The sequence below is a fragment of the Arthrobacter glacialis genome, from assembly GCF_002909445.1.
Classification (GTDB): domain Bacteria; phylum Actinomycetota; class Actinomycetes; order Actinomycetales; family Micrococcaceae; genus Specibacter; species Specibacter glacialis.
Window position 1 is genome coordinate 1 of sequence record NZ_PPXC01000012.1, and the last position, 56,907, is coordinate 56,907.

Sequence of the window (56,907 nt, forward strand, 5' to 3'; positions counted from 1 at the left end):
AATCATACAAGCCCCCGGCAGACATGGTCCGGCTCGTCAGACTCAAGGACCCGGTATGCACCGGGATAGGCTGCGACGCACCCGCACGATCCTGCGAGATCGACCACACCATCCCCTTCCACCAAAACCACTACAGCCCCGACGGCACCCTTCTGCCCCAAGGCGAAACCAGCATCGAGAACCTGCGCCCCCGATCAAAGTACTGCCACCGCCTCAAGGACGACCCCACCACCGGATGGACCGTAGAGCCTGATGGTCTAGGCATCACCAAAACCACCACCCCCACCGGCGGCATATACCTCCACACACAAAACGAGGAAAACCAACCGGCACCCTTCTAGCACCCCATGCAACGCACGCCGGCGACCCACCCCAGGTGAGCCGCCGCAGCCATCATGCACTTAACTACTAGTGCCTAGATTCGGGAATTGGAATCAGCCTCCCTGGGCACCCACAGTACGGCTCCGGCGCCAGCCCAGGGCTGCACTCCCCCACACCAACAGAAATAGCCCCACCAACAAGAGCCCCGCGTGGCCCAAGTCCAGCTCAGCCAGCCACGTGGTGAACGGATCCCGCAAGCCCAGGGAATCGTGCAAGATGGTCACGATTGTCAGGGCTGAGATGAACAGTGCCGAGGTTGCGGAAAGGCCCGTCACCACCATGTTGAAACCGATGCGCCGCGCCGGGTTCATCACGGCGGAACGGTACATTTTCATCATGGCCATGCCGTTGGCCGTATCGCACAGCGTCATGGCTGCGGTGAATGCCAGCGGAAGTGCCAACAGTGCAGCCGGTGAAACGCCCGCCATCGCGGCCGATGCCGTTAGCAGCAGGAAAGCAATGGTGGAGGCCGTGTCAAAGCCCAAACCAAACAAGAAACCCAACACGTAGATGTCGCGCGGACGTTTCACCCTGGACAACGGCTTGTCCAGCAGACGAGCCACCACTCCTGTGGGAACCAGTTCGCCGTCGTCCACCGTGCCGCCGTTGCGCACCCGGCGGAACAGCACGCCTGCCTTCAGGAATGCAGCCCCGTTGAACAGGCCTATGGTCAGCAGGAACAGGGCCGAAACCCCGGCGCCAAACACGGCCAGGGCCATGTTTGCTGCCGATCCGTCGTCGAGCAGGGCACCCATGAGGCCGGCGCCGCTCACCACAAGAATTCCCGCCAGCATGACCACCGAGCTGTGCCCCATGCTGAACGCAAAGCCGACGCTGACCGGGGCCCTGCCCTGGGCGGCGAACTTGCGGCTCGAGTTGTCGATCGCCGCGATGTGATCCCAGTCGTAGCTGTGTTTGACGCCCGCCAGATAGGCCGTCACGATGAGACCGAGCACCAGCGGATTGGTGTCTACGGAGAGCGAATGGAGCAACAACGCGGCCACCACCAGGTGAAGGAGCACCACGGCCCCGAAAGTCACGCCGATGCGACGGGCAACCGGCAACTTTTCGCGTTCCAGATATCCCAGGCGGGCTGTGACGGTCATCAGTATTTCCTTAAGTTCAGTGGTTTCTGGCCGGTCCACCGTTCGCGCAGTAAGTCCACGGCTGCAGCCAGAATTTTGTTGAGTGGTTCTGTTGAATGAGACAGCGCGCGAAGGGCAAAGCCGGGCCCTTCCAACAAAGTGATGCCCAACTGCCCCTCCGGGTCGAGGGGGGCCAACAATGCCTGCAGTTCCTCGACCAGCGCTGCGTCAACCCGGGCGTCCACCACCAGCAGGGAACCCAAATGCGTGTGCTCCCCCATGAAGCACATGCTGTCCACAGGAGACCCAACGCCTGGCCGGATCAGCAGGTTGTCCAGCACCACCAACCGCCCGCCTATGGAGATTTCATTGCGCATGCGCACCTCGTCGTAGCGGAACAGCCTCCCGTCCGGGGACCATCCGGGCGTCACCACCTCGGCCATGACCAGCGACGCCGCGGGGTCCATGTCCACGGTTGTCACCTGCCCATAACTGGCTTCCCGGTAGGCGATCAGCGGATCAGGCAGCAGTTCCAGCCGGGCGTTGGCCGCCAGACGCACGTGCATGTGCTGTTCGGCCCGGTCATTCGGGGTGCGGTAGATCTTGGTGGCCGATTGCGTGGTCAGCAGCAGATCAGCACCCTGGGCAACGTCCACCTCGATCAGGTAGCTGTCGCCACCTAAATATGCGCCGCCGGGATTGATGATCACGTAGCAAACCTGCCCGGATTCATCCAGATAGTGCGGACGCAGGATGCGCAGCGCGCCGTCGTGAAATTGTTTGACGGCGATGCACCGATCCCCCCGGCGGTCAATGGTCAGGGAGAGCGTCCCGGCCCACTCACTGTGTGTGCCGAGGCGGCCGATGGTGGCGGTTTGGGTCACCGGGATTCCAGGTCAAGCATGAGCACGTCGCGCTTGAGCCAGTTGATGACGTAGTCCAGGCCGTCGTCGGTCTTCAGATTGGTGAAGCAGTACGGCTTGTGGCCGCGGAATTCGAGGGTGTCGGCCTCCATGACGGACAGGTCGGCGCCAACGTACGGGGCCAGATCGGTCTTGTTGATAATGAAGAGGTCGGCCTTGATCATGCCCTGGCCAGCTTTGCGCGGGATCTTCTCACCCTGCGCCACATCAATGATGTAGATGGAGAAATCCACCAGTTCCGGGCTGAACGTGGCGGAGAGGTTGTCTCCCCCGGATTCAATGTAGATGACCTGCAGGTCCGGGTGCAGCGCCTCTAATTCAGCCACGGCAGCCGAGTTCATGGACGTATCCTCGCGGATGGCCGTGTGGGGGCAGCCGCCGGTTTCAATCCCGATGATCCGGTTCAGCGGCAGCACACCGTTGGCGGCCAGGATCTTGGCATCCTCGATGGTGTAGATGTCATTCGTAATGGCGGCGCTGGACACCTCGCCGTCCAGGGCACGCGTGAGGCGCTCCACGAGCTGGGTCTTGCCGGCGCCAACCGGTCCGCCGATGCCAATCTTGATGGGTTTCATTGTTGCTCCTTCTAAAATCTGTAAGCTGTTGGGTCCCGCTCAGCGGCGATTCAGGACATGAACATCCGGGCCCGCTGGCGTTCGTGCTGCATCTGCGCAATTTCCAGCCCCGGGGCCGTTACACCAAAGTCCTCACGCCCGAGCGTTTGTGCCAGAACGACGCCGTCACTCACCTCTTGGTGCGCGGCGCGCAGCACGCGCTGGCCAGCACTTTGGCCAATAGGGATGCCGCGGATGGCGTTTTGGGTCAACGACGTCACGGCCGAGAACATATACGTCCCCAACAGTTCCGCCAGCGGCACGCCCAGGGACTTTCCTGCGATGGCGAAGGCCATGGCCGGGTGCCCGGCGCAGTCCCCGCGGGCCACAGCCGCCGCGTAGTTTTCCAGCTCCTGGCAGGGAAAAACAGAGCCGGCAATATCCAGCATGCGGGCGCCCATTTTTACCCCGGCCGCCCGAATTTCACGCGGCAGGGCCGAGGCATGCAACTCCCTGTCTACCCGGTGGATTTCCGCCTCCGTCTCCGCCTCAAAAACAAAGCGGATGGCGAGCCCGTCACTATGGACCAGTTGAATGCGGATGAACTGGGTGAGCCAGTCGGAGAACGTGGCCTCGTCGTGAACCAGCCCGCGGTGCAGGAAACTCTCCAGGCCCAGGGAATGGCTGAACGCGCCCGTCGGCAGCGCCGAATCGCTCAGTTGGAGCAGCGGCAGCAGGTACCCCGGCGGCACTGGGGTTGCCAGCGCAACGCTGGCCCCGGCGTCGAAAGTCACGGCAATCCGCTTAGTGGCTGTGTTCGGCATGGCGGAACGGCACCGGCATGACGCGTTCCTGCCGCGAGTAGGGCACCGCCACGTGCTTGAGGTAATCCTCCACGGTGTGGTCATAGGCCAACACCATCACCTGCGCGCCGTACTCGCTGTCCTCGCCAAAGAACTGAGCCTGCATGTGCCGGTTGCCCAGGTTGTGTGCCACCACACCCATCTCCTGGATGGTTGTGGGGGCGATCACCAGAACATCAGTGTGCTCGACGGAGATGACGATGGCGTCCTTTTCGTCGAGGTGCAGGACGTCGCCGTCGCGCAGATCAGCCACGGTGTCACCGGCAAGCCGGATGCCCAGCTCCCTGCCGTGATCGGTGGTGACGCGCTGGATGCGCTTGACCAGCAGTGCCGAGGGCAGCACCACTCGTTCTTCGTGCAAATTTTCAAGTGTTGCGGGGTCAAACGTTGCTGTGGCAGGGTCAAACTTGTTGCCAAGAATGGCTTCGATAATCAAGGGTTCTCCTTTTAAAAGAGGAAGTAGCGTTGGGCCATGGGGAGCACGCTGGATGGTTCGGCCGTGACCACTTCGCCGTCTACACGGACCTGGTACGTTTCCGGATCCACCTGAATGTCGGGAGTTTCTCCGTTGTGCTTCATGTCCGCCTTGGTCAGGTTGCGGATGCCGTGGCAGGCACGCACTTCATGCTGCAGACCCAACTGCGCAGGAACGCCCGCATCCACGGCAGCCTGGGACATGAAAGTGATGGAGGAGGAATGCACGGCACGGCCCAGCGAGGCGAAATTGTGCCTGAAAGTGCGAGGTTGGGGAGTCGGGATGGAGCCGTTGGGGTCGCCCATGATGCTCATGACCATTTGCCCGCCCTTGATCACCATCTCCGGCTTCACACCAAAGAACGCCGGTTCCCAGATCACCAGGTCGGCAAATTTGCCTTCTTCGACGCTGCCAACATAGTCGGAGATACCGTGCGCAATGGCCGGGTTGATCGTGTATTTCGCGACGAAGCGCTTGAGGCGGGCGTTGTCACCAATCTCGGGATCGTTGCTGTACTTCCCACGTTGGCGCTTCATGGCGTCGGCCACCTGCCAGGTGCGTAGTACCACCTCACCAACACGGCCCATGGCCTGGGAGTCAGATGAGGTGATGGAGAAGATGCCCATGTCATGGAGCACGTCCTCGGCGGCGATGGTTTCCTTGCGAATGCGGGAGTCGGCGAAGGCCACATCCTCGGGGATGTCCGGGCTCAGGTGGTGGCAGACCATCAGCATGTCCAGGTGCTCGTCGATCGTGTTGACCGTGTAGGGCAGCGTGGGGTTGGTCGACGCAGGCAGCACGTTGGGCAGGCCGGCCACCTTGATGATGTCCGGAGCGTGGCCACCGCCGGCTCCCTCAGTGTGGAAGGTGTGGATGACGCGGCCGTCGATGGCCTTGATGGTGTCTTCCACGAAACCGAACTCGTTGAGGGTGTCGGAGTGGATGGCCACCTGAATGTCGAATTCGTCGGCGATCTTCAGCGACATGTCAATGGAGGAGTAGGTGGCACCCCAGTCCTCGTGGACCTTCAGGCCGATGACGCCGGCACGAACCTGCTCGGCCAGCGGCTCGCTCGCGCTGGCGTGGCCCTTGCCCAACAAGCCGATGTTGATGGGCAGGTTGTCCACGGCCTGCAGCATCTTGGAGATGTGCCAGGCTCCGGGAGTGACTGTGGTGGCCTTGCTGGCCTCCGACGGGCCGGTGCCGCCGCCGATCAGTGTGGTGATGCCGCTGGCCAGTGCGACGGGGATCTGGTCGGGGCTGACGAAATGCACGTGCGTGTCGATGCCGCCGGCGGTGAGGATCTTGCCTTCGCCGGCGATGATGTCGGTGGCGACGCCGATGGTGATGTTGACGCCGTCGGACATTTGCGGGTTGCCGGCCTTGCCGATCTTGAAGATGTGGCCATCTCTTAGTGCCACGTCAGCCTTGTAGATGCCGGTGTAATCCAAGACGATCACATTGGTGATGACGGTGTCAGGGATGTCCTCATCGCGGGTGCGCTGGCCGTTTTGGCCCATGCCGTCGCGAATGACCTTGCCGCCGCCGTAGACCACTTCCTCGCCGTACTTGGTGTGGTCGTGCTCAATCTCTGCGAACAATTCGGTGTCGGCAAGTCTTATTGCGTCGCCTGTGGTGGGACCGTACAGATCGGAGTACTGCTTGCGGCTCAGTTCAAAGCTCATTGGGCGGCATCCGTTTCTGCTTCTTGGGGCGTGTTGTTCGGGACGCCCAGGGGGCCGTTGACGCGGTCTCGGAAACCGTGGACCTCCCGGGTTCCGGAGAGGTCGATCAGGTTTACCGTCTTGGCGTCGCCCGGTTCAAAGCGGACGGCGGTTCCGGCCGGGATGTCCAGGCGGCGCCCGTAGGCGCTCTGGCGGTCAAACTCCAAGGCGTCGTTAACTTCGGCGAAGTGATAGTGGGAGCCGACCTGGATGGGCCGGTCGCCACGGTTGATGACCTTGATTGAGAGAGCTTGCATGCCCGCATTGCATGTCACTGCCTCTGACCGCAAAACATATTCCCCAGGGATCATGGGAGGTGCTCCTTTGGCGTGTAGGACCGCTCTAGCGGATGGGGTTGTGCACAGTGACAAGCTTGGTGCCATCGGGGAATGTTGCCTCGATTTGAACGTCCTTGATCATGTCGGCGACCCCTTCCATGACCTCGTCACGGGTGAGGATGGTGCTGCCCCAGCTCATGAGGTCCGCCACCGTGCGGCCGTCACGCGCACCTTCGATGAGTTCGTAGCTCAAAATGGCAACGGCTTCGGGGTGGTTGAGTTTCAGATGTCTGGACTGCCTGCGCCTGGCCAAATCTGCGGCGACGACGATCATGAGTTTTTCCTGCTCACGGGGCGTCAAATGCATATATTCCTCCTCAGGGAACTAACGGATATAAGTGTCCACCCGTTATCTACAACCGGCAAGAGACTATGCCAGGAGGTCCGTGGAATAAGGCAAGAGTATCAGAGAGTTTTCAGGGTAGATAATATGGCGGAATCTCGGGAGGTTTGGGCTGTTTGCCGGGAAATTCTCGGCCTCATTTCTCGCAATCCACCCGCCATCCCGGCCGGGGCGGCAGATTCCACCAATTCCCGATGCGGACCTGTTGGCGGCACGCCAGCGCCCCTCCCGCGGAACTCAGAAAGGAGCTGTAGCCCAGACGCAGGCCACGTGGCGGCAACACTGGCCGCCACGCTTACGCCGGGGCTAGTATCAAAGAAATCCCTTCCACGAATGGAGCACCCCATGCAGCTCGGCGCGTTTTCAGTCAGTCTCGCGGTCAAGGACATCAAGGCCTCCGTGGCGTTCTACGAAAAGCTCGGATTCACCCACCATGTGGGGGATGTGGAACAGAACTGGCTTGTCATGAAAAATGGGGACGCCGTCATTGGCCTGTTCCAGGGCATGTTTGAGAAGAACTCACTCACGTTCAATCCAGGGTGGAACCAAGACGCGCAGGCCATCGCACCGTTTACCGATGTGCGGGATATTCAGGCCCAGCTCAAGGACGGCGGCGTGGAACTTCTGGCGGAAGCTGACACGGAAACCACGGGACCGGCGAGCATCATGTTGATCGACCCGGACGGCAACCCGATCATCGTGGACCAACACATCTAGTCAGGACCGGACCTAGCAAGGAAGACCGTCATGAAATTGACCTTGACCGAGTTTGTCAGCTTGGACGGCGTCTCGCAGGGCCCCGGCTCCCCCGATGAGGACACCAGTGGCGGATTCACAGCCGGCGGCTGGTTTGTCCCGCACATGGACCAGGACTTCATCGACCATGCCGCGCTGTGGCTCCGCCAATCCGACGCCCTCCTGCTGGGCCGGCGCACCTACGACGCCTTTGCCCGCGATTGGCCGCAGATCACCGACCCTGAGGACCCCTTCACAGCCCTCATGAACGGCCTGCCCAAGTACGTCGCCTCCAATACCCTTTCGGAAGGGTCGTGGAACCCCACCACCATCCTGTCCGGGGACATCGGCGCGCAGCTCCGGGAACTCAAGTCCCGCCAGGGCCGTGAAATTCAGATCCACGGCAGCACCACCCTTGCCCAATCACTCTTTGCCGCAGGACTGATCGACGAACTGCGCCTGGTCATTGCCCCCGTGGTGGTGGGCAGCGGCCGACGGCTCTTCCCCGACAGTGGCACCCCGGCCGGACTTCGCCTGATCAGCAGCACCACCACGCCCGGCGGCCTGGCCCTGCACACCTATCAGGTCACCGGCAGCCCCGGCCACGCCACGTACACGGGCGTCGGGGACATCCCCTCCCACTGAAGCACGACGGTGCCTGCCGCCTCCGCGCGCACGCCAGCTTGGCAACCACATGCGCACGGACACCCATGGACAGCGTCGGGTCGATGACTGGAGCGAAGAACAGCGACTGGTTTGCCGGAATGTCCCTGTCAACGGTTCCTGCTGCCATCGGTCCAGGGACAGGACAGGACAGTGGCTTCGGCTTCGGCTTCGGCTTCGGCTTCGGCAGTGGCTTGCATCCGCTCGATCAGGTGAGCGGAGAGGGCGGCCAGTGCCCCGGCGCAGTCATCGATCAGGGCCCGCACCCCGTCCAGCCGACTCAAGGTCGGGTCCCCGGTAGCGGCAAGTCGGCCAAGTCAGTGCCCGGGGAACAATCGAAGGAAGAACGAGAGCATCTAACAGTTCAGCCACGGATGCTGTGGTGCATGAACCATCCCGGATTGCCGGGAAATTCACTGAACCGCCCAAACCAGGCGGCTTCCCGACGTGGTGCTCAGTTACGCTCAAGAGCGCAAACGATCCGGAATTTGTCGCCCAAGGGCTAGGGCCCAGAGGAAATGACCGCCAAGCTGGCTGAGACCGGCGGCGGACTGGACCTCGGTTCGGCCCGGCCGTTCTGGGCACACCATAAAAGTGGTGGTCCGGTCGCAATGACATACCTGCGCGCCGGTGTACTTTGAGTGCGATATGGACACGGAAAACGTGAACTTTGCTGCGATCACGTCGTGAAGAATCCGGCCACTCCTGTGAAGTTGTTGCCGGGAACGTGGCCGATAGTGACACGGCGTGGGACGGGCTCGACCAGAGGTGCCCTGAGGCATAGGGTTGAAGCAGCAAGCACCTTCTAGGCACTGGACAATCACTAATACGCATGGCGAATAAAGACGAAACCACACTTTTATCCTCACTCGGGCGCCTGGTACCGCACCTAAAAACCATTGCCTGGCGCCTGCTCGCGGGGCTCCTGACAGCCCTCGCCGCCAGCCTCGTGGCCCTTGCCATCCCGCAGGTCTACCGCGTGCTGGTCAACACGGCCCTGGAACCCGGGAAGGGCACCGGCGCGCTCTGGGTAGGGACCGGCGTCGTGCTTGTCCTGGGCATCCTCGAGGCCTGGTTCATGGTGCTGCGCCGCCAGTTCGTGATCGTCCCGGCCACCACCGTTGAAACGCGCATGCGCACCGGCTTTTACCGCCACTTGCAGCAGCTCGCCGTGGAATTCCACGACCGCTGGGGCTCCGGCCAGCTGCTCAGCCGCGCCATGAGCGACTTGAACTTTATGCGCCGCTGGATGGCCTTCGGCGCCATCATGCTGGTGGTGACGGCTCTGACGGTGGTCATTGGGGTGGCGCTCATGTTCTCCATGAGCTGGGAACTGGGCCTGATCTTCCTGGCCGCCGCAGTCCCGATCACCATTTTCGGCTTCACCTTCCGGCGCTCCTACGGCCGAGCCAGCCGCAGGAGCCAGGACCAGGCCGGCGACCTCGCCACCGTCGTGGAGGAATCCGTCCGCGGCATCCGGGTGCTGAAGGCGTTTGGCCGCGGCCGCGAGGCGCTCGATTCCTTCGCCGGCCAGGCGCAGGAACTTCAGGCCACCGAGGTCCACAAGGCCAAGTCCCTGGCCCAGTTCTCCCTAGTGGTCACTCTCTTGCCCGAACTGGCACTGGCCGCCGGCTTGGTGGTCGGCATCCTTCTGGTGAATGGCGGAAAGCTCGACGTCGGCACGCTCGTTGCGTTCTTTGCCACGGCTGCCGTCGTGGCCGGGCCCGTGGAATCCGTGGGCCCCTTGCTGTCGATGACTCTTGCCGCCAAGACGGCGCTGGACAGGCATTTTGAGGTCATGAACGCCGAAAACACCATCACCGACCCAGCCAATCCTGTCAGCTTGGAGCAGGTACACGGTGCGCTCGAGTTTCGCGGCGTCCACTTCCGCTTCCCCGACACCCCCGTTGGCGCCCCGGCGCTGCTCAACGGCGTGAATCTGGAGCTGCGGGCCGGGGAGATCATGGCACTAGTGGGCGTCACCGGAAGCGGCAAGAGCACCCTGCTGAACCTGGTGCCGCGGCTGTTCGATGTCTCTGCCGGCGCCGTGCTGCTCGATGGCACCGACATCCGCCAGCTGCGGCTGGCGGAACTGCGCACCCACGTTTCCGTGGCCTTCGAGGACACCACCTTGTTCTCCAACTCGGTGCGCGAGAATGTGCTTTTGGGTGCTGCGGACCATCCTGGCCTGTCCCCTGACCAAATCCTTGAACGAGCCTTGGAGGTGGCCCAGGCCGGCTTCGCCTACACACTCCCCCACGGTGTGGACACGCTGATTGGCGAGGAAGGCCTCAGTCTCTCCGGCGGCCAGCGCCAGCGCATTGCCCTGGCCCGAGCCATCGCTGCCAAGCCCGCCGTGCTAATTCTGGATGACCCGCTATCCGCGCTGGATGTGAATACCGAGGAACGAGTATCCCAGCGGCTGCGCCAGGTGCTCGAGGCGACCACCACATTGATCGTGGCCCACCGTCCCTCAACTGTCGCCATGGCCGACCGTGTGGCGCTGCTGCAGGACGGGCGCATCACGGCGGTTGGCACCCACGCCGAACTGCTGGCAGGCAATGACCACTACAGGCACGTGCTCGCCAGTCTTGATTCCGAACCCCGTGATCTGGACACCGGCCTGGATGACGAACTTCCCGACGACCTCGGCACTGGCCCCCTGCCTGTCGCAGCAGGGCCCGGGGACCAGCCGAGCGAACACCACAGCTCCACAAACAGCTCAAGGGGAACCGCAGAATGAGGCCGGCCAAAAAGGAAACGGGCGCTCCGGCGTCGAACGCCCACGAACGGGACAGCAAAACCGCAGCCACCGCCCAGGGCACGGCCGGCGAGGACCGGGTGAATCTCAGCAAGGCGGAGGGCCGCGCCGTGCGGGAGCGCTCGGTGCGGCTGCTGCGCACGCTGCTGCGCCCGGTCCGCGTCCGTTTTGCCATCACGGTGGCGCTGGTGGTGCTGTCGCAGACGGCCAAGGTGGCCGGCCCGCTGCTCATTGCGTATGGGATCGACTCCGCGCTGCCCGCCCTGACCGCTGACGGCGGCGACTGGCTGCCGCTGGCCGTCACGGGCGGCGGCTACGTTCTGGCGGCCCTGGCGGCATCCTGGCTGACGGCGGCCTACCTGACTGCCACGGCGCGGCTGAGCCAGGCCATGCTGCTGGACCTGCGCATTCAGGTGTTCCGGCACACGCAGCGGCTCAGCATGGAATTCCACGAAAACTACACCTCCGGGCGCATCATTTCCCGGCAGACCTCGGACTTGGAGGCGCTGCGGGAACTGCTCGATTCCGGCATTTCCTCCTTGGCGTCGGGGCTCGTTTTCATGGTGCTGACGGCAGTTTCCATCTTCACTCTGGACTGGGTCACGGGGCTGCTGGTGCTGGGCTCGGCTGTGCCGATGTTCCTGCTGTCGCGTTGGTACCAGAAGCGTTCGCAGGCAGCCTACCGCTCGTCCCGGGTGGTTTCGGCGCGGCTCATTGTGCACTTCATCGAGACCATGACGGGCATCCGCGCGGTGAAGGCCTTCCGCCGCGAGGAGGACAACGCAGCCCGCTACGAGGAGCTGGCGGAGGACTACCGGCGCGTTACGGTCCGCTCCATCAACCTCAACGGCGTGTTCCAGCCGGGCCTTGTCTTGATCGGCAACGTGACCGTGGCCGCGGTGCTGCTGGTGGGCGGCTTCCGCGTGCTGGGCGGTGCGTTGGAGGTGGGCGCACTGTTGGCCCTGCTGCTGGCCACCAAGCGCTTCTTCCAGCCTCTCGGCCAGATGGCCATGTTCTACAACTCGTTCCAGTCGGCTCAGGCCGCCTTGGAGAAAGTATCCGGATTGCTCGAGGAAGTCCCCACCGTCCGGCCACCGCGCAACCCCGTTCCCCTGCCGGCAGCACGTGGCGACATCCGCTTCACCGCTGCGGAGTTCCGCTACGGTGACGGCCCGGTGGTGGTGCCGAGCCTTGATCTGCACATCCCCGCGGGTCAGACTGTGGCCGTGGTCGGGGCAACCGGGGCCGGCAAGTCGACCCTGGCCAAGCTAATGGCCCGCTTCTACGACGTCACTGCTGGTTCGTTGACGCTCGACGGCGTGGACTTGCGCGAGCTTTCCAGCACCGATCTGCGCCGCGCCGTGGTCATGGTCACGCAGGAGGCGTTTTTGTTCAGCGGCACCGTCGCCGAGAACATCGCCCTGGGGCGGCCGTCTGCCACCCGTGCGGAAGTTGAGGCTGCCGCCGGCAACGTGGGGGCGGACGCATTCATCCGGGCCCTGCCGGACGGCTACGACACCGATGTGAACAAGCGCGGCGGCCGGGTGTCGGCCGGCCAGCGGCAGCTGATCTCCTTTGCCCGGGCCTTTCTGGCCAATCCGGCAGTGCTGATCCTCGACGAGGCAACCTCCTCCCTGGACATCCCGTCCGAACGCCTGGTTCAGGAGGGCCTGCACCGTCTGCTCAGCTCCAACGTTTCGGTCCGGTCCGGCGGCCCGACTGTAGGACGGACAGCCCTGGTCATTGCGCACCGCTTGTCCACCGTGGCCAGTGCGGACAGGGTCCTGGTGGTGCACGAGGGGCGAATTGTGGAAGACGGCTCCCCGGCGGAGCTGTTGGCCCGTGGCGGGCGCTTTGCCGAGCTGCATGGCGCCTGGCAGGACTCCCTCATCTGAGCCCCGCCCCGCCACGCTAACCTGCCTCGTGAACGGGCAGTAGTTGTTGATGTTCCGCGAAAACATCAACAACTACTGCCCGTTCACGAGGCAGAAGAGGGCTTAGAGTACCGTCCCGATGCGGCGGACACCCTCTTGGATCTGGGCGATGGTGGCAGCGCTGTAGGACAGGCGCATGTGCGGAGCTGGTGGCTCGTCAACGTAGTAGTGCTTTCCGTCGCCAATAAACACGCCCACGCCCTGGGCGGCCGCCGTCAAGGCGCTGGTGTTGGTGCCATCGGGCAGTTTGACCCACAGGTGGATGCCGCCGGAAGGCACCTCCACCACCCGCGCTCCGGGCAGCGAGGCGTGAACTTCGTTGACCATCGCGTCGCGGCGCTCGCGCAGGCCCGTGCGCAAACGCTTGATGTGCCGAGGCCATGCCGAGGAAGTCAAGAGACCCAAAGAGATCTCCTGGGCCAGCGCCGGAACGCACATGTCATCGGCAATGCGAGCCGTGCGCAGGCGTTCTCCGGCGGGACCCCTGGCGGCCAGGGCGCCAACGCGCAGCCCAGGGGCGGCGGGTTTGCTCAGTGTGGCGATGGTGACAACGTGACCGTCCGGGTCCTGGGTGAACAGCGGTGGAGGGGCCGATCCCTCCAACGTAAGGTGCCTGGCCCAGTCATCCTCGATGATAAAGGCACCATACTTTTTGGCCAGGGCCAGTACCTCAACGCGACGTGACGGGCTCAGGATTGCCCCCGTCGGGTTGGCGTAGCACGGCTGCAGGTAAATGAGCTTTGCGCGGGTGCGTTCCAGCGCATCAGCGAGTTTGTCCGGTCGGATGCCGTCGGCGTCGGCCGTCACTGCAGCAATGCCCAGCCCGGCTGCCTGGGCGGCAATGATGGCGCCCGGGTAGCTGGGGCTTTCGGTGATAACCGTGGATCCGGGATCGGCAAGGGTGCGCATGGCGAACACCAGCGATTGCTGGCCCCCAGGCATGATGAGCACCTCGCCGGGTTCTGCATTGAGTTCCGCGGCGAAGACGCTCCGCAGTTCCGGCAGGCCCATCGGCGGCGCCATGGTCCAGGCGCGGTGGCTCTTCGCGCAGCGGGAACCAATGGTGCGCAGTTCATCGAACGGCTGCAGCTCGGGTGAGAGATAGCCCCAGGAGAGCTGGACGTCGTCGGCCGTTGCATAGCCGCCAGTGCGGCCTGTGCGGTTCGGGTCCACCCTGGAACGCCCCAACGCGGAGGACTGCCACGCATAGTCCGGCTCCTGCAGGGCAGTGCCGGGTGAGTCGCGGCCTGCAACAAAGGTGCCACGCCCGGGTTCAGCCCGCACGATTCCCAGCGCAGTGAGGGTGGTGATCGCCGCGGTGATGGTCACCGGACTCGCACCGTAGTTCTTTGACAGCACCCGAACGGAGGGGAGCTTCTCTCCCACAGCCATGGCGTTGGCTTGCAGCTGCAGAAGCGTGGCAATCTCGGAGGCTCTGTTATCACTTGACACACAGATATTAGATAGCGTTACTGCATTTCCGTCAACATTGTTACTCCCGGTTGCCAGTCCATGTCAACTGTGGCAGCCTGACGATACTTCAGAGTTCTGAGCCGGAAAGGACAGTCCATGGATGCCAACCCCATATTGCCCGTCGAATTCGTGCTGCTTCAATGGGCCGTTGCCGCCATGTACCTTGCCATTGTGGTCTGGGCGCTGGTCACACTGGCTAAGGCCAACTCCCTCACAGTGGGGGCACGCATTTCTTGGCTGGTGCTGATTGTCATTGTTCCGTTTGTGGGGTCTGCCGCATGGCTCGGATTCACCTTCGTGCAAAGCTCCAGAAAACAAACCGCCAAATAGCATGCACATCTTATGACTGGGACAGAACCATGGAACGCAACAAGCGGGCACTCTTGACTAATAGCCTGAGCCGGCCGGTCACGGCCGGCATCAGGCGTCCGGGGTAGACTGCCTGACCATGACCGCCATGCCACACGCCATCAAAACCATCCACGCAATCTTCCTCGATGTTGACGGCACGTACGCAGACTTCGGGGTTGTCCCCGCTGCCCACGTTCGGGCCGTCCGCGCGGCACGGAAGGCCGGTCATAAGGTCCTGTTGTGCACCGGGCGCCCGGTGTCGATGTTGCCGGAGAGCATCCTCGGGACCGGCTTTGACGGGCTGGTTGCCAGCGCCGGGGCCTACGTGGAAGTCGCCGGGGAGGTTCTCCTGGACAGGAGGTTCCCGGACGATCTTGCAGCTAGGACCGTGGCTGTCCTCGACGCACACAACGCTGTTTACGTCTTGGAAGCGCAGGAGTCCCTGCACGTTGCCGCGGCCGCGGAGCAACGGCTGCGCGCCATCATCGAGGGGCATTTCCAACGCTCCCCCGATGGCCACGCACAAGGTTCCTCGGCCATTCTGGGCTCGCTGCGTCCTTGGTCCGCCAACAGCCCGGCCTTCGCCAAGGTCTCAGTCTTTGAGGTACCCATGGAGATGGGCCTGATTGCCGCGGAAATTGGTGCGGAGATCGCCGTCGTGGCCAACTCCATTGCCAACGAGGGCTCGCATGCCGGTGAGCTGTACCAGCGTGGCATCAGCAAGGCCGACGGCGTGGCCGTCGCCATTGAGCGCCTGGGCATTGCCCGTGCAGACACCATCGCCTTCGGTGACGGCCAAAACGATGTGGAGATGATCGCGTACGCCGGCCTCGGCGTCGCCATCGACGGGTCCAGCCCGGAACTGCTGGCCTTGGCGGACCGCACGGCCCCGCCGCCCAGCCGCGAGGGCATCGCTACAGCATTCGCTGACCTTGGGCTGCTCTGAGCGGGTGCCGCCCCTGAGCGCACTGGGCCATCCAAAGCTCCGCGAGCTAGGATAAAAGTGGCGCTGTACCCGCCGCGATCAAACCCACGCTTCGACACCGACGCATGAAAGCCAAACCATGAATCCTGCACGCATGAACGTAGAGTCTTTCAACCTTGACCACCGCACGGTCGCTGCTCCCTATGTGCGGGTTGCCGACCGTAAGGTGCTCCCGCTTGGCGACGTCATTACCAAATATGACGTCCGCTTCACCCAGCCCAACGTGGCCCACCTGGGCATGAAAGCCATCCATTCCCTGGAGCATCTCTTTGCCGAAAGCTCACGGAACCATTCGCAAGCCGTCATCGATTTCTCCCCCATGGGCTGCCAAACCGGCTACTACTTGATCCTTGCGGGCGAACCGGACATTGCCGGCGTGGTGGACCTCATCGAAGCCACTCTGTCGGACGTTTTGAAGGCCACGGAGGTCCCGGCGGCCAATGAGGTGCAGTGCGGCTGGGGAGAAAACCACTCCCTGGATGCCGCCCAGGATGCCGCCCGGGCATTCCTGGCGCAGCGTGCCGTCTGGGAGCAGGTCTCTGCTTGAGCGCCGTTGAAGTCATCATCATTGTCGCAATGGAGGAAGAAATTTCCCCCTTTCTGCAGCGCGCCACATCCGTTGCTGAGCCGGTGCGGGTGGGTAATGCAATCCATCGCACAGCGGTCATCAATGGTCACGTGGCACTCCTGGTCCAGAGCGGCATAGGCCTGGTCAACGCCGCCGGGGCTGCCACCTCCGCACTGTTGCTGGCCAACAGGGATGAGCCGGACGCCGGACAACCGTTGGTCATCAGCGCCGGCAGTGCTGGCGGGCTGGGCGATGCGGTGCGGGTCGGCGATGTTGTGATTGGCGCCAATCTCATTAACGCCGACGCCGATGCGCGCGCCTTTGGCTACGAGTTGGGACAGGTCCCGGGCATGCCGGCGTCCTATCCTGTGCCGCAGTTCCTGCTGGACGTCAGCGCCGTCGAAACGGTTAAGGATGGCCTGGTGGATACGGTGCATCAGGGACTCATGGTTTCCAGCTACTCCTTTGTTGGCCACGAGCGTTCTGCTGTCATCAAGGCCGCGTTTGAGCAGGTCCTCTCCACGGACATGGAATCCTCTGCCATCGCCCAGACCTGCCGCGTCCATGGCGCCCCGTTCCTGGCCATTCGAGGAATCTCCGATCTTTGCGGTCCGGCATCCGACGCCGATTTCCTGACCCATGTTGACGACGCTGCCGAACGTTCGGCCGAAATCACCACCGCCGTCGTCGAGTCTTGGTTTGCTGCTGGGGCTCCGCAGACCGGGATCTAGCGAAGGCGTCAGCGCATCGTGGCCGCTCAGGGACTAAAGCCTTGTCAACCCGTTCCCCACGATGACTACACCTATCATCAGCAGGATCAAAATGGTGACAGTTCGATTGTTCCGCCCGAACCAGGCCCGCGCCCCATGCAGCCACGCTTCAACCTTCACCGGCGACACTATTGCTCCGATGACGGGAATGGCCACAGTGCTCGCGGACAACACCGTGTATATGGCAATCACCACGCCAGCTTCACCCACTGTGAGCCCGCCCCCTGCCACGGAAAGGGCCGCGGCGGCAGTTAGCAGGATCGACTTTGGCCGCAGATTCAGAACAACCCCAAAGCCGAACGATGACCACGGCCCCAGCAATCCCACACTTGCCAGCCACTTGGGTTCAGCCCCCACGGGCTTGCCCCGGCTGCGACGCCAAACGACTATTGCCAACGCCACCAACGCCAGCCCGATGACGATCTGGGCGAGCGCGTTGAACGTCTGCTGACCACCGAGCGCTGGTTCCGGGAGGAAGGATGCCAGGAGCACAAAGCTGGTCACAATGCTGGCGATGCCAAGTACCCAGCCCATTAGGTACGGCACCGAGGAGCTTCGGTTGTGCTTGGACAACAGGATGAGGATGGTTGCCATAATCGGCACCGAACTCAGCGCTGACGCAACGGAGATGGGCAGAAGGTGACCGAGTGCTTGCAACATATTGCCGGCCTAGCCCAGTGGGCGCCGGAGCGACCGGCTTCTTGAGCCCGCTCGGCGCATGTCCATAGGCTCCGCGTGGTTCCTCCACGTTTCGGGCACGGGGGCCAGGGCGAACGGGTGCGGTGTCATAAGCCGACCGTCTGGATGCCCGCAGTGTCGGGTCGGGCATCCCCACGGCCTTTACGCGCTGGGCCGCCCATGGCTGTTGTATGGCGAAGGAACACCACCAGCCAACTGAAGATCAGGAGGAAGGCCACCAATTCCACAGCCGTCAGATTGTAGTAGCCGGTCACAAAAAATATGGCCAAGACAACAATGATCCCGACGAAGCAATAACCAAGCAAAACAAATACCCGCGGTGTGGCTGGAATCAGTCTGGGCAGCCCAATCACCATGGCAACGAATATGGCAGCCATTCCAGTGGCCGCGACGTTGTGTGCCGTAAGAAATTCATCAACCGGAAAAATGCCGACACAGGCCAGCAACACACCAATCAATGCCAGCGCCCCACGGACAAGGTTTCGTCCCTTCAATTCCTTCTCCGACACCACCGGAATGGTCGCCGTGGCATAGTGGGCCACAGTCGTCACGATCACCCCGGCAATGATGAGCGTCAGGTTGAACGCGAGGGCCGAGATGTCATCGGTAATGCCCAGGGAGCTGAGGTTTTTCTGCCACCACAGAGGGTCCGTGGCACTGAGCATGCTGGCGAAGGACCCCACCACAAGAAAAACAATCAGGATGGTTGAAACGCTCATGGGAGTGAGGTGGACTGCGCTGAGGAAGGCAGCATAGGCAGTCACGGCGATAGCCACTGCCGCCAGAACCGCGGCGGGTAAGGTGAAGACCACAGCTCCCGCGAAGGATTTCCCCATTAAATCTGCAAGCCCCAGCCACCCCAACAGGGCGATAAGGGCGTGCGCCAGCCCCAGGGCGGCAATGTCGTACCAACGCAGCCGCACCTGTGAGGTGGGCTGTCCCTCGCGTCCCTTCGCAGCGGCTGTTCCCTCGGCATTGAGCAGAATTTGTGCTCCAACAAACGTGACCATGGCCGCTATGGCTGAACCGAGGGCAACGAACTGGCCCACCGAGCCGGGACCGGAAATGGAGAGTTCCCGGTCCCAAAACCAGATCAATGCCAAGAGGATCCCCGCTGCGAACGCTGCTGCTGCGGCCAGCAGAGCGGATGATTCAAGCGACTCCGAGCTGGCCACCGGATGCCGCAGGAGCCGGCGGATGGGTGTGGACTGGTTCATGTGAATCCCTCCCCTGACGAATTCCTGGCACCCGAAATGGGTGCCAAATCTAAGCCAAAACTAACTGCCGGCCCGTCGGGGCAAATCATTCCCGGTGGGTGATGTTGGCGGCCGCTAGTGAATCAGGGCCTTCAACAGGATCATGGCCACTCCGAGAGCCGCAGTGGCCAGGCAACCCACAATGCGCATGGTCCAGCTGCTGCCACGCAAGGTGAACGCGCTGTACCCCAGCGCACCCAGAATCACCACACCCAGCCAGAGAGCCGACCAGATCGCCACGCCGTCGGGAATGATGCGCAAAGCCCCGATCAAAAGCACCACCGAAGGCAGAAGGGCCGAGGTCAGAAACCCTAGGGATCGCCGAACAGACTTTCGGAATGCCGCACTGAGACTTGCTTCGTTGCCCGGAACCACGCCGTGGGTCGCGACGGTGCCCGCATACACATGAGCCACCCAAAACACGATCACCGTGCCCAAAACGCTCAGAAATGTTTCCCAGGACGTTGCCCCATGGCTTCCCGAAGCCACAATCATGCCGCTGACCAGCAGGGTTCCGTAGACCGATTCTTCGGTGACGAAACTGGTTCGAGGGTCGCGCGTCAGTGTCCGCTTGACGGGGCCTAAGGGGACGCTCATGACTGCCTCATCCCTGTGCGGCCTTTGTTCGTTGCCGCCCCGCCACTTCCGTGGGGATGCCGCGCGAGAAGAACAGCGACAGCAGGGAAATCACTATCAGCCCAAAGAACGAAATGCGCAGGGAAGAAAGTTGGGAATCACGGTAGATGGTGGTCAGGGTGGCGGCCTCGGCGCTGTCCAGCCCTGCCTCCAGGGCAATGTCGGCGACTGCCGCTGCCGGCACGATGGAAACGCCGCCCTGAGTTTGTTGGCTGATTGTCGCCTTGGTGTCCGGTGGCAGCTCGCTGCTGGCCACGCCGGAGGCGAAGGATGTGGACAAGGCTCCAATCAGTATGGACCCGATCAGGGCAGTTCCAAGGGAAGAGCCAAGGTTCTGGAACACTCCCTGCAGCCCGCCCACCTCGCTGGTCTCCTTTTCGGTGACGCTGGACATGTTGACGTTGCCGAGCTGTGAGGCGAGAAGCCCAAGTGCCGTACCGGCCAGGAACATTCCTGCGGCGAAGAGACCGCTTCTCAGCTCAGCCGTGGCGGAGCCGAGCAGAATGGCTGCGCTGAAGACAAGAATGACCTGGCCGGTCCGCACAATGCGCAGCGGCGCCCAAATCCGCGACAACCCGGTCCCGACAATGGAAAACAGGATCAGGGAGATAGAAAGCGGGAAAATCTTCAGTCCAGTCTGCAAGGGATCCAGTCCCAGTGTCATCTGCAAATAGACGGGCACCATGAAGAACAATCCGGCAGTCACTGCGTACTGGGCGCCGAGCACCGAAAGCCCGCTGCGCAGCTGGCTGATGGAGAACATCTCCACATGAACCAACGGAGCATCGCCTCGGCCAACAAGTTGCAGCTGTCGTCGTACGAACGCATAGATCAGTGCCCCTCCAGCGAGCATCAGCCACGCAGTCATGGAGATGCCCAGCGGTTCGATGGCCACGCCGCCAATTTCCGGAGACTGCAACGGGGCGATCCACCCCCACGTTTTACTCTGCAGCATCCCAAACACCACAAATACCAATCCGAGGGCGGACAGAAACACGCTGAGCACGTCGATGCGCACGGATTGGCGTACTGTGTTGTCCGTGATCAGCCGGGCGCACAGCACCACGCCCGCCATGATGACAACTTCCGCGACAAAGACGTACCGCCAGCTAAAGTACGTGGTCACGAAGCCGCCAATAAGCGGCCCGGCAGCCACCGCGGCACCGGAGACGGCTCCGATGACTGCGTAGGCGGTGATGCGTTCCTTGCCTTGATAGTTGTCCGCAACCAGGGCAGCGATGGCAGGTATTACCAGCACAGCGCCCAGCCCTTCAATGATCGACCAGCCGAGGAAGAGCACTGCCACGTTGGGGCTGAGGGCTGTGGTGAGGGACCCTAACGCGTAAATGCAGGAGCCGATCACGAAGGCCCTGCGACGCCCCCAGACATCGCCGAGTTTGGCACCAAGCAGCATCACAGCTGCCATAGTGAGCGTGTAAAACGTAATGGCCGCCTGCATTGCCGCCACAGTGGTGTCCAGGTCATCAACTACCGTTGAGATCGACACATTCATCACCGTGCCGTCCAGCACCATCACAAATTGTGCACAGCCGAGAATGATGACGACAGTCCATTTTTTCATCGAAGGTTCCCTCGTTTCGACTAGAGCAATCCGAGAACTCTTGCTCTCCCTATTGCCGCATCGCGGTTGGTGGCATCGAGCTTGCGGTAAATGTGAACCATATGGGTCTTGATGGTGTTGACCGACACGAAGCAACGATCAGCAAGTTCCACGTTGGTGAAGCGGGTTGGCAGGTAGGACAAGATCTCCAATTCGCGATCGGTGAGCGGGTCGGGCAGTGCCTGCTGCCGAGGATCAACGGACTGTTGCGCATGCGCCAAAATGATGTCCCGGAACGCTGCCTGTGGGCCTGAGATGTCCCGCAGCCGCCTCAGAATGACCGGGCCAGCCCGCACAAAAACACCCACAAGTCCGTGTATCTCGGCCATCTTGACGGCGTCTCCCAGATGGCGCCTGGCCTCAAACGGTTCGTTGTCACAGGTCGCGACCCAGGAAAGGAGAATGTGGCATTGCACGACGGCGAGAGGATCAGGGTCCAGGACGAGTTCCGGCCATGAACCCACGATGCCGCGAGCCCTCTCAGGATCACCCAAGGTTAACGAGGAAACCGCTCGTTCAAAAAGCATTGTCGACAACGATTCCGGTTCTTCCTGATCCTGCGGGAAACTGGTAGCAGGCATGCGCAGAGGTTCCGCCTCGGCCGGCAAGTCGGCGTCGCCTCGGCGCAAAGACGTCATCACCGCTGCCAAGTAGGCGTCGGTGACTGAACGATCGGCGAGCATGCCGGCTTCACGGGCACTCAGTAGTGCCTCGCAGATCAGTGACTCGGCACGCTTGACCTTGCCGCACCAGGCTTCCAGCAAGGACAACGTGCTGAGCGCACCGACTCTTTCGTGCGAGCCGGCTGCAGCCTCCCCTAGGCCCTGGACCAGCAGTTCCCGTGCCTGATCAATCTGGCCCGCCAGTAGGAAGGCCCGGCCCCCAGCAACAAGCACATCCAGCCGACCAGCGGAATTCTGGGGGGCGCCCAATTCGTCACCTGTGGCCGCGATGCAGGGCTTGTCGGCGGACGGGAATTCGCGAATTTGCCTGCACGCGGCAGCTGCGGTCAACTCCGGTCTTGTAGCCAGCAATATCTGGGCCGCCAGGAATCCTGCATCCGAGGACCTCCTATTGCGTGCCCCTAGCTGATCACCAGCGGGGCCGTCCTGGTCCAAAAACATGCCCAAGCCTCCACCGTCCTCCAGCGCCAGTGTCCCCAACAATAGATCAGCATCAATGTAATTGGAGCGGGTGGACTCCGGGACCCGCAGCAACCACCCAACAACAGTTGGCATGTCGCCATTCACCAGGACTTCGAAGGCATTCGAGAGCATAGCCTCCAATGCCCGCTCCCAGAATCGTCCCCGCAGCAGGTATTCGATGGCTTCCTTGGCGCGGCCCCTGGCCAACTGCCAGTCGGCAGCCACACTGAGAATGCTGCGTTCGTCCGTGCTGCCCCCGGCGCGTAGTTGTGAGCGCAACAAATCACGAAAGAGGTGGTGAAACCTGTACCACTCGCGGCGCGAGTCCAGTTCCATCAGGAAAATGGAGTCCCCGTGCAATTGTTCAAGAATCGACTGCGCGTCGTCACGGCCTGTCACCGCATGGACGAGTCCGGCGCACATGTCCTCCAACACCGACATCCGCAGGAGAATTTCGCGTTGGTCAAAGGGCAGGGCTTCCAACACTTCCTCAGCAAGGTAGTCGGCCACCAGCCGGTCACTGCCACCGAACGCCGCAACAAATGCATCCGGGTCAGGAACCTGCCGTAGGTTCAATCCCGCCAGCTGTAATCCGGCTGCCCAGCCCTCCGTCCGCGCATGCAATGCCCGGACGGAGGGCGTGCTGAGCCGATGCCCGGTGGTCCGCTCCAGCAACTGGGCCGCCTCTTCGGCGGTAAAAGCGAGCTCGACGTTCCTGAGTTCCAAAAGTTCGTCGCTCAAGCGGTATTGACTCAGTGCGATCGGCGGATCGGCGCGCGAAGCCAGGACTACGTGGATGTTCCCGGGGGCTTGCAACAGCAACTCGCCAAGATCGTCAATAAGGTCAACGTTGGACAGTCGTTGCGCATCGTCCACGACAATGACGACCTCCGGCATGCGTCCCAGGGCTGCCACCAGGACTGAAATGACGGGCTCTCCAAGTCCACCCTCAGAGAAGGTGGACAGCGCCGACACCTTGGCAATGGCCGGATCCACCGCTGCCAGTGCCTCCACCAGTCGGTGGACAAAGCGTGCCGGGTCGTCATCGGCGGCCTCGATGCGGAACATGGCGATGGCGCGCCCCGTCTGCTGTGCGGCCCATTGCCGCAGCAGCGTCGACTTCCCAGCACCGGCCTGCGCGATGATCAAAGTCAGGCGGCATTGCAGCGCTTTGTCCAGTTCGGCACATAATCGGGGCCGGTCAATAAGGTGGGCCGGCCCCATGTGTTCCGAAGAAGTCATCATCTTTTCTCCCCATCCACGCTTAGTGTGTCACCGCAGTTGTTGGAGGGCAAGAGTTTGATTGTTTGGCTACTGTTCGGCGTGACGCTCGTCCCAATGGGCCAGAAGTGCATAGAGAACCAGTACATCAATGGCGATGACTATAAACGACCACCAGGGCTGGACCGGCACCAGAAGCATTTGGACAATTGTGCTGAGGATCACCAGCACAATGGCAACGACGCGCGCCCACGTGGCGCCCACAAAGAGGGAAATCGATGTGAGGATCAGCAGCACTCCAATCAAGAGGTTCCACCAGCCCCAACCGGTGGCGTCGAAGAGGAACAAGTCGCCGTCCACAACCGTGTAGTACGTGCTCGGGCCGATAAGGGCAACGAGGCCCTGAATGGCGCTGAAGATGCCGCTGACGAGAAGGATTACACCGGCGAAGGGGATCCAGGCAGTCGGGTGCGTTGAGGTGACGTTGCTCGTTGACCTGATGGTACTCATGTGCCGACCTCTTTCAATTGTTTAATCGTGTTCGCTGCGTCCCGTCAAGCCGACGGTGCACCAGTGGTGCCGGCTGGCCAGCACCACTGCTGCCCATATTCCTCCCTAGCTGCCATCTTTCCCTCACCCACATCGGATGATGCTTTGCGCACCCCACCCCAGCCCCGGTCAGCGCTCGGTGGGTGGCTTCCACCCCGACACCACGCGGGCGACTGCTATCACCAGAAAAAGCTGCCCCGCGATGGCCTCGGCAATGGCAACGCTCTGAACACCCGCCCCGCTGGGGACCTTGTCGCCATACCCCGTTGTGGTGAGTGTGGTGAAAGAAAAGAACATCTGGCTCGTCAGCGACTCAACCTGCCCGTCTCCGAAGATCGGCGAGGCTGATGTCAGGGCAATGAAGTTATAGACGAAGGTGAAGAACATGCCAACCAGAATGTAGGCGGCGATTGCTGCCAGCAGGGACTGACCATCCACATGCTTCTTCCTCACCTGGTGGGCAATAATCACTACCGGGGCAGCGAGGTAGGCCAGCATCGACGCACCAGAAAGTACAATATCCAGCAGGTGCCCCTGTGCCCCGATGAGCCAAACGATGGTCACTGCCACAGCTGCCGTCGACAACGTGATCATGCCGGCCCTGCGAATGCCCGGCTTCGCCTCCGCCACCCAAAGTATCAAGGCAACTGTGGCTAGCTGGACAAGCAACGCGACGGCGCTGGGGTTCGCCGTTCCCTGCGCCGCGCACACAGCGTACGACACAACTATCGAGGGCAGCACCAACCAATAGCCAAAGCGGAAGACGGGCGTGCGCCCACCTGCCGAGCCCGGCAGCGAACTCGTCGCGGTCACCGCAGTGGCTTGTCTGGAGCAGATCCCCGCTTACCAGCCCGAGCCCGAGCCCGGGCCGCGCTGTGCGCGAGCTGCCGGGTGTGCTTGCTTTCCACGTCCTCCTGTTTCTTGATGCTTCTGGTCTCCCCCGTCGGTCCTAGTGCCGGACGCCAGAAACGGGCACTAGGATCCGAGTCAATCAGCAACGCTTTTCCGAACAGTGTGAAGGGAATTGCCAGAATCGCCCCAACAGGACCCATGACGACAGCCCAGAACAATACTGAAAAGAATGTGACGGACTGGCTGAGCGACACCGCCTGGCCCACAACCCGTGGCTGGATGATCGACTGAACCACGGCATTGATCACGGCATAAATGACAACGACGGCGATCAGAGTCGGCCAACCTCCAACAAGGAAGCCGAAGACCATCGGTGGGACGAGCGCAAAGAAATAGCCCACATTGGGGATGAAGCTGCACAGAAAGGCCAGAAGACCCCACAATAACGCCGCAGGGACGTGCATTATCCAAAGCGCCAGTGCGTTAAGGACTCCCTGGACAATGCCAAGTCCTGTTGTCACCACCATGTAGCGGCGCACATTGGACGCATAGTCTGTGAGGGCAGTCACCAGATCAGGCGCCTTTGCGCCCAGCTGATGAAGAATCGTCGGAACGTACACGGCGTCGGCGGACATGAGGATCATCATGGTCAGCACTATGACCAAGGCCCCCGAAATGCTGAACACGCCGCCCACGGCGTCCGTGACAAGCGCCATGACGTTCCTCGGGTCGATGCTGCTCACCAGTGCGGACACCTGGTCCTGGCTGATTCCAAGGGAACCCAACCGCACACCGATGTTCTGGCCCATCTCCTCGAACTGGCTGGCGTACCGGGGCAGCATCTCCACGAAATGTCCAACGGCGATGAAGACCGTCACAACGAACCCGGCCAGGAACGCGAACATCACCGCGATGACCGCTCCCGTGGCCAAACCCTGCGGCACCCCCCGCTTCTGGACGTAGGCCCTCGCCGGATGAGCGCAGATAGTCAGGATGAGCGTGAGTAGCACCGGTGCCAGAATTCCGCGCAGGCCGCTAATACCGATGGCTACGATGGTCGCCGAGGCGAGCCCAAGTAGTACGACAACTCCCCGGGGAAGCGCTCCAGACGTGTGTGGCATGTGATTCGCCCCGATCTCCACTGCACCCATGCACGAAAGTTTTGACGCACAGCGGTGCTCTCGACTACTGGCATCGTATGGAGCTCAACCCCACATTGCGTCATACCAGATGGGTGATGCCCGCAATCAGCCGCTGACGCTCACCCTTGGTGGGTGATGCCCCCGGGCCAACAGCAACGCTAAGTTCAAGCCATTCGCACGGACCGCCGGGCGATCCGCTAAGCACAAATGAGCGAAAGGGTTACTGTCATGAATTTCTGGGACTTTCTCGGCTTTCTCTTCTGGAGCTACATCTTCATCTCCTACCTGATGTTCTTGTTTTGGATCCTTGGGGACATCTTCCGCGACAACACCTTGAACGGGTGGTTGAAGGCCGTCTGGATACTGTGCCTCATTGCCTTCCCCTTCATCACAGCTCTGATCTATTTGATCGCTCGCGGTCAAGGGATGAGCCAACGCCAGACGGCACAGGTGCAGCGCTCCATGTCTGAGACGGAGTCTTACATTCGATCCGTCGCTTCGAGTTCGCCGGCCGATGAAATCTCCAAGGCCAAGTCGCTGCTGGACTCTGGAGCCATCAGCCAGGATGAGTTTGAAGCACTAAAGGCACGTACACTGTCCGGCACGCAACATCACACAGCTGTCTAGCTGCCATTCACCGAGGACCCCATGGACACCCCATCACCCACGTTCGGCGCCTTCCACGCCCGAGCTGTTGCCGGTCGCCAGGCGCGTCAGAGCGCTCCTCGATCCGCTCACTCGGCGTGGAACGCCGGGCCCCAGCGGCAAGATCCCATCGCCGTGTTTAGGGAACAGGGAGCCTCCCGAGTGCCCGAACTCATTCCCATTCGACATGCACGGATGATGGCCTCCCCTTTTACCTTCTTTCGCGGCGCCGCGGCACTGATGGCCATGGATCTTGCGGGGACTCCGGATTCAGGTATTACCGTTCAACTGTGCGGCGATGCTCATCTGTCGAACTTTGGGTTGTTCGCCAGCCCGGAGCGGGCGTTGATCTTCGATATCAATGACTTTGACGAGACACTGCCTGGGCCCTGGGAATGGGATGTCAAACGGCTGGCAGCGAGTTTCGAAGTTGCGGGACGGCACCGCGGATTCTCCAACGCCAAGCGAAACGCGATCGTATGTGCCGTGGTGCGTGGCTACCGGGACCGGATGCACGCCGCAGCGACGGCCCCTGTTTTGACGGCGTGGTATGACCGGGTGGACGCTGGGCAGGTGGGTGCTTGGCTGCGCCTGCAGGACAAGGAAGAGCGTGCGAACAAGAAGGTGCTCAAACGCACCGAGAACTTAATCGCCAAGGCGCGCACCCGGGACAGCCTGCGCGCGTTCGCCAAGCTGGTTGAGGTTTCCAATGGTGATCTGCGCATCAAGGCTGATCCTCCCCTGGTCACGCCACTGGCCGATCTCACACCACCTGGCCGCGAAAGGGAACAAAATACTACGGCCATGGCAGAGCTCCTACGGTCGTACCAAACCACTCTGGTACATCAAAATCATCCAATCAAGGAATTTCACTTCGTCGACATGGCCCGAAAGGTGGTTGGCGTCGGAAGCGTTGGCACCAGGGCCTGGATTCTGCTTCTTTGCGGCCGGGGCAACGATGATCCACTGCTACTGCAAGCTAAGGAGGCCCAGGCTTCCGTGCTCGAACGCTTCCTTCCCGCCAGCAAATATGAAAGCCACGGAGAACGCGTTGTGAGGGGACAGCGACTTATGCAGTCTGCCAGCGACATCTTCCTCGGCTGGCAGCAAGCGGAGTCTTTCGATGGGCAGTTGCGCGACTTTTACATACGCCAGTTGCATGATTGGAAAGGCTCGGCAGACATTGAGTCAATGCCCGCATCAGGGGCACTCTTGTATGCCCAGCTCTGCGGGGAAACCTTGGCCAGGGCCCATGCTCGAACGGGTGACAGGGTGGCAATTGCTGCCTATCTGGGGACAAGCGACCGTTTCGATCGCGCCATTGCCCGGTTCTCAACCATCTACGCGGACCAAAATGAAATCGACTATGCGGAGTTTTGCCGCGCCATCGCCGATGGCCGGCTTGAGAAACCTGCAACGCCCTAGGCGAGGAGCAGTGTTGTCATGACACGAGAGAACAATCCGGATCTATTGGACACCATAGCCCGTCTGACCGGCGAGAATGAGGCGCTCCGGCTAGCCCTAGGCACCAAGGTGGGTCCTTCGATGCTGCCTGCCAGGGGAAAAGGCGTGGCGCATCCCCACCAGCGCAGCTGGGGCTGGACGCTGCTGGCCACCGCGCTCATTGTCATAGGTGCCCTCCTGGCCCCGGTTGCCACAGTCGCCTCCTGGGCCAAGGTGCAGCTCACCAATACGGAATCCTTCGTTGCCACCTATGCCCCCCTGGCCAACGACCCCAGCGTCCAGGCCTATGTGGCAGACCAGGCCGTCAACGTCATCCAGCAGAATGTGGATATTCCCGCACTGACCTCCGACGTCTTTGACGGCATCACAGCATTGGGAACCGGACCGGCCGCAACCCGGGCACTGGAGGCACTTAAGGCGCCGGCGGCCCAGGGCATTGTTTCCCTGGTGCGCTCCACCGTCGGCACGTTCGTGGAGTCCGATGCCTTTGCCCAGGTATGGCGGGAGGCGCTTCGGCTGAGCCACTCCCAACTGATTGCCACCTTGCAAAATGATCCCCAAGCGGCAATGGCTGTTGGCTCGGATGGGTCCGTGGGCATCCAGCTTGGCCCCATCATTGAGCGGGTCAAGGTGGTGCTTCTGGAACGGGGGCTGACATTCGCGGCCCAGATCCCGGCGATTGACCGCACCATCACGGTCTCACAGAATTCCTCCCTGCCCACTCTTCAGCTCTTCTACGGCCTCGCCTTGGCGGCCGGCGCGTGGCTGCCATGGATTGCCCTGCTGTTCCTAGGCGCGGGTGTTGCCGTTGCGCGTCGCAAGTCTCTCGCGCTGGTCTGGGCGGCTGTTGCACTCGGTTTGGGTATGGTCGTCGTCGTTGCTGGCATCGCCATTGGGCGAATCGTCTTTATTGGTTCGGTCTCGCCGTCGCTGATCCCTTCCGGCATGGCACGGACGATCTTCGACGCCGTCACCACAGCGATGAGCTCCACCGGTCTGGCAGTGCTGTTGCTGGCGATCGTCGTGGCCATCACGGCTTGGGCCGCTGGTCCGTTCCCTGTTGCCAGCAGGCTACGAAGCTTTTTCCAGGCCGGGACAACTCGTCTTCGCCAAACGGCCGAACAACACGGCATTACCACCGGGCGGACAGGCCATTGGTTCTATGCCCAACGGACGTTGATCCGCGCCGCCATCGCAGTAATTGCGGCGGCAGTGGTTCTGTTCGTGCGGCCCCTCACCACCGGTCTTATCGTTTGGACGTTGGTGATCTCCGTAGTGGTCTTGGTCATCGTTGAACTTGTCCAGCGCCCTGTGGCACTGGTTCCTTGGACTGGCCAGGACGTCGATGGTCATGCGCGGGCTGTCCCGGCGGTGGATTAGCTCACAGGTTTACGGCTGCCGCATGGGGACGCCCACATCGGCACCGCCTTCGTGGGTGAGTCGGGCCCCCATGGTCACGATTGTCGGGGCCGGCACGAAGCCACCGGCGAATAGTGCTTCGCCCTGCCGGAATCCTGGCGACCTGGCGAACATCGCAGCTGGCACGAACCCGAAGATCGTGGCCAGCTCCTCGAGATCGTGCGGGGAGGACATCTTCATGAGTGCCAGATTGTCGCACTGCGAAATGATGCTGGGGTGGACGCGGGACGGGCGCTGGGTTGAAAGTAGCAGCCACAATCCGAACTTGCGCCCCTCAGCGGCTATCTGGATGATCCGCTCCCTCACGGCAACATTCAACGGGCTGTTCTGTTCCGCCGAGCAGAGGTTGTGGGCCTCGTCAATCACAATGAGGATGGGCCTGCGCTGCTCCCGCTTTTCCCAGAGGTCATCCAGCACGGCCAGCGCCACGACGAGGGATTCGTCGGGGTAGGCGAAGCCGCCAAGATCAAGAACCGTGGCGTCGGGGCGCTCCTCAAGAACATCCGTCACGGCTTTTGCCCCGGCCGCCCAAACCTGCCACTCCGTCACCCGAAGGTTTTCAATGCGGGCCGCCAACGTCTGCGCCGCCTTGCTTTCCCGCGCGCGCAGTGTTGGCACTATCAGCTCTGGAGAGACAATTCCCACTGTTTGTTCCAGGTGAATGAGCTCGTTGTATTCAGCGTGATCCGTGAGTGGATGCAGCCGCAAGACTGCGGCTTTGGACTGCAGCGACATATCCCTGAAGCGAACGCGCAGCGAATCCGGGCCATTTGGCCCTGGCCGCAGGATCTGAATGTCACGGTCAGCAATGACGCTGGCTGCGCCAGCCTGCCCGCCGTGGGAGTTCGGCTCGCTGAGTCTCACGAAGTCGGCATTCGGATCAAGAATCACCATGGGCAGGGCGGAATGGATCAGAATCTGTTCCAGCACAACACCGAGGGCATAGGTTTTTCCTGACCCGCTCTGCCCACACCAAAAAGTGTGCCGGTTGAAGCGGTTCGGGAGCAGTCTGGCCGGGATGTCCCCCCCGCTGACGTATGAGCCTATGACTAACGGGGCCGCCGTGTTGCCATAGAGGAGCTCGATCATGTTCGCCTCAGCATTCCCCATCTCAGCCAGGGCAAAGGGCATGGTCTTGCGAGCCTCCAGCGTCCCGCTTTCTGAGATGGCGCCGAGAATTCTCCCCCCGCCACTGAGTGTGCCCCCGATTGAAAATTCAATATTTTCGACCTGGCCGAGCTGGATCCTCTCCGAATCGCTACCCAAGGTGACGAAGGTGCCGGGTTCCACTGCTGATTCGATCGGGGCGGTAAATTGAAAACGCCGCCCGTCAAGCGAAACTGCTTTGGAGCGGTCAAGTGTCGGTGAGTCTCCAACGGCCATGGTTTGGTCTTCCATCCTTGTATCCATCCGGTGTCTGCGTCCTGAACGTCAGAATAGCCGTACAAGTCCGTCTTGACTAGGCGTCCTTCTGCGTTGCAAGCACTTCGATGGGTGTGTGGTTCCGCTGCTGTTTGCCCTTCACTGTCGACGACGGCGAACGCCTTCCCGATGCCTCTAAGCGAGAACCGGGCCCATTTGTGATGCCGCAGCTTCACCCGCCGCGGATGAGGCGGCACTCCTGGGGGCGGGCATACCGTTGATGACGTCGTGACCGGGGTTTTCCCGGTCAAGGTGCGATCCCGGAAGGCGGCAGCGTAATGGAAATCGGTGGGGTGATCGAGACCGTCGGTGAGGTTGTGGATGCAATCGGAGTGCTCGCGATCATCGTTGGAGTGGCGTACGCCATCGTGGACGCGGGAATCCGAGGCATGCGCAAGCAGCACCCGATCTACTCCAGATTTCGGCGTGTACTGGGGCGGGCAATCTTGCTGGGCCTGGAACTACTGGTCGCGGCAGACATCATCAAGACTGTCGCGGTGACGCCGACGCTCGAGTCTGTCACGGTGCTTGGTGTCATAGTACTTATCCGGACCTTCCTCAGTTGGACCCTCGAACTGGAAATGTCCGGCAGGTGGCCCTGGCAAAAGCCCGCCGAGGCCCCCGTGGCGTCAGGTCAATGAGAGGACAACGGTCAGCAGCATGAACAGTCATGCATCAACACCCCCGTCCAAACCATGGGTATGGACTGGCTGGGTCTCATCCTCAGCGCACGCGCAACCCGGTGCTGACAGTCGCCAGCACCGGGGTCGGCAACTATCCGAGCAACGTCGCTTTGGCTGCGGTGAATTCATCGGCTGAGGGAATTCTCTGCTGGTGCATGGCCGCGAGTTGAGCGGCAGCATCCATTGGCAACTGCTGTTGTTCGCAGGCCTGCGCTTCGGCGGCTTGTTGCGCTTTTGCCGCTTGGCGGGACTGGATTCTTCCGGAGACCGCGGTAGCGGTTCCGGAAAATGACAGCCGTGGTTGCGGCCGCGCGAAGGAGCCCTCCGCAACCGATGCGTCGACCGAGCTCGACCACCTCAAGTCCCGCCAGACCGTATGCGTCGGCAATTTCCTCGCGTTCCAGAACCCGTAGGTCACCGTCCCGGGAGCGCGACACGAACAGCAGGTCAAGCAGCCGCACGCTGCCGGCCTGGACGAGATCCAGAATCGCGTCGACAACCTCGGTGCCGGGGCGTTCACCAGCGAAGCCGATGAGGTAGACCTCGACCGAGCCATATTTGAAGTTGGCATCACCCGTTGCAGACGTGCCTCCAGCGCCATCCGCATTGTTCATTTGTTCTTCCTCCCAGCGTGTGAAACCAAGCGAGTCCGCTCCCACGTAACGACAGACCGGCGGCAGAGCTGAGGAGGATCCCTTTGGGCACGGTACTGGGCGCCACGTCCACCGCTATGGGGAGAAGGGGACCGAGAGCTGCCCTCAGTTCGACGCACGCCCGCGTTTGAGGGAATTCGAAGGACTGCTGAGCAGGCACCTCACCTTACGGTTCTCATCCGCACCGGATGACGACCAGGAAGAACCACCTCGGTAGTTTTAGGTGATGGATTCCACGCTCACGGCAAATCTGATTTGGGCTGCAGCCTTCCTTGCCGACCTGGCGATCAAGGTGGTCGCCCTGATCGCAATTCCGCGGCGGCGAAAACCAACTGCAGCGATGGCTTGGCTGTTGGCGATCTTCCTGATTCCCTTCGTGGGGATACTGTTCTTTCTCTTGCTCGGAAGCTTCCGGCTGCCACGGGCGCGGAGGGACGAACAAGCCCGCATCGATGATCTGATCGCAGCGCGCGTCGCGGATGCCGGTATCGATACGGGGGCGGATGCCGCCGACTGGCCGCGCTGGTTCCGGCGGGTGGTGACGCAAAATACTGCGCTCACCGCCCTGCCCGCAGTCACCGGAAACGATGCCCGGCTGATTGCCGACTACGACGCCTCGATAGCAGAGATGGCATCCGCGATCGAGCGCGCGACACGATTCGTCCATGTCGAGTTCTATATTGTTTCCTTGGATGCCACAACGGCCCCGTTCTTTGCCGCGATGGAACGTGCTGTGAAGCGCGGCGTCGTCGTGCGGCTGCTCGCTGACCACGTCGCCTCGAAACGCGTCGCGAACGCGACCGAGACGTTCGCGGAACTGGACCGCATCGGAGTCGTGTGGGCCTGGATGCTGCCGGTCATGCCGATGAAGGGCAAATACCAGCGACCGGATCTTCGCAATCATCGCAAGCTCGTCGTCGTCGACGGTCTGGTGGCTTTCATGGGGTCTCAAAACCTCATCGACCGCACCTATAACGCGCCAAAGAACATTGCGCGCGGCCTGAAATGGCAAGAGCTGGTGGTGCGGCTGTCTGGGCCCGTCGTGGCATCCGTGAACACGGTGTTCCTCTCCGACTGGCTGATCGAGACCACCAATCTTGTGGACGAAGAGCACGTCCCCGCTGCCGCCGTGCCTGTGACCTCCGGTCAACTCGTCTGCCAAGTTGTGCCGAGCGGTCCTGGATACGACATGGAGAACAATCTGCGCATGTTTTTGTCCCTGATCTACGGCGCCACTGAGCGGGTTATTCTGACGAGCCCATACTTCGTACCCGACGAGGCCATGGTCTACGCGATCACCACCGCCTGCCAGCGCGGATTGGAGGTTCAGTTGTTTGTGTCCGAAATCGGAGACCAGGGCCTCGTCTATCACGCGCAGCGTTCGTACTACGGCGTGCTGCTGGAAGCCGGGGTCAGAATCTTCCTCTATCCGGAGCCATACATCCTGCATTCCAAGCACTTTTCGATCGACGACGACATCGCGGTCATTGGATCGAGCAACATGGACATCCGCTCCTTCAGTCTCAACGCAGAGGTGTCGCTCCTCGTTCGAGGACGTTCCTTTGTCACGGCGATGCGTGACGTGGAGCAGGAGTATCGGCAGGCGGGACGCGAACTCACCCTCGAGGAATGGCGGCAGGAGCCCCGCAAGGCCACTTTCCTGGACGGTCTCGCGCGGTTGACCTCAGCCTTGAACTGAACGGTCCGTCACGGAACAGCTCCGGCGCGTTGCGCCAGAGCACTCCCCCGCAGCGGGTCTTTGGACTCTATTGGCGCTGCCCCCGCCAGCCTAGGCTCAGACCATGACGAACAAACCAGCCAATGCCCCCGCCGAGGAACTAGATGCCCATGAATGCTGGGCATTTCTTCGGGGCGTTTCCGTGGGGCGACTGGCGGTCTGGGACACTGACCATCCCGACATCTTCCCCATAAACTATGCGGTGGACCACGGCTCACTGGTGTTTCGCACGGGTCTTGGGACCAAGCTCGACGCGGCCCTCGGTGAAACGCCCGTTGCCTTTGAGGCCGACGGCGTCGATCCGGTCAGCGCCGTCGCCTGGAGCGTTGTGGCCAAGGGCAGTGCAAGGCGCCTCGACTCAACGGAAGATGTCCTGGCCAGTTTTTCGATCATGCTCTTCCCCTGGCAATCCGGACACAAGGACACGTTCATCCGCATTGAGCCAACATCGATCACGGGCCGAAAATTCGTGGTGGCCGATCCCGCGCAGTGGTGGACAGCCCAAGCCACAGCAACCCGTACCAGCCCGGAATGACTGTTCTGTACCTCAAACTCGAAGTTCTCCTCCGAAAAGCAACAAAGCACCATTGTCGGTAGCGGAAACATGGCGCGATCCATCGCCGTTCGCATGCTTGAGGCTAGGCACTCCGTACAGATATTGGGACGTAACGGGGAAAGACCCGCGAGCTCGTAGAGATCCTCGGAGCCGGAGCCCAAGGCGGCGGGGAAGGTGCCGTCATTGAAGGCGGCATCGTTGTTCTTGCGGTCCCCTTTGACAGCCTCACTACCCCTGAGGGAAGCTCTGCAGCGGAAGAAATCGCCCGTCACGTCAGCCCCGCACACAAGAACTTCAACTGGGACACCTCCTTGAACCTCCTCCCCTAAACAGTCCATGAACCCAGCGCCCAACACGTGAACCGGAAAGTGACAATGACCTTCATTCGTACCCACCTCATGATCACTGCCACCCTTGCGGTGGGGTGCTTGGTGCTTATTTTGCTGGGCGTGGGTCAAGGCGGTGCTGCACAACTGCTGGCAAGTGTGTTTGCAGGCTGCGCCGCGATTTCACGTGGCGCAGCCATGATCCGTGACATGGTGCATGGCCGTTGGGGTGTTGACCTGCTGGCCGTGACTGCAATCGTTAGCACCATTGTGGTCGGAGAGTACATCGCGTCGCTCATCGTCGTGCTGATGCTTTCCGGGGGAACAGCCTTGGAGAAGTACGCGTCCGGCAGAGCTCAAGCGGAACTGACCGCACTGCTGAACCGCGCCCCTCAATCGGCGCATCGCGAAGGCAGGGGCGGGGTCTTGGCGGATATTGCCGTCAGGGAGGTGGCGGTGGGGGACATTTTGCTGATCCGGCCCGCCGAAGTGGTTCCCGTCGATGGTCGCCTGTTGTCAACGGCGGCGTCCTTTGATGAATCGGCCATTACCGGCGAAAGCCTGCCGGTAGAACTGGGTCAGGGCGATGGCATCCTCAGCGGTTCCCTCAACGGGCCGGTGGCTGTCCAGATGGAAGCCACCGCAACGGCTGACGATTCTCAATACAGCCGGATTGTGGCGCTGGTGCAGGGTGCAGCCAGCAGCCGGGCGCCAGTGGTCCGCCTGGCAGACCGGTATGCCGTGCCGTTTACGCTGCTGTCCTTGGTGATAGCAGGTGTTGCCTGGCTGCTCAGCGGAGACGCGCTTCGATTCGCAGAGGTGCTGGTGGTTGCCACGCCTTGCCCGCTGCTCATTGCGGCCCCGGTAGCCTTTTTGGGTGGCATGAGCAGGTCTGCGCGGAATGGAATCATTGTTAAAAGTGGTGGCACTCTTGAGCAGCTTGCCAAGGTGGCCACTGTTGTCTTCGACAAGACCGGAACCCTCACGCAGGGCCGGCCCACCCTGGAGGAAGTAAGGGTCGCCGCCAATAGCCGCGGTTTTCCCAACGCCGATGAGCTGCTTGTTCTGGCCGCATCTGCCGAACAGTACTCTTCCCATGTCCTTGCCTCATCGGTAGTCAATGCGGCACTAAATCGCGGACTGTCACTCACCCACGCCAAGGAGGCTGTTGAACATGCAACCGACGGAGTTTCTGCCCTTGTAGGGGACCACTGGGTTGTGGTGGGCAAACGTTCCTTCGTCTCCCAGAACACCGGCTTGGTCCCGGAGCCGGAACTCACCGGCGGCCAGCTCGCGGTCTATGTGGGAGCCGATTCTCGCTACCTGGGTGCGCTGATCATGAGTGATCCACTGCGGGAGAACGCCGTAGAAACACTTGCCAGCCTCCGCGACTTGGGCGTTGCCCACACTTTGATGGTCACAGGCGATGCCCTATCGACGGCGGAGCACATCGCCGGCCAAGCGGGAATCTCGCAGGTCCGTGCCGGCTGCCGTCCAGCAGATAAAGTCACAATAGTGCGGGGTGTTCTCCAACGGCCTGTCATGATGGTTGGCGACGGCATCAACGACGCCCCCGTGTTGGCTGCTGCCGACGTCGGTGTGGCCATGGGTGCCAAAGGGTCCACCGCTGCCAGTGAATCCGCCCATGTGGTGATCATGGTGGACGACCTCTCGAAGGTGGCCAGCGCCGTCCGCATTGGCAAGGATACGGTCCGGATTGCCGTCCAGAGCATTTGGATCGGAATACTGCTGAGTCTTGGCTTAATGCTGTTCGCCGCTGCCGGGCTGATCCCCGCCGTTGCCGGCGCCCTGAGCCAGGAACTGGTGGATCTGGCCACCATCTTCAACGCACTGCGAGCACTCAAATGGGGTGAGCGCTCGTCCGCCCGCGCGAGCGCCCGGGTGCATTACAGTCCCCCACACCAACTGGTTCAGAAATGACGCGGGCTTCCCGGAGGACTTTGTGCCCTTGTTGGCCAATGGTAGGTAAGACAGACTGGCAGGACAGCTACGGAGGGAAACGACGACGATGGATGGGCTAACTGCCTCCGACCCGCAAAACATCGCCACGGCCACGGCACCGGCACCGGCACCGATCACCGTTTTTATTCTCGACGATCACGAACTTGTGAGGCGAGGGCTCAAAGAACTGCTTGAAGGTGAGGGCTTCAAAGTTATTGGGTCCACCGGCTCCGCACTGGAAGCAACCAGGCGCATCCCGGCCCTGCAACCCGACGTTTCGGTATTGGATGCCCGGCTGCCCGATGGTACCGGCATAGAGGTCTGCCGTGATGTCCGGTCGGTGGATCCCACGTTGCAATGCTTGATTCTCACCAGCTACGACGACGAGCAGGCCCTGCGTGGAGCTGTGCTGGCTGGCGCCTCAGGTTACGTGCTGAAGGAAATTGACGGCACGGATCTGCTTTCCTCCCTGCGCCGCACCGCCAAGGGTGAATCCCTTTTCAACCCCGACGTCCTGGCGAAAGTAGTTCAGGGCCTCGCCGAGCCTGAACGGATGGATCCGCGGATCTCCGCACTGACCCCGCAGGAAGGGCGCGTACTGAAACTCATTGGACGCGGATTGACCAATCGTGAGATTGGCAGTGAAATGTTTCTGGCCGAGAAAACTGTCAAGAACTATGTGTCCTCACTACTGGCAAAACTGGGTTTTGAGCGACGCACGCAGGCAGCCATTTTTATCACAGACACCCGATGGCAAGCCCCTGAATATCGTCAATGAGCATCGGCTGCGGGTACACGCCAGGTCAGCCGGGTTCCGGTATTTTCGCCGCTCTCCAGGTCAAAGGTTCCGTGCAGAATCTCGGCCCGCTGTTCCATGTTCAGCAGCCCGCTTCGGTGAACCAGATTCCCCACGCCAATGCCGTCGTCGTCAATGGTGACGCTCACATGCTCCGAGGTCACCTCAACGTAAACCTCTATTGCCCCTGCGTCGGAATGCCGCACGGCGTTGCTTAGCCCTTCGGACAGCACCGCTAGCAGGTGCTTGGCTGTTTCCTCGGAAATCGCAGAGTCTATGGGCCCGGCCAAATTCAGCCGGGGAGCGAAGGCAAGCGTTTTGGCGGCAGTGCGAACTGTCCTCAGGATCAGGTCGCTCAGCAGCTCCGTCTCACCAGAGCTGACCCGCAACGAGTAAATGGTATTTCGCAAGTCCCGAATGGTTTCATCAAGTTCAGTGGTGACAGCCCTAATTCTCTGGGACGCCGTCTTGTCCGTAATGAACCGCTGCAAACTCTGAATACTGAGGCCTGCGGCGAAGAGACGCTGAATGACCACGTCGTGCAAGTCCCTTGCAATACGGTCCCGATCCGTGAAAACCATGATCTGTTCACGGAGTCTGTGCGTTCTGGCTAGTTCCAAGGCCAAGGCGACGTGGGATCCAAACACGGCGCTCATCTCCACCACAATCTTGGAGTAGCTCCCAGAGCCTTGGCTGCGTGCCAGGATCAACAAGCCCTGGTTGGGGCCTTGGGGGCCCAACGCAATGACAATGATCGGCCCAAACGCTGCCCCGTCCTGCGCGCCGAGCAGATCAGTGGCGTCCTCGAAGACAGTAGGTACGCCGGTCCTTAGGACCTCCGCGATCTCCGGGGAGTCCAAAGCCAGGGAGCGGCCAGCCAGGAGCGGAGCCCGTTCGCCCGCGGCCGCGGCCACATACAGCTCAGGGCCGAGCTCGGAAGAAACCCCAATCATGGTCAGGGCAGAGTCAGACTCTGCCAAAGCAGTGGCCGCAATCATGTCCAGACTGCTTTCAGTGATGTTGCGTTCATCATCCATCATCTTGCCTGTGACATCCATGCACGCCTCCAGCCAACGTGAACGGCGCCTCGCGTCTTCAAACAAACGAGCATTTTCAATGGCAACCCCAGCAGCAGCGGCCAGGGCTACGGCCAATTCCTCATCCTCGGCCGTGAAGTCTTCACCGCCTGCCTTTTCCGTCAGATACAGGTTCCCAAAAACCTTTCCCCTCACTCGCACGGGGACGCCCAGAAAGGACACCATGGGCGGGTGGTGTTCGGGGAACCCGTAGGAGGCGGGGTGATCGTGTAAATCGTGCAGTCGCAACGGGTGCGGGTCACTTGTCAACAGGCCCAAGACGCCGTGTCCTGTGGGTAGGGGGCCTATCTTGGTTATGAGTTCCTGATCTATGCCAACGGTAATGAAATGGCTCAGCGATTGGTCCTCACCAATCACTCCCAGCGCAGCGTAGCGGGCGTTCAAAAGTGTGCAGGCAGACTTCACCACCCTCTCCAGCACCGCATCCAAGCTGAGATCCTCCGCCACGGAAACCACTGCTTCCAGCAGTCCGCGCATCCTTTCCTGCGTGGAGAGCAGTTCGCCAGCTCGGTCCACAAACTCCCGCAACAGGTCCTCAATTCGGGTGCCTGCAACGGCCGGCAACAGTGGCACCGACTTGTCCGCATCAGAATGCTGCACCAGACCCACCTTCAATCGACCATTGGCCGTTGTGTCAAAAGCCTCAAGAACCCGGCCACTCCTCACAGGCTACCCCCGTTGCCGGCCGGCGTCCGCGGTCAGCAGGCCAGGCACCTCCCATTGGGGCCGAGGCTGGGGACTTTGTACTCTACGTTCACAGGACCAAAGGGCCTAGAGTCGATCCCATGACTATTAAGACGCCACCATCAGGGACCACACCGGAGATTGACTCGCTGTCACAGGACCAATGCTGGCAATTGCTGCGCGGAGCGGTCATTGGGCGCCTGGCAGTTGTGACCGAGGATCACCCCGACATTTTTCCCATCAACTACGCAGTGGACAACGAGTCACTCGTGTTTCGAACCGCCGAAGGCACCAAACTCGCCGGCTCCACCAGCAACACCCCAGTTGCCTTTGAAATCGATGGCTACGATCCCTCAACAGAGCAGGCGTGGAGCGTTGTTCTGCGGGGCACGGTCCTTGCGATCAGGGCTGGTTCCGGGCTTGCCGAGGCGGAAACCCTCACACTGGAGCCCTGGCAGGGCGGCATCAAGAACCACCTGATGCGGATCCTGCCCCTGAACCTCAGCGGCCGGAGGTTCAAGGTCACCCGACCTGATATTTGGAGTACACCTTTGTCCGATGCACGGCGCGCGTCTTTCGAGTAGCGCCAGCACGAGCCGCTTGGCTGGCACTCATGCCAGCCAAGCCTGCCAAGCCTGCCACTATCAAGATGAAGTGGTGCCGGGCCCCAGGATTTCAGTCCCGCTCTTTCCGTCCATGATCGCGCCAAGATTGTCCAGGGAGCCGATGAGGGCGCGCCCACCACTGGCTGTCACGAAGTCCGCTGCTGCCCTGACCTTGGGCCCAATGGACCCGTCCGGGAAGCAGTTTCCCTCAATGTCCTGGATTTTCAGGGTCTTGAGGAGTTCTTCGCTCGGCGTCCCAAAATTGCTCATGACACCCTGGACATCCGTCAAAATAACCAGCATCTGCGCATCAATGTCGACCGCGACCCTGGCGGCAACGTAGTCCTTGTCCACGATCCCCTCGATCCCACGAAAACCGGGCCCATCGGGCACAACCGGGACGCCGCCGCCGCCCGCCAGGACCACCGTTGCACCGGCGTCGAGCAGCAACATTGCCTGTGCGCTCTCAAGAATACGGATGGGCAGCGGTGACGGAACCACCCTGCGCCAACCGGAACCATCGGCTGCGACAGTCCAATCGTGCTTCCTCGCAAGAGCGTGCGCGCCGGACTCGTCATACATTGATCCGACGAACTTCGTCGGCACCAACAGGCGCGGATCTGTGGGATCCACAAGAGTCCGCGAGACGAGCACCACAACATCCTTGGCCAGTCCCGCGTGGCCCAAGGCTTCCTGCAACCAGTAACCAATCAGTCCCTGGCTTTCAGCAACCAAGTCCCACAGAGGGTAGGGGGAAGTCAGTGAACTATCATCGCCTGTCTGCATCGCCAACAAGCCAACCTGCGGACCATTGCCGTGAACAATGACCACCTCATGTTCTGCGGCAAGTGCCACCAGTGCTGGCGCAGCCAAAGCTAGGCGGACGACCTGGGTCTTGGCATCCGGTATCTCTCCCCGGTGAAGAAGCGCGTTGCCGCCAATAGCTACTACAAGGCGCATGCTTAGAAACCCCTTGGGGAGATCTGCACAGGCGCTGGCATTTGCTGGCCTGCGCCCAGGTCCTTGGACTGTTGGGCGGCTGTGCCTGCATATTCCTGTTGCGTTATGACAAGGGGGCACGGAACATCCAAAAGGAGCTGCTGCGTAACCGAGCCCATGAGCGCATGGTGTGTGGCTCCCCTGCCGCGGTTTCCCACCACGAGCATGGCAGCACCTTTCCCTGCCTCGATGAGCACCTGCGCCGGCACATCGTGTTGCTCGAATCGATCGAAAACTGTGAGGTGTATGTGCCGGGCACGCACAGCGGCCACAACAGTTTCCAAGATCATGCGCCCCTGCGTGCCAATTTGCTGATTTTCCAAGGATCCGTCGGCACTGGGATGCACCCACCTTGCCGGGGAATGTGAGACACAAATGACTGTGAGGTCCTGCCGAGTGTGTGCAGCCTCCGCGGCAGCAAAATACGCGGCGGCCATGGACTCAGGAGAACCATCAATACCAACCACGACGCCGGTACGCACGGAGCTCCCGGGTTCGGGGATGACTGCCACGGGACATCGCCCGATCATGGCGAGTTGAACATTGAGCGTGCCGAATTCCTCACCGTAAACATCGGCTGTTCTGTCCGTCCCGACTACCACCATGGAGGAACGAGCAGAAAGTTCTGCCAACACTTGGGCAGGCTCGCCAAAGAGGAGGCTGCTGCGCACCTCCACAGCGGGGGCCAACCCGCGCACACTGTTGGCTTCACTGTCCAACATGCCCTCGAGAGACCCCCGGACACTCTGGTATTCAACCCGCTCCGGCAAGACCAAATAATCCGGCACGGCGTGGACCAGCAGAAGCGGCAGTTTTTGTCGCTGGGCCCGTCGCGCTGCCCATTCGAGGGCGGCACGACTGGCGGGTGAACCATCCACCCCCACCATTATCTGAGGTTCTAAGACCATGAGTGGTCAGCCTTTCTAGTTTTGCAAGGTCAGTGGCTCCGGACAATCCCCCACGAATCTCTCGGGCCCGAGTCAGCCCTGGATGACAGTGGATCTTTAGGTTGATGACATCTGCTGTTACTGACGCTCCCCCAGACCCAGGCGGACTGCGTCACCGGGCACCAGATCCACTACGTCGATTTGGCAGGGATTCGGTCCCGAAGGGCCACAACCGTGTGCGTGACGCGTGAATGAGTAGCCTCGGCAGCCCGTTCGGCGCGAAATTCATTGCTGAACCCCAATTCGACACTCACCAACAACATGACAGCAATGACCACCGAATGCGTGGCATCCCCCAGGAGATTTCAGCACCCTCCACGAGCTGGCCTTATGCGTCCCCAACGCTGAGGTGGCTGGTTCCGGTGATGGAACGTTGTGTTAGTTTCGCCGCCTCAGCTGTCTCTGACGGGAGCGTCGCCGTCCCCATGAGTTGCACCCACCGACACCGGCACCCTCACTGCATCCCTCTCACCGTGAACAACCAGGACGGGACAGCTTGCATGTTCGGCGCAGGCCGAACTGACGGATCCCAACAGCATGCCCGCGAATCCACCGTGTCCACGGGAGCCCACAATGAGCATCCGCGCGGACTTGCTGTGCTCCATCAACACTTTGGCGGGCGTACCGCGGACACACACCCCGCTAAACCCTTCGGGTGGGTTGCCGCCAAAGGCCTCCTGCACGGCGTCCTTGAGAATCTGGCGTGCACCTTCATCAGGGTCCCAGTCGGGGACTATGTACGAGCCAAAAACCGTCTCCATGTGCCAAGCCGTGACGGCGGTGATGGTTGCATCCAATGCTTGCGCCAACGTTTGTGCCCACTGGAGTGCCAGCACTGACTGGGGCGATCCGTCCACACCGACCACGATGCGCGGGCCGTCGTGGATTGTCTTTTCTTGCATGGCGTGATCCATTCTTCTCCCGCTTTCGCTTTTCCCAAGTCTTGCTGCTTCAATGATCGACGCCGGCGAAGGTTGCTGCACAGGGTCAAAAGTCCCTAACCATCGAGTGCAGATAGTGCCACTCTTGAATTGGCGGACGTGCTACTCCTGTGTCCGTGGGCCTGTCGTTTGGGCCTGAGCCACCACCTGAGGAGACGGAGACAGTCTTGAACAGTCAGCTCGCCCGAAGCAGCCACGGACAGCAAAGCGGTACGGAATCCAAACAACCAGGACGAGCCGCAGACGAGTTTGCACTCATGAACCGCTATTGGGATGCTGCCAACTATTTGACGGTGGCGCAGATCTACCTTCAAGAGAATGCTCTTTTGACGTCCCCACTGACGGCGGAGCACATCAAACCACGGTTGCTGGGCCATTGGGGAACCAGCCCAGGACTGTCCTTGATCTACGTCCATTTAAATCGGCTCATTCGCAATACCGGGGCCAGAGTCCTGTTCGTGGCCGGCCCCGGACATGGTGGTCCGGCAGTGATCGCCAACCTTTATCTGGAGGGGAGCTACTCCGAGATCTATCCCCGCGTCAGTCAGGACCCCAAGGGGCTGCTGCGGTTGATCCGGCAGTTTTCCACCCCCGGGGGCATTCCGAGTCATGTAGGTCCCCCAACACCGGGTTCCATTCATGAGGGCGGGGAGCTGGGCTATTCGCTGGCCCATGCCACGGGTGCAGTCATGGACAACCCGGAACTGATCGTGGCCTGCGTGATTGGCGACGGGGAAGCAGAAACCGGCCCGCTGGAGGGCGCGTGGAAAGCTCCAGCCTTCATCAACCCACGCCGGGACGGGGCCGTATTGCCCATACTTCACCTCAACGGCTACAAGATCTCCGGCCCCACAGTCCTTGGACGCCAATCCGACGAGCAGGTCATGGCGCTGCTGCGCGCACACGGCTGGGACCCAGTGGTGGTCTCCGGCAGTGATCCTGCCCTGGTTCACCCCATGCTGGCCCAAGCGTTGGACAGCGCGCACGCACGGATTCTGCAGATTCAGGAGCAGGCACGCCATACCAGTGCAAGCACTCCTGCACCCTGGCCAGCCATCATCCTGCGCACCCCGAAAGGGTGGACGGGGCCGGACTTTGTTGACGGCGTCGCCATGGAAGGCACTTTCCGTTCCCATCAGGTCCCGTTGGCAGGCGTTCGCGAAAACCCGGCCCACCTGGCCCAGCTTGAAGCGTGGCTGCGCAGCTACAAACCCGAAACGCTCTTTGACCCGCAGGGCCGGCTGGTGCCCGATCTGGCGGCCTTGGCCCCCGATGCGGATCTGCGCATGGGCGCCAACCCGTGGGCAAACGGCGGCTCAGACGTGGCTCCTCTACCGATGCGTCCCTTGGAAAATTACGCCGTGGAGGTTGGCACACCAGGGTCAATGAAACATGAAACCACCAAACCCTTGGGTGAGATGCTGCGGGATGTTTACACAGACACGGCTCATGATCCCCGTTTCAGGCTGTTTAGCCCGGACGAGACCAACAGCAACCGTTTGGGCGCCGTCTTTGAAGTCACCGACAGGTGCCTGATGGGGCCGGTGCGGGACGGCGATGACCGCCTTTCCCCGAATGGTCGGGTCATGGAGGTCCTCTCGGAGCATCTGTGCCAGGGCTGGCTTGAGGGATACGTTCTTAGCGGGCGGTACGGTCTGTTCGCCACCTATGAGGCCTTCGCCATGGTGAGCGCATCCATGACCATCCAGCATGCAAAATGGCTCCAGCATGCCCGCGAACTGCCATGGCGGCAACCCGTGCCAAGCCTGAACATCATGCTCACCTCAACGTGTTGGCGCAACGACCACAATGGGTTCAGCCACCAGGGGCCGGGCCTGATCGATACTGTCCTGTCGCTGTCTGGTTCCGTCATTCGCGTCTACCTTCCGCCAGATTCCAACACCTTGCTGGCTGTAGCAGAACATGTCCTGCTCAGCAAGGACTACGTCAACCTGGTGGTGGTGGACAAGCAGGCCCACCCCCAGTACTTGAATCTGGAGGACGCCCGAAGGCACGCCGCCGCGGGTGCATCCATCTGGCATTGGGCGGGGAACGAAAGCCAGGCGCGGGAGACTGAGCCGGACATTGTTCTTGCGTGCGCCGGTGACGTCCCTACGGAGGAGACGTTGGCTGCAGCGTGGTTGCTCCAGCATCATGTTCCCCAACTTGGGGTGCGCGTGATCAATGTGATGGACGCCTTGGTGCTGCCGCCGCCGGACGTCCACCCGCACGGCCTGTCCGAGCCTGACTTTGAAAAACTGTTCACCACCAATGGTGAGGTCATTGTGGCGTGGCACGGATACGCCCGCGCGTTCCATCAGCTCCTACATGGTCGAGTGAATCCAGGCAGGTTTCATGTTCGCGGCTATAGCGAACAAGGAAGCACCACGACTCCGTTTGACATGGTGGTGCTCAACAAGATGAGCCGCTACCACCTTGCCTTGGAAGCCCTGCACCGGGTCAGTGGGCACTTTGACGGTGCTCGGGAACTGGCGGATCATTGCCGGATCATGCTGGCCGATCACGAAACGTACATTCGCCAGCATCTGGAGGATATGCCGGAGGTTCGCGAATGGGTCTGGACACCCCCAACCGAGATCGGAGATGCGCCATGAGAGATGAACAAGAACCTGCCACCATCATCGTGGGTGTTGATGGTTCTGAGTCTTCCATCGAAGCCCCCCCGTCAAGGCGAGAAGCTCGCCGTTGCGCTGGGGCCCGGGTGAAGGCCATGGCATGTTGAAATTTCCCAACCGTTTACCAAGTCCCCTTTTCCCTGGGGAGCATAGATTTCAAGGGCGCCGCTCAAGATGTCTTCGACCATTCCATTGAGCGCGCGTTTGGCGTGGGTTTGACGGATTCATGGGGCTGCTGATGGGCTCCGTCAGCACCGCCTGCACCGCGCACGCCCATTGTCCGGTGCTCATTGTGCACGCAGCTCCTGCATGAGTTCTTGGGTCTACCCTGCTAATTTGGGCACATGAGCAACTTGATGGGGTCCCATGACAACGAACCGCACACGGCCAACATCGCCGGGCGCCTGAACTGGCTGCGGGCAGGCGTGCTCGGCGCCAACGACGGCATAGTCTCCGTCGCCGCAACCGTAGTTGGAGTTGCTGGTGTGACGAACTCACCCACACCGATTCTTGTGGCAGGAGTCGCCGCGGTGGTTGGCGGTGCCGTTTCCATGGCCCTGGGTGAGTACGTTTCCGTCAGCAGCCAGCGCGATAGCCAACGGGCACTCATCGAGAAGGAACGACTCGAACTGCTCGAAGACCCGGAGGGAGAGTTGGCCGAACTCACAGGCCTCTACAGGGCCAAAGGACTCAGCGCGGCCACGGCGGATCAGGTGGCCCTTGAGCTGACGGCCCACGATGCCCTATCGGCGCACCTGTCAGCGGAACTCAACATTAGCCAGCATGAGGAAGCGAATCCCTGGCAAGCGGCCTACGCTTCCGCGGCAGCGTTTACCGCCGGCGCTCTCCTGCCTCTGCTCGCCATCCTGCTGCCGCCCGCGGAGTGGCGGATCCCAGTCACGTTCCTGGCCGTCCTGCTGGCCCTTGCCCTCACAGGAACCTTGAGCGCAGCCATCGGAGGCAGCTCCAAAACAACCTCGGCAACCCGTTTGGTCATTGGCGGCGCCCTAGCCCTCGCGGCAACCTACGGCATCGGCAGCGCGCTCGGGGCCAGCGGTGTCATTTAGCTGCGCTCGACCTGTTGAGGGCCCCGACATCGTTGAAAAATGTCCGTCACGAGCTTGCCCAGCCGTTCGACAATCTATGGTCCAACGGCCGAACCCACCGGCTGTGGTAGCCGCCCAGCAGCTCGGCCAGCATCGAAACCGGTGCTGCGTCATCCACCACAAGAACACACTGCTCTTCAGCCATGCAGGGAAGTGTGGGTCGCGCAGCCTGCGGGCGGCGCAATAGGGCGTGGCGGGACGTTCGGCCCTAGTGGAATAGAGCAGGGCCAGCAAGGCTTGTTTAAGCACCCCGCCACCCCTTTGTCCCGAGAAAGGTCATCACGATGAGCATCGCCGTCGTCTATGAGTCCATGTTTGGCAACACACGCGCCATTGCCCTGGCCATCGCTGAAGGATTGACACCCTTTGGAACCGTGATCACGGCAAACGTCAACGACCCGCGAGCTCTGGAGGCCGCGCGTTCGGCTGACTTGCTTGTTCTCGGTGGCCCCACTCACGCGCATGGCATGACAAGGCCCGCTTCACGCGAAGAAGCAACAACGTGGGCCAAGGATGCATCGAAGAATCTGTCACTTGAACTCATGGCGGCGGGGATGGGGGTGCGCGAATGGACCAAGGACCTGGACCTGGTGCCAGCCCTGTCTGCGGCCTTTGACACCCGCAGGGACTTGGCGCGGATTCTCACAGGAGCGGCATCGGGGCATATTGGGCATGCTCTCACCAAACGAGGCTCACGCGCGGTCATTTCGCCGGAGAGCTTCCTGGTGTCCAAAGACAACACTCTCGACGACGGAGAGCTGGCCCGGGCCCGGAACTGGGGCGCTAGCGTGGGCAAGGCCATGGAACAGTTTATCCACCACTAACTCGGGCTTGGGCGGCGGTCAGCGGGCCAAAGGCCAGCCCCTGACCGAGTCCGCTGAGCAGCATCGGCCCCACTACGGCGACCTGGAAGGGTGCACCGGCAGCGGTGTGGGAGATCGGCACCATGCCTCACAAAACCAACGCAAGGGCGACGACCCACAGGGGCGCGTTGCCGACTTTCCGCGTCAAACGTGACACGGACAAGGAGAACACAAACTGAACCACCGTCATGGGCAGGAAGCCAAGCCCGGCTTAAAGTTGCGTCCAGCCATAGACGCTCCGGAAGAACTGCGTGGCGAAAAGAAGAAGGCAATCATGGTGCCGGCGCGCGCACCTATTAGCAGCAGCCCGCGGAAGACAAGCGTAGAAGCGTTTTGCAGCCAGGCGAGGGCCGTGGGCGAGTGGTTTATGCTGGCCTGGATTTCCGGCAAACCAACCCCAAAGAAGTCAATGTCGTTTCCATAATCACCAGTGCACAGCAAGTGCCGCAACTGTGTCAGTGCCTGCCTATCCGGGTACTGGCAGGGCCCCCTTCCCAGTGGCTGCAGTTGCTAAACAGCTTCGAGCACAGCGACGGAGAATGGGTCATTGACCGCACGCTCGCCTCAGTCCGGCAAGGCAGGCCCTGACAGGGACTCCCTCGCAGATGGCCACGGGAAGTAACGTTGTATGTATGAACAACCGTAGTGAAATCAGGGAATTCCTTGCTTCCCGACGAGCAAAGCTCACACCCGAACAGGCCGGGCTGCCCACCTTCGGCGGCATTCGTCGTGTCCCGGGGCTTCGGCGCGAGGAAGTGTCTCTTCTGGCGGGCGTGAGCGTGGAGTACTACACCCGCGTGGAGCGCGGCGGCCTTGCCGGTGTTTCGGACGCTGTGTTGGAGTCCATTGCGCGGGCCCTTCAGCTGAACGAGGCCGAGCACGAACACTTGTTCAATTTGGCCAGGGCAGCCGGGCCGGCCACACGCCCACGGCGGCAAGCAGCTAAGGGAATCCATCCCAGCGTGCAGCGCATCTTGGACAGCATGGTGGGCATCCCGGCCTTTGTGCAGAACGGCCGCCTGGACATAGTGGCGTTCAATGAGCTGGGCCGGGCCTTGTACTCAGGGGCCTTCGAGGATCCAACCCGGCCGGTGAATTTTGCCCGGTTCGCCTTTTTCAACCACAAGTCCCAATCGCTGTACCCGGACTGGAATCTTGCTGCGGACATGGCCGTGGCCATGCTGCACACCGAGGCCGGACGCAACCCCATGGATAAGTGCCTGATTGACTTGGTCGGGGAACTCTCAACCCGCAGCGACGAATTCCGCAAACGCTGGGCCCAACACAATGTCCGTCTTCACAGGACGGGTGCAAAAACGTTCCACCACCCGGTGGTCGGCGAGCTCAGGGTGCATTTCGATGCCTTGGAACTGCCGGCAACACCTGGCCTGACCATGATTACCTACAGTGCCGAGCCGGGATCCGCCTCGGAAGATGGTTTGCGGCTGCTGGCCATGTGGGCGGCAACCAACAGACAAGCCGAAAATGCCGCCGCCGCGCCCGCCGGGCCAGAGAAGGCCCACGAGCAGCGGGTCATGCCCGCTGATCTGGACCAATAGGACATCCGCTGGGGCATTCTTATCTGCGCGACGGCTGGTTCGATGCTGCCCGCGGCCTTTTTGTGGGGGTCCCTGCTGGTACCCCCTAACACCGCGGCCTGTTTACGGCCCAAACTCTCGTGTTGACTAGAAGTAGCACGGGGCAACCATGACCATGAGTAGGGCACCTCCCACCCATTCTCCACCCGCGACCGGCTGCCCCGGGCGATCCTGTTGGTCATGGCCCTGACAGGATTCATCCTGTTCGCCACCGAGGGAACGGCCGGCCAGCCTTCCCCACCTAGCTAGCCGACGGCGCCTGCCACGTGCCGCCGTCGGCCATCCACAATCCACCTCTGTACATCAACAACAGGAGAAATCATGTTTACCGTTAACGCTTACGCCGCACCCTCCGCCACCGGCGAGCTGGTCCCCACCACCATCGAGCGCCGGGCCGTGGGTCCCCACGATGTCCTGATCGAGATCAAATACGCGGGCATCTGCCACTCGGACATCCACACAGTCCGCGGCGACTGGGGCCCGCAAAGCTACCCGCTGGCACCAGGACACGAAATCGCTGGCATCGTCACCGAAGTTGGTTCCGCAGTCACCAGGCATGCCATCGGTGACAGGGTGGGCGTGGGCTGCATGGTGAACTCCTGCGGCGAATGCGCCAACTGCCAGGCCGGTGAGGAACAGTACTGCTTGGCCGGAAATACCGGCACTTACGGGGCAGTGGACCGCGACGGCACCATCACCCAGGGCGGCTACTCAGCCCACGTGGTGGTCACCGAAAACTTCGTGGTCCGCATCCCCGAAGGCTTGGGCCTGGACGTGGCGGCACCACTTCTTTGCGCCGGCATCACCACCTACTCGCCCCTGCGTCACTGGGGCGCCGGTCCCGGCAAGAAGGTCGCCGTCGTCGGCTTGGGCGGGCTCGGCCACATGGCCGTCAAGATCGCCCACGCCATGGGTGCCGAGGTCACGGTCCTGTCCCAGTCGCTGAAGAAGCAGGAGGACGGGCTCCGTCTGGGCGCCGACCACTACTACGCCACAAGTGATGAAAACACGTTCACCGATCTCGCCGGCAGCTTCGATTTGATCATCAACACCGTCAGCGCCTTCATTGACATCAACGCCTTCCTGCAGCTGTTGCGGCTCGACGGCGCACTGGTCAACGTCGGCGCCCCGGCCGAACCGCTCCCGGTTCAGGTGTTCTCGCTGATCCTGGGCCGCCGTTCCTTCGCAGGGTCCGCGATTGGCGGCATTCGCGAAACCCAGGAAATGCTCGATTTCTGTGCCGAACACGGCATCGGCGCGGAGATCGACGTCATCCCGGCCAGCAAAATCAACGAAGCCTACGAGCGTGTTTTGGCATCCGATGTCCGCTACCGCTTCGTCATCGACGCAGCCACGATCTAAACCATGACGGGCCAGCGGCCGTGATGGTGATCCAATCCGGGATCGCCACCACGGCCGCTTTCCGTGCCGTCAAGGACAGCCAGTGTTCGTGGCCGAGCTCCACGGATGTTGTGGAAACCTCAAAGATGGGCCGCCCCCAACGGTTGATCCAGGTCGCCTTGAGCGTAGCTGGCTTCACCGTGGTGTCGGCCTTGATCCGGGCAAATACGTTCGGCTCTGCGTCGCTTGCCTCGGATTACTTGCCTTCAAGCCTTCTTGCGTCCGCCGCGGGCTGAAGGATCGTGGACGCCTTGCGCCCGGGCTGCGGGCTGATTTGCTGCGCTGTTCGGATGCCCTCCGCCACCCCGGGGTTACACGAACCTTTCGGACAATCGAGATGAGCGAGCCTAAACGAGGAGGCCTGAGTGCCACAGCGCAGGCTTGGCCCCGGTCATCTACCGGAGGTTTCTGCCTGCAGGGGTTGGCGGTTTCGTGGCCAAGAATCGGGCGTAAAGGTTTCGTAAAGACCGCCGAGTTGGCGAATGACCGGTGCTAGGCTCCATGGTGCGTGCCGCCTAGCTCAGGACCTGCATGGCCGGCAGCGAAGGGGCGCCGCCCGGAGGACAGCTGGCAGAGATGTTCTTGACAACGGAAAGGCCCTACTGATGCAAACACCCAAGCTCCTAGCACCACAGGGTTGCCTTCCAGGCTGTGTCCGCTCCGTCGGAACCGAACGGACACCGTGTTGAAGATTCTTGCGCGAAAGTGCCGTCCCGGCGACTCCCCGGTGACCCGCAGGTCACTGGACTTCAAGGGACCCGCCTCAAAAAAGGGGTCCCGGCTGGCCGGCGCCCTGCAACATCCTGTCCGCACGGTGCCGCTGGCCTTCCTCGCGGTGATCCTCGTTGGGGCGGCTCTGCTCATGCTTCCGTTCTCACGCACGGCCGGTGACACCGAGTTCCTCATGCCGGCACTCTTCACAGCCGTCTCGGCCGTCTGCGTCACAGGCCTGATCACCGTGGACACTGCCACGTTCTGGACGCCCTTTGGCCACGTTGTCATCCTGGCGCTGATCCAGGTTGGCGGGTTCGGCATCATGGCACTGGCCACCCTGCTGGCACTGCTGGTGCGCAAAAGCATCGGGTTGAGGGGCCAGCTGGTGGCGCAGTCCGAGACCCACACGCTGAACTTTGGTGACGTGAAGGCAGTGCTTTTCCGCGTCTTCAAGATCATGGCCACCATTGAGCTGGCCACGGCCGCCGTCCTGAGCGTCCGCTTCTGGCTCGTGTATGAAAGCAATCCGGGCACGGCCCTCTGGCACGGTTTCTTCCACGCCATCTCGGCGTTCAACAACGCCGGCTTTGCCCTCTACAGCGACAACTTGATGGGCTTTGCCGACGATCCCTGGATCATCGTCCCCATTTGTGTGGCCGTGGTGGCTGGCGGGCTGGGTTTCCCCGTGATCATCCAGCTGCTGGGCGGCCGGTTGAAGCTCAAGGACTGGAACATCCACCTCCGCCTGACCGTCTACGGAACAGTCATGCTCCTGGCCGTGGGATTCGCATTCTTCGCCGCCATTGAATGGAACCGGGTCGAAACCTTGGGCCCTCTCAGTACGGGTGGAAAAATCCTGGGCGCACTGGGCGGAACGGTCTTTCCCCGCACGGCAGGCTTCAACAGCATCGACTATGGGGTTGCCTCGGAGGACACCCTCATGGTCACCAACGTCTTAATGTTCATCGGCGGCGGCAGTGCGGGTACGGCCGGCGGGATTAAGATCACCACCTTCCTGGTACTGGCCTTCGCCATCTGGAATGAGATCCGCGGCCGCGAACAGGTCACCATCGCCCACCGATCCATCAGCCCCTCGGTGCAGCGGCAGGCACTGACCGTGGCGCTGCTCGGCGTGGCCGCGGTCATGACCGGCACCCTGTTGCTGCTGATGACCACCGACTACAGCCTGGACAAGGTGTTGTTCGAGGCTATCTCCGCTTTTGCCACGGTGGGTGTGAGCACAGGCATCACCTACCACTTGCCGGCCAGCGCCGAATGGGTACTGATGGCCTTGATGTTCACGGGGCGTCTGGGCACTATCACCGTTGCCTCGGCGATTGCCTTGTCCTCGCGGCCACGACTGCACAGGCTGCCCGAGGAAAGGCCCATCATTGGCTAGTTGTGTGGACCAATGCGGCTTGTGGAGCGGTGGCTCCGCCATCTAAGGCAGACTGGGCTTTTTGGCGGTCGCGCCCGTCCCCGCTTTTCGCCCCCGTTGGGACGGGGACGAAAAGCGGGGACGGGCGCGACGAAAGCCATGGAGAGACAATCGTGGGTCTGAGTCCAACCACTGTACGGCTCGGCTAGCTCCGCGCCAGCCCGGCCAGAAAAAGCCCCAAGCCGAACTCAAAGGCCGCATCGGCGCCGTCGTCCAGCTGCCCCACCAGGCCCGCCCGGGCAAGTCCCGCCCGGGTCTGTTCCTGTGTGGCGGCGCCCAAAATGAAGTGGATGAGAGCATCGGCGGCCCACTGCACCTCCTGGGCTGACAGTCCCTGTACGGCCATCAGCTGGCGAAGATGCAGCATTGGCGAAGGCGCATCCGGTGCCAGCGCATGGGCCAGGGCCACCACCTCTGCGCCGTCGCGCACGGACAGCAGCGCCCGACGAATGGCCAGCGCAAGTCCGCGCAGAGTTCCCGCCTGACCCACGGGTTCCAGGATCATCCCGGCCAGCACTGTGAGCAGGTCCTGCTTGTTTTTGATGTGCCAGTACAGGGCGCCGGGCTGGACGTCCAGGTCCCGGGCCAGGCGGCGCATGGAAAGATCGGCCAGCCCGTAGTCGCGCAGGATGGCCATGGCGGCATCGACAATCTGCTCGCGTGTCAACGCCATTGGCTCCGGTCCCCTCAGCTGTGTTGGCATGCCCCAGCGGCACCCCTCCATCTTCCCCCATGGAAGGTGGCCCCAATTGACAGCAGCACACCCACCTCGCACAATTGAACGGTGTTCAATTACTTTGATGACCTCGCCGGCCGGCAGTTGACCGGCGCCACCCTGACCCGCGAGGAGGCACATGCCATCCTCGAATCCACCGACGACCAGCTGCTGGAGGTGGCGGCAGCGGCAGCGCGCCTGCGCCGCGCCCACTTCAGCAACACCGTCAAGGTGAACTACCTGGTCAACCTGAAATCGGGCTTGTGCCCGGAGGACTGCACGTACTGCTCGCAGCGGCTGGGCTCGGCTGCGCAAATCCTGAAATACACCTGGCTCAAGCCCGAAGATGCCGTGGCGCAGGCAACCACCGGCATCCGCGCCGGCGCCTCGCGCGTCTGCATGGTGGCCAGCGGCAAGGGCCCCAGCGACCGGGACGTGGACCGGGTGGCCGGCATGGTCAGCGAGCTCAAGGACCAGCACCCCGACGTTGAGGTGTGCGCCTGCCTGGGCATCCTCAAGGAGGGGCAGGCAGGACGATTGAAGGCCGCCGGGGTCGACGCCTACAACCACAACCTGAACACGAGCGAGGAGATGTACGCGGACATCTGCTCAACACACGAGTTTTCCGACCGCGTGCGCACCGTGGAGCAGGCCAAGGACGCAGGCCTCTCCCCCTGTTCCGGAGTGATCGTGGGCATGGGCGAAAGCCACGATCAGCTCATAGACGCCGTGTTTGCCCTGCGCGAACTGGGCAGCGATTCCATCCCCGTGAACTTCCTGATGCCCTTTGACGGGACCCCGCTGGAGGGCACCTGGCTGCTGACCCCTGCCGCCTGCCTGCGCGTGCTGGCCCTGGTCCGCTTTGCCTGCCCCGCCACGGAGCTGCGCATGGCTGGCGGGCGCGAGATGCACCTGCGCACGCTCCAGCCGCTGGCCCTGCATGTGGCCAACTCCCTTTTCCTGGGCGACTACCTCACCAGCGAAGGCCAGGAGGCTACGGCGGACCTGGACATGATTGCGGACAACGGTTTTGTGGTGCTGGGCAGCAATCAGGACCAAGAGACGGACGACGGCGCGCCCTCCCCCGAAGGGTCCCTCACCATCCGCCGCCGGGGCGCGGGCACGTCGATGGCCCCCAATGCTTGATGGCACCGGAGCGGCACCAACCATCACGGCGGCCGCAGCGGACACTCCTCCTGTCCGCGCCACACTCATCCAGCGCGACCGCGGATTGTTGTGGCACCCCTATGCCCCCTTGGACGGTGACGCACCCTATGCTGTGCACAGTGCACAAGGCACGCGGCTGAGCCTCTCCTCGGAGGACGGCAGCCGCTTTGAGGCGGTGGATGCCATGAGTTCGTGGTGGTCAGCCATCCACGGCTACCGGAACCCCGCCTTGGATGCGGCCCTGCTGGAACAGGCCGGCCGCTTCAGCCACGTCATGTTTGGCGGCCTGACGCATGAGCCGGCCGTGCGGTTGGCCGAACAATTGGCCGCCATGACCGGGCTGGACCATGTGTTCTTTGCCGACTCCGGCTCGGTGTCCGTGGAAGTGGCCCTGAAGCTGGCTGTGCAGTTCCAGTTGGGGAACGGCCGGCCCGGACGCAGCCGCTTCCTGGCGCTGCGCGGCGGCTACCATGGCGACACCTTCGCTGCCATGGGTGTGTGCGACCCAGTAGACGGCATGCACGCGGCTTTTCCCGCCAACATTGCCGAGCAGTTGTTCCTGCCGCGTCCGCCCGCCGCCCGGCTCGTCCGTGGTGTGCTGAGTGCCGACACGGCTGAGGTGTCCACATGGATTGCCGCCCTTGAGGCAACGGTTCGCGCCCACAGGGACGAGCTGGCGGCCATCATTGTGGAACCCGTACTGCAGGGCGCTGGCGGCATGTACGTTTATGCCCCCGAATGCCTGGCCGCAGCCCGGCGGGTGGCCGATGAGAACGGCTTGCTGTTGATTGTGGATGAGATCGCCACAGGTTTTGGCCGGACGGGGAAACTGTTCGCCTCGCAATGGGCGGACGTGGTTCCGGACATCATGTGTGTGGGCAAGGCCCTGACCGGCGGCTACCTGACCCTGGCCGCCATGCTGTGCTCCGCCCGTGCGGCCCAAGTGGTCACCAACTCCCCGCTCCGGGCGCTGCTGCACGGACCCACCTTTATGGCCAACCCCCTGGCGTGCGCCGTAGCGTCGGCCTCCCTGGACCTGCTGACAACCCACGGCTGGCAAAATCAGGTGGCCGGCATCGAACACGGCCTGGCTGCTGCCCTGGCCCCGGCGCGTTCGCAGGCGTCGGTCAAGGAAGTCCGGGTGTTGGGTGCCGTGGGTGTGGTGGAACTGTCCTCGCCCGTGGATGTGCCAGCCGCAACAGCGGCGGCCCTGGCGTGCGGTGTCTGGATCCGGCCGTTCCGCAACCTCATCTACACCATGCCACCGTTCATCAGCTCAGCCGACGACGTGGCCGCGATCGGCGCAGGAATCTGTGCCGCCGTGGCCCAGGTGCACGGCTGATGGCCGGTGCAACAACCGCCATGCAGACGTGGCTTGGCTCGCGGGCCGATGTCCGCAAACGGCGCGGACTTCAGCGCAGCACCGAGCCGCAGAACACGCTGGTGGATCTGGCCTCCAACGACTATTTGGGTCTCGCCGCCGATCCCCGCGTCATTGACGCAGCCACCCAGGCTCTGCACCAATTCGGCGCCGGAGCCCGCGGTTCCCGCGTGGTGTGCGGCACCACGGCGGCCCACCAGGATCTGGAAAAACAGCTGTGCCTCCTGACCGGACAGGAGGCGGCGCTGGCATTCTCCAGCGGCTACACCGCCAACATCGGGGTACTGACAGCCTTGGGCGGCCCCGGAACTCTCATCATCCACGACGCCCACGTGCACGCATCCCTGCTTGACGGCATCAGGCTCTCCCGCTCCCCCGCACTCGAGGTGGCCCACCACGACGTGGCCGCCATTGCCGCTGCCCTGGCCAACCGCACCCAGCCGCGGGCCATCGTGGTGCTGGAATCCATCTACTCCGTGCTCGGCGATGCCTCCGATCTGGCCGCCGTCGCCGGCCTGTGCGCCACTTTTGACGCCCTGCTGCTGGTGGACGACGCCCACGGTCTCGGGGTCGCCGGCCAGGGGCGGGGCGCCATCCATGCCGCCGGACTGGCTGGCGCGGCGCATGTTGCCGTGACAGCCACCTTGTCCAAGGCGCTGGGGTCCCAGGGCGGAGCCGTATTGGGCTCGGCCCTGCTCCGGGACCACCTGGTTAACACGGCCAGGACGTTCATCTTTGACACGGCCCTGGCACCGGCCGCGGCTGCCGCAGCCGCGCGCGCAGCAGCCATTGTCCGGCAGGAGCCAGAATTGGCGCAGCGGGTGCTGGCGAACGCGGCCGTTCTGGCCGCCCGGTGCGGTGTTCCGCAGGCCGCGGGCGCCGTCCAATCCATCCCGGTGGAATC

Annotated in this window: 56 protein-coding genes (1 of these 56 only partly in view); 29 read left to right on the top strand and 27 right to left on the bottom strand. The window is 62.1% G+C overall.

Going from position 1 to position 56,907, the window contains the following annotated elements; translation table 11 throughout:
- Positions 1-341, top strand: a 341-nt coding sequence (locus CVS27_RS20835; RefSeq protein ID WP_165788314.1) for an HNH endonuclease signature motif containing protein, incomplete at its 5' end; no start/stop codon positions are given.
- A 93-nt stretch (positions 342-434) separates the two neighbouring features.
- On the opposite strand, the gene CVS27_RS14410 is transcribed toward CVS27_RS20835, so the two are convergent.
- The 8 genes from CVS27_RS14410 to CVS27_RS14445 are packed head-to-tail and all read right to left on the bottom strand — an operon-like array spanning position 435 to position 6,650.
- Positions 435-1,487 (bottom strand): HoxN/HupN/NixA family nickel/cobalt transporter, encoded by a 1,053-nt coding sequence (locus CVS27_RS14410; RefSeq protein ID WP_103466502.1) that lies wholly within the window; start codon positions 1,485-1,487, stop codon positions 435-437.
- Complete coding sequence (locus CVS27_RS14415; RefSeq protein WP_306418502.1) at positions 1,487-2,350, bottom strand: urease accessory protein UreD; 864 nt, start codon at positions 2,348-2,350, stop codon at positions 1,487-1,489. The genes CVS27_RS14410 and CVS27_RS14415 overlap by 1 nt, the downstream gene beginning before the upstream one ends.
- Complete coding sequence (gene ureG, locus CVS27_RS14420) at positions 2,347-2,964, bottom strand: urease accessory protein UreG (protein WP_103466504.1); 618 nt, start codon at positions 2,962-2,964, stop codon at positions 2,347-2,349. Before ureG ends, CVS27_RS14415 begins: the two co-directional genes overlap by 4 nt.
- Before the next feature lie 50 nt (positions 2,965-3,014).
- On the bottom strand, positions 3,015-3,767 hold the full coding sequence (locus CVS27_RS14425; RefSeq protein WP_103466506.1) for an urease accessory protein UreF: 753 nt from the start codon (positions 3,765-3,767) through the stop codon (positions 3,015-3,017).
- On the bottom strand, positions 3,748-4,242 hold the full coding sequence (gene ureE, locus CVS27_RS14430; protein ID WP_103466508.1) for an urease accessory protein UreE: 495 nt from the start codon (positions 4,240-4,242) through the stop codon (positions 3,748-3,750). Before ureE ends, CVS27_RS14425 begins: the two co-directional genes overlap by 20 nt.
- Before the next feature lie 11 nt (positions 4,243-4,253).
- The gene (ureC, locus tag CVS27_RS14435; RefSeq protein ID WP_103466509.1) at positions 4,254-5,966 is read right to left on the bottom strand and encodes an urease subunit alpha; all 1,713 of its coding nucleotides are present in this window, start codon (positions 5,964-5,966) and stop codon (positions 4,254-4,256) included.
- Positions 5,963-6,316, bottom strand: a complete 354-nt coding sequence (locus tag CVS27_RS14440) for an urease subunit beta (RefSeq protein ID WP_103466511.1) — start codon at positions 6,314-6,316, stop codon at positions 5,963-5,965. The genes ureC and CVS27_RS14440 overlap by 4 nt, the downstream gene beginning before the upstream one ends.
- 31 nt (positions 6,317-6,347) lie before the next feature.
- Positions 6,348-6,650 carry an urease subunit gamma gene (locus CVS27_RS14445; RefSeq protein ID WP_103466512.1) on the bottom strand — a complete coding sequence of 101 codons (303 nt, stop codon included), beginning with the start codon at positions 6,648-6,650 and terminating at the stop codon, positions 6,348-6,350.
- Between the two features lie 381 nt (positions 6,651-7,031).
- Between CVS27_RS14445 and CVS27_RS14450 the strand changes: the two genes are divergently transcribed.
- Together CVS27_RS14450 and CVS27_RS14455 are read left to right on the top strand one after the other, a co-directional pair.
- Complete coding sequence (locus tag CVS27_RS14450) at positions 7,032-7,403, top strand: VOC family protein (RefSeq protein ID WP_103466514.1); 372 nt, start codon at positions 7,032-7,034, stop codon at positions 7,401-7,403.
- A 30-nt stretch (positions 7,404-7,433) separates the two neighbouring features.
- Complete coding sequence (locus CVS27_RS14455; RefSeq protein ID WP_103466516.1) at positions 7,434-8,066, top strand: dihydrofolate reductase family protein; 633 nt, start codon at positions 7,434-7,436, stop codon at positions 8,064-8,066.
- A gap of 128 nt (positions 8,067-8,194) precedes the next feature.
- Here the strand turns inward: CVS27_RS14455 and CVS27_RS20840 are convergent, their stop codons facing one another.
- Positions 8,195-8,368: a hypothetical protein gene (locus CVS27_RS20840; protein ID WP_165788315.1), complete on the bottom strand. Its 174-nt coding sequence runs from the start codon at positions 8,366-8,368 to the stop codon at positions 8,195-8,197.
- Positions 8,369-8,916: 548 nt separating this feature from the next.
- Between CVS27_RS20840 and CVS27_RS14465 the strand changes: the two genes are divergently transcribed.
- Together CVS27_RS14465 and CVS27_RS14470 are read left to right on the top strand one after the other, a co-directional pair.
- The gene (locus CVS27_RS14465; RefSeq protein ID WP_103466518.1) at positions 8,917-10,827 is read left to right on the top strand and encodes an ABC transporter ATP-binding protein; all 1,911 of its coding nucleotides are present in this window, start codon (positions 8,917-8,919) and stop codon (positions 10,825-10,827) included.
- Positions 10,824-12,740 (top strand): ABC transporter ATP-binding protein, encoded by a 1,917-nt coding sequence (locus CVS27_RS14470; protein WP_103466520.1) that lies wholly within the window; start codon positions 10,824-10,826, stop codon positions 12,738-12,740. Before CVS27_RS14465 ends, CVS27_RS14470 begins: the two co-directional genes overlap by 4 nt.
- Positions 12,741-12,842: 102 nt before the next feature.
- Here CVS27_RS14470 and CVS27_RS14475 read toward each other — a convergent pair whose 3' ends face one another.
- Entirely contained in the window at positions 12,843-14,231 is a 1,389-nt protein-coding gene (locus CVS27_RS14475) for an aminotransferase-like domain-containing protein (protein WP_207767537.1), read from the bottom strand.
- 117 nt (positions 14,232-14,348) lie between these two features.
- Here CVS27_RS14475 and CVS27_RS14480 point away from each other — a divergent pair, with 117 nt between their 5' ends.
- From CVS27_RS14480 to mtnN, 4 genes are all read left to right on the top strand, one after another.
- Positions 14,349-14,582, top strand: coding sequence for a PLDc N-terminal domain-containing protein (locus CVS27_RS14480; RefSeq protein WP_103466522.1), 234 nt, complete (start codon positions 14,349-14,351; stop codon positions 14,580-14,582).
- A gap of 118 nt (positions 14,583-14,700) precedes the next feature.
- On the top strand, positions 14,701-15,549 hold the full coding sequence (locus tag CVS27_RS14485; RefSeq protein WP_103466524.1) for an HAD-IIB family hydrolase: 849 nt from the start codon (positions 14,701-14,703) through the stop codon (positions 15,547-15,549).
- Between the two features lie 133 nt (positions 15,550-15,682).
- Entirely contained in the window at positions 15,683-16,135 is a 453-nt protein-coding gene (locus CVS27_RS14490) for an S-ribosylhomocysteine lyase (protein ID WP_442319976.1), read from the top strand.
- Positions 16,132-16,887, top strand: coding sequence for a 5'-methylthioadenosine/S-adenosylhomocysteine nucleosidase (gene mtnN / locus CVS27_RS14495; RefSeq protein WP_103466526.1), 756 nt, complete (start codon positions 16,132-16,134; stop codon positions 16,885-16,887). Before CVS27_RS14490 ends, mtnN begins: the two co-directional genes overlap by 4 nt.
- A 33-nt stretch (positions 16,888-16,920) precedes the next feature.
- Here the strand turns inward: mtnN and CVS27_RS14500 are convergent, their stop codons facing one another.
- From CVS27_RS14500 to CVS27_RS14535, 8 genes are all read right to left on the bottom strand, one after another.
- Positions 16,921-17,586: a GAP family protein gene (locus CVS27_RS14500; RefSeq protein WP_103466527.1), complete on the bottom strand. Its 666-nt coding sequence runs from the start codon at positions 17,584-17,586 to the stop codon at positions 16,921-16,923.
- A 125-nt stretch (positions 17,587-17,711) separates the two neighbouring features.
- Complete coding sequence (locus CVS27_RS14505) at positions 17,712-18,842, bottom strand: DUF998 domain-containing protein (protein ID WP_133162940.1); 1,131 nt, start codon at positions 18,840-18,842, stop codon at positions 17,712-17,714.
- A gap of 114 nt (positions 18,843-18,956) precedes the next feature.
- Positions 18,957-19,478 carry a hypothetical protein gene (locus CVS27_RS14510; protein ID WP_103466528.1) on the bottom strand — a complete coding sequence of 174 codons (522 nt, stop codon included), beginning with the start codon at positions 19,476-19,478 and terminating at the stop codon, positions 18,957-18,959.
- Between the two features lie 7 nt (positions 19,479-19,485).
- The gene (locus CVS27_RS14515) at positions 19,486-21,099 is read right to left on the bottom strand and encodes an MFS transporter (protein WP_103466529.1); all 1,614 of its coding nucleotides are present in this window, start codon (positions 21,097-21,099) and stop codon (positions 19,486-19,488) included.
- A 20-nt stretch (positions 21,100-21,119) separates the two neighbouring features.
- Positions 21,120-23,528, bottom strand: coding sequence for a winged helix-turn-helix domain-containing protein (locus CVS27_RS14520; RefSeq protein ID WP_103466530.1), 2,409 nt, complete (start codon positions 23,526-23,528; stop codon positions 21,120-21,122).
- Between the two features lie 66 nt (positions 23,529-23,594).
- Positions 23,595-24,014, bottom strand: a complete 420-nt coding sequence (locus CVS27_RS14525) for a DUF7144 family membrane protein (protein ID WP_103466531.1) — start codon at positions 24,012-24,014, stop codon at positions 23,595-23,597.
- 168 nt (positions 24,015-24,182) lie between these two features.
- Complete coding sequence (locus tag CVS27_RS14530; RefSeq protein WP_103466532.1) at positions 24,183-24,866, bottom strand: ion channel; 684 nt, start codon at positions 24,864-24,866, stop codon at positions 24,183-24,185.
- On the bottom strand, positions 24,863-26,026 hold the full coding sequence (locus CVS27_RS14535) for an AI-2E family transporter (protein ID WP_165788316.1): 1,164 nt from the start codon (positions 26,024-26,026) through the stop codon (positions 24,863-24,865). Before CVS27_RS14535 ends, CVS27_RS14530 begins: the two co-directional genes overlap by 4 nt.
- Positions 26,027-26,275: 249 nt before the next feature.
- Here CVS27_RS14535 and CVS27_RS14540 point away from each other — a divergent pair, with 249 nt between their 5' ends.
- From CVS27_RS14540 to CVS27_RS14550, 3 genes are read left to right on the top strand one after another with little or no spacing between them, the layout of a single operon-like run.
- Positions 26,276-26,674, top strand: coding sequence for an SHOCT domain-containing protein (locus CVS27_RS14540; protein WP_103466534.1), 399 nt, complete (start codon positions 26,276-26,278; stop codon positions 26,672-26,674).
- A gap of 21 nt (positions 26,675-26,695) precedes the next feature.
- Positions 26,696-28,117 carry a DUF2252 domain-containing protein gene (locus CVS27_RS14545; RefSeq protein ID WP_103466535.1) on the top strand — a complete coding sequence of 474 codons (1,422 nt, stop codon included), beginning with the start codon at positions 26,696-26,698 and terminating at the stop codon, positions 28,115-28,117.
- An 18-nt stretch (positions 28,118-28,135) separates the two neighbouring features.
- Positions 28,136-29,536 carry a hypothetical protein gene (locus CVS27_RS14550; protein ID WP_243400200.1) on the top strand — a complete coding sequence of 467 codons (1,401 nt, stop codon included), beginning with the start codon at positions 28,136-28,138 and terminating at the stop codon, positions 29,534-29,536.
- A gap of 9 nt (positions 29,537-29,545) precedes the next feature.
- Here CVS27_RS14550 and CVS27_RS14555 read toward each other — a convergent pair whose 3' ends face one another.
- On the bottom strand, positions 29,546-30,973 hold the full coding sequence (locus CVS27_RS14555) for an ATP-binding protein (RefSeq protein WP_243400201.1): 1,428 nt from the start codon (positions 30,971-30,973) through the stop codon (positions 29,546-29,548).
- Positions 30,974-31,275: 302 nt separating this feature from the next.
- Here CVS27_RS14555 and CVS27_RS14560 point away from each other — a divergent pair, with 302 nt between their 5' ends.
- The gene (locus CVS27_RS14560; protein WP_103466537.1) at positions 31,276-31,638 is read left to right on the top strand and encodes a DUF1622 domain-containing protein; all 363 of its coding nucleotides are present in this window, start codon (positions 31,276-31,278) and stop codon (positions 31,636-31,638) included.
- Between the two features lie 167 nt (positions 31,639-31,805).
- Here the strand turns inward: CVS27_RS14560 and CVS27_RS21300 are convergent, their stop codons facing one another.
- Positions 31,806-32,294, bottom strand: a complete 489-nt coding sequence (locus CVS27_RS21300) for a DUF6325 family protein (protein WP_243400202.1) — start codon at positions 32,292-32,294, stop codon at positions 31,806-31,808.
- A 265-nt stretch (positions 32,295-32,559) separates the two neighbouring features.
- On the opposite strand from CVS27_RS21300, the gene cls reads away from it, so the two are divergent.
- From cls to CVS27_RS14585, 4 genes are all read left to right on the top strand, one after another.
- Complete coding sequence (gene cls / locus CVS27_RS14570) at positions 32,560-34,032, top strand: cardiolipin synthase (RefSeq protein ID WP_103466539.1); 1,473 nt, start codon at positions 32,560-32,562, stop codon at positions 34,030-34,032.
- Positions 34,033-34,135: 103 nt separating this feature from the next.
- Positions 34,136-34,606 carry a pyridoxamine 5'-phosphate oxidase family protein gene (locus CVS27_RS14575; protein WP_103466541.1) on the top strand — a complete coding sequence of 157 codons (471 nt, stop codon included), beginning with the start codon at positions 34,136-34,138 and terminating at the stop codon, positions 34,604-34,606.
- 395 nt (positions 34,607-35,001) lie between these two features.
- Positions 35,002-36,894, top strand: coding sequence for a heavy metal translocating P-type ATPase (locus tag CVS27_RS14580; RefSeq protein ID WP_103466543.1), 1,893 nt, complete (start codon positions 35,002-35,004; stop codon positions 36,892-36,894).
- 88 nt (positions 36,895-36,982) lie between these two features.
- Positions 36,983-37,693, top strand: a complete 711-nt coding sequence (locus CVS27_RS14585; protein WP_103466545.1) for a response regulator — start codon at positions 36,983-36,985, stop codon at positions 37,691-37,693.
- Here CVS27_RS14585 and CVS27_RS14590 read toward each other — a convergent pair.
- A complete protein-coding gene (locus CVS27_RS14590; protein WP_306418503.1) occupies positions 37,687-39,408 on the bottom strand; it encodes a GAF domain-containing sensor histidine kinase in 1,722 nt (573 codons plus the stop codon). The genes CVS27_RS14585 and CVS27_RS14590 overlap by 7 nt on opposite strands.
- A 185-nt stretch (positions 39,409-39,593) precedes the next feature.
- Between CVS27_RS14590 and CVS27_RS14595 the strand changes: the two genes are divergently transcribed.
- The gene (locus tag CVS27_RS14595) at positions 39,594-40,076 is read left to right on the top strand and encodes a pyridoxamine 5'-phosphate oxidase family protein (RefSeq protein ID WP_103466547.1); all 483 of its coding nucleotides are present in this window, start codon (positions 39,594-39,596) and stop codon (positions 40,074-40,076) included.
- A gap of 60 nt (positions 40,077-40,136) precedes the next feature.
- On the opposite strand, the gene CVS27_RS14600 is transcribed toward CVS27_RS14595, so the two are convergent.
- The 3 genes from CVS27_RS14600 to CVS27_RS14610 form a co-directional block, all read right to left on the bottom strand.
- Positions 40,137-41,057 carry an amino acid kinase family protein gene (locus CVS27_RS14600; RefSeq protein ID WP_103466549.1) on the bottom strand — a complete coding sequence of 307 codons (921 nt, stop codon included), beginning with the start codon at positions 41,055-41,057 and terminating at the stop codon, positions 40,137-40,139.
- 2 nt (positions 41,058-41,059) lie between these two features.
- Positions 41,060-42,004: a universal stress protein gene (locus CVS27_RS14605; protein WP_103466551.1), complete on the bottom strand. Its 945-nt coding sequence runs from the start codon at positions 42,002-42,004 to the stop codon at positions 41,060-41,062.
- 431 nt (positions 42,005-42,435) lie between these two features.
- Positions 42,436-42,945 (bottom strand): universal stress protein, encoded by a 510-nt coding sequence (locus CVS27_RS14610; RefSeq protein WP_103466553.1) that lies wholly within the window; start codon positions 42,943-42,945, stop codon positions 42,436-42,438.
- 206 nt (positions 42,946-43,151) lie between these two features.
- Here CVS27_RS14610 and CVS27_RS14615 point away from each other — a divergent pair, with 206 nt between their 5' ends.
- From CVS27_RS14615 to CVS27_RS14625, 3 genes are all read left to right on the top strand, one after another.
- A complete protein-coding gene (locus CVS27_RS14615) occupies positions 43,152-45,599 on the top strand; it encodes a phosphoketolase (RefSeq protein WP_279325120.1) in 2,448 nt (815 codons plus the stop codon).
- A gap of 259 nt (positions 45,600-45,858) precedes the next feature.
- Positions 45,859-45,933, top strand: coding sequence for a universal stress protein (locus tag CVS27_RS14620; RefSeq protein ID WP_243400211.1), 75 nt, complete (start codon positions 45,859-45,861; stop codon positions 45,931-45,933).
- A gap of 31 nt (positions 45,934-45,964) precedes the next feature.
- Entirely contained in the window at positions 45,965-46,687 is a 723-nt protein-coding gene (locus CVS27_RS14625) for a VIT1/CCC1 transporter family protein (protein ID WP_103466559.1), read from the top strand.
- Positions 46,688-46,733: 46 nt separating this feature from the next.
- On the opposite strand, the gene CVS27_RS20845 is transcribed toward CVS27_RS14625, so the two are convergent.
- A complete protein-coding gene (locus CVS27_RS20845) occupies positions 46,734-46,871 on the bottom strand; it encodes a hypothetical protein (protein WP_165788160.1) in 138 nt (45 codons plus the stop codon).
- Between the two features lie 139 nt (positions 46,872-47,010).
- Between CVS27_RS20845 and CVS27_RS14630 the strand changes: the two genes are divergently transcribed.
- The gene (locus tag CVS27_RS14630) at positions 47,011-47,550 is read left to right on the top strand and encodes a flavodoxin family protein (protein ID WP_103466561.1); all 540 of its coding nucleotides are present in this window, start codon (positions 47,011-47,013) and stop codon (positions 47,548-47,550) included.
- Here CVS27_RS14630 and CVS27_RS20850 read toward each other — a convergent pair.
- Complete coding sequence (locus CVS27_RS20850; RefSeq protein WP_165788317.1) at positions 47,537-47,674, bottom strand: hypothetical protein; 138 nt, start codon at positions 47,672-47,674, stop codon at positions 47,537-47,539. The two genes, CVS27_RS14630 and CVS27_RS20850, sit on opposite strands and share 14 nt — an antisense overlap.
- 547 nt (positions 47,675-48,221) lie before the next feature.
- Between CVS27_RS20850 and CVS27_RS14645 the strand changes: the two genes are divergently transcribed.
- From CVS27_RS14645 to CVS27_RS14660, 4 genes are all read left to right on the top strand, one after another.
- Complete coding sequence (locus CVS27_RS14645; RefSeq protein WP_103466568.1) at positions 48,222-49,148, top strand: helix-turn-helix domain-containing protein; 927 nt, start codon at positions 48,222-48,224, stop codon at positions 49,146-49,148.
- A 360-nt stretch (positions 49,149-49,508) separates the two neighbouring features.
- Positions 49,509-50,549, top strand: a complete 1,041-nt coding sequence (locus CVS27_RS14650) for an NAD(P)-dependent alcohol dehydrogenase (RefSeq protein ID WP_103466570.1) — start codon at positions 49,509-49,511, stop codon at positions 50,547-50,549.
- A 23-nt stretch (positions 50,550-50,572) separates the two neighbouring features.
- Entirely contained in the window at positions 50,573-50,824 is a 252-nt protein-coding gene (locus tag CVS27_RS14655; protein WP_103466572.1) for a hypothetical protein, read from the top strand.
- A gap of 506 nt (positions 50,825-51,330) precedes the next feature.
- Positions 51,331-52,701: a TrkH family potassium uptake protein gene (locus CVS27_RS14660; RefSeq protein ID WP_243400212.1), complete on the top strand. Its 1,371-nt coding sequence runs from the start codon at positions 51,331-51,333 to the stop codon at positions 52,699-52,701.
- 184 nt (positions 52,702-52,885) lie between these two features.
- On the opposite strand, the gene CVS27_RS14665 is transcribed toward CVS27_RS14660, so the two are convergent.
- Entirely contained in the window at positions 52,886-53,413 is a 528-nt protein-coding gene (locus CVS27_RS14665) for a TetR/AcrR family transcriptional regulator C-terminal domain-containing protein (protein WP_103466574.1), read from the bottom strand.
- Between the two features lie 111 nt (positions 53,414-53,524).
- Between CVS27_RS14665 and bioB the strand changes: the two genes are divergently transcribed.
- The 3 genes in view from bioB to CVS27_RS14680 are tightly spaced (each overlapping or abutting the next) and all read left to right on the top strand, a layout consistent with a single transcriptional unit that may run on beyond the window.
- Positions 53,525-54,601: a biotin synthase BioB gene (gene bioB, locus CVS27_RS14670; protein WP_103466576.1), complete on the top strand. Its 1,077-nt coding sequence runs from the start codon at positions 53,525-53,527 to the stop codon at positions 54,599-54,601.
- On the top strand, positions 54,594-55,964 hold the full coding sequence (locus CVS27_RS14675; protein ID WP_103466578.1) for an adenosylmethionine--8-amino-7-oxononanoate transaminase: 1,371 nt from the start codon (positions 54,594-54,596) through the stop codon (positions 55,962-55,964). Before bioB ends, CVS27_RS14675 begins: the two co-directional genes overlap by 8 nt.
- Positions 55,964-56,907, top strand: the 5' portion of a protein-coding gene (locus tag CVS27_RS14680; protein ID WP_243400203.1) for an 8-amino-7-oxononanoate synthase. 202 nt of this gene lie beyond the right edge of the window; the window shows 944 of its 1,146 coding nt (coding positions 1-944); it begins with the start codon at positions 55,964-55,966; its stop codon lies beyond the right edge, outside the window. The genes CVS27_RS14675 and CVS27_RS14680 overlap by 1 nt, the downstream gene beginning before the upstream one ends.

Coding starts and splice junctions, on each gene's coding strand:
- CVS27_RS14410 (WP_103466502.1), bottom strand. CDS start 1,487: ATGACCGTCACAGCCCGCCTGGGATATCTGGAACGCGAAAAGTTGCCG.
- ureG (WP_103466504.1), bottom strand. CDS start 2,964: ATGAAACCCATCAAGATTGGCATCGGCGGACCGGTTGGCGCCGGCAAG.
- CVS27_RS14425 (WP_103466506.1), bottom strand. CDS start 3,767: ATGCCGAACACAGCCACTAAGCGGATTGCCGTGACTTTCGACGCCGGG.
- ureC (WP_103466509.1), bottom strand. CDS start 5,966: ATGAGCTTTGAACTGAGCCGCAAGCAGTACTCCGATCTGTACGGTCCC.
- CVS27_RS14440 (WP_103466511.1), bottom strand. CDS start 6,316: ATGATCCCTGGGGAATATGTTTTGCGGTCAGAGGCAGTGACATGCAAT.
- CVS27_RS14445 (WP_103466512.1), bottom strand. CDS start 6,650: ATGCATTTGACGCCCCGTGAGCAGGAAAAACTCATGATCGTCGTCGCC.
- CVS27_RS14450 (WP_103466514.1), top strand. CDS start 7,032: ATGCAGCTCGGCGCGTTTTCAGTCAGTCTCGCGGTCAAGGACATCAAG.
- CVS27_RS14455 (WP_103466516.1), top strand. CDS start 7,434: ATGAAATTGACCTTGACCGAGTTTGTCAGCTTGGACGGCGTCTCGCAG.
- CVS27_RS14465 (WP_103466518.1), top strand. CDS start 8,917: ATGGCGAATAAAGACGAAACCACACTTTTATCCTCACTCGGGCGCCTG.
- CVS27_RS14470 (WP_103466520.1), top strand. CDS start 10,824: ATGAGGCCGGCCAAAAAGGAAACGGGCGCTCCGGCGTCGAACGCCCAC.
- CVS27_RS14480 (WP_103466522.1), top strand. CDS start 14,349: ATGGATGCCAACCCCATATTGCCCGTCGAATTCGTGCTGCTTCAATGG.
- CVS27_RS14485 (WP_103466524.1), top strand. CDS start 14,701: ATGACCGCCATGCCACACGCCATCAAAACCATCCACGCAATCTTCCTC.
- CVS27_RS14490 (WP_442319976.1), top strand. CDS start 15,683: ATGAACGTAGAGTCTTTCAACCTTGACCACCGCACGGTCGCTGCTCCC.
- CVS27_RS14500 (WP_103466527.1), bottom strand. CDS start 17,586: ATGTTGCAAGCACTCGGTCACCTTCTGCCCATCTCCGTTGCGTCAGCG.
- CVS27_RS14505 (WP_133162940.1), bottom strand. CDS start 18,842: ATGAACCAGTCCACACCCATCCGCCGGCTCCTGCGGCATCCGGTGGCC.
- CVS27_RS14510 (WP_103466528.1), bottom strand. CDS start 19,478: ATGAGCGTCCCCTTAGGCCCCGTCAAGCGGACACTGACGCGCGACCCT.
- CVS27_RS14515 (WP_103466529.1), bottom strand. CDS start 21,099: ATGAAAAAATGGACTGTCGTCATCATTCTCGGCTGTGCACAATTTGTG.
- CVS27_RS14520 (WP_103466530.1), bottom strand. CDS start 23,528: ATGATGACTTCTTCGGAACACATGGGGCCGGCCCACCTTATTGACCGG.
- CVS27_RS14525 (WP_103466531.1), bottom strand. CDS start 24,014: ATGAGTACCATCAGGTCAACGAGCAACGTCACCTCAACGCACCCGACT.
- CVS27_RS14535 (WP_165788316.1), bottom strand. CDS start 26,026: ATGCCACACACGTCTGGAGCGCTTCCCCGGGGAGTTGTCGTACTACTT.
- CVS27_RS14540 (WP_103466534.1), top strand. CDS start 26,276: ATGAATTTCTGGGACTTTCTCGGCTTTCTCTTCTGGAGCTACATCTTC.
- CVS27_RS14545 (WP_103466535.1), top strand. CDS start 26,696: ATGGACACCCCATCACCCACGTTCGGCGCCTTCCACGCCCGAGCTGTT.
- CVS27_RS14550 (WP_243400200.1), top strand. CDS start 28,136: ATGACACGAGAGAACAATCCGGATCTATTGGACACCATAGCCCGTCTG.
- CVS27_RS14555 (WP_243400201.1), bottom strand. CDS start 30,973: ATGGAAGACCAAACCATGGCCGTTGGAGACTCACCGACACTTGACCGC.
- CVS27_RS14560 (WP_103466537.1), top strand. CDS start 31,276: ATGGAAATCGGTGGGGTGATCGAGACCGTCGGTGAGGTTGTGGATGCA.
- CVS27_RS21300 (WP_243400202.1), bottom strand. CDS start 32,294: ATGAACAATGCGGATGGCGCTGGAGGCACGTCTGCAACGGGTGATGCC.
- cls (WP_103466539.1), top strand. CDS start 32,560: ATGGATTCCACGCTCACGGCAAATCTGATTTGGGCTGCAGCCTTCCTT.
- CVS27_RS14575 (WP_103466541.1), top strand. CDS start 34,136: ATGACGAACAAACCAGCCAATGCCCCCGCCGAGGAACTAGATGCCCAT.
- CVS27_RS14580 (WP_103466543.1), top strand. CDS start 35,002: ATGACCTTCATTCGTACCCACCTCATGATCACTGCCACCCTTGCGGTG.
- CVS27_RS14585 (WP_103466545.1), top strand. CDS start 36,983: ATGGATGGGCTAACTGCCTCCGACCCGCAAAACATCGCCACGGCCACG.
- CVS27_RS14595 (WP_103466547.1), top strand. CDS start 39,594: ATGACTATTAAGACGCCACCATCAGGGACCACACCGGAGATTGACTCG.
- CVS27_RS14600 (WP_103466549.1), bottom strand. CDS start 41,057: ATGCGCCTTGTAGTAGCTATTGGCGGCAACGCGCTTCTTCACCGGGGA.
- CVS27_RS14605 (WP_103466551.1), bottom strand. CDS start 42,004: ATGGTCTTAGAACCTCAGATAATGGTGGGGGTGGATGGTTCACCCGCC.
- CVS27_RS14610 (WP_103466553.1), bottom strand. CDS start 42,945: ATGCAAGAAAAGACAATCCACGACGGCCCGCGCATCGTGGTCGGTGTG.
- CVS27_RS14625 (WP_103466559.1), top strand. CDS start 45,965: ATGAGCAACTTGATGGGGTCCCATGACAACGAACCGCACACGGCCAAC.
- CVS27_RS20845 (WP_165788160.1), bottom strand. CDS start 46,871: ATGGCTGAAGAGCAGTGTGTTCTTGTGGTGGATGACGCAGCACCGGTT.
- CVS27_RS14630 (WP_103466561.1), top strand. CDS start 47,011: ATGAGCATCGCCGTCGTCTATGAGTCCATGTTTGGCAACACACGCGCC.
- CVS27_RS20850 (WP_165788317.1), bottom strand. CDS start 47,674: ATGGTGCCGATCTCCCACACCGCTGCCGGTGCACCCTTCCAGGTCGCC.
- CVS27_RS14645 (WP_103466568.1), top strand. CDS start 48,222: ATGAACAACCGTAGTGAAATCAGGGAATTCCTTGCTTCCCGACGAGCA.
- CVS27_RS14650 (WP_103466570.1), top strand. CDS start 49,509: ATGTTTACCGTTAACGCTTACGCCGCACCCTCCGCCACCGGCGAGCTG.
- CVS27_RS14655 (WP_103466572.1), top strand. CDS start 50,573: ATGGTGATCCAATCCGGGATCGCCACCACGGCCGCTTTCCGTGCCGTC.
- CVS27_RS14665 (WP_103466574.1), bottom strand. CDS start 53,413: ATGGCGTTGACACGCGAGCAGATTGTCGATGCCGCCATGGCCATCCTG.
- CVS27_RS14675 (WP_103466578.1), top strand. CDS start 54,594: ATGCTTGATGGCACCGGAGCGGCACCAACCATCACGGCGGCCGCAGCG.